This window comes from Fictibacillus sp. 5RED26 (assembly GCF_015903895.1).
GTDB classification, from domain to species: domain Bacteria; phylum Bacillota; class Bacilli; order Bacillales; family Fictibacillaceae; genus Fictibacillus; species Fictibacillus phosphorivorans.
Window position 1 is genome coordinate 687,722 of the sequence record NZ_JACZDU010000001.1, and the last position, 57,671, is coordinate 745,392.

The 57,671-nt window shown below is 39.2% G+C and carries 56 protein-coding genes, 1 riboswitch and 1 other annotated feature; of the genes, 39 read left to right on the forward strand and 17 right to left on the reverse strand.

All coding sequences use genetic code 11. From position 1 onward, the window contains the following. The first annotated feature begins 11 nt into the window (after window positions 1–11). Window positions 12–117: riboswitch (TPP riboswitch) on the forward strand. Window positions 118–212: 95 nt separating this feature from the next. The 9 genes from thiD (at window position 213) to IHV10_RS03715 (ending at window position 6,476) form a co-directional block, all read left to right on the forward strand. Further along, window positions 213–1,025 carry a bifunctional hydroxymethylpyrimidine kinase/phosphomethylpyrimidine kinase gene (gene thiD / locus IHV10_RS03675; protein WP_197128189.1) on the forward strand — a complete coding sequence of 271 codons (813 nt, stop codon included), beginning with the start codon at window positions 213–215 and terminating at the stop codon, window positions 1,023–1,025. Continuing rightward, window positions 1,012–1,914, forward strand: coding sequence for a hydroxyethylthiazole kinase (gene thiM / locus IHV10_RS03680; RefSeq protein ID WP_231619409.1), 903 nt, complete (start codon window positions 1,012–1,014; stop codon window positions 1,912–1,914). The genes thiD and thiM overlap by 14 nt, the downstream gene beginning before the upstream one ends. Beyond that, window positions 1,911–2,588, forward strand: coding sequence for a thiamine phosphate synthase (gene thiE / locus IHV10_RS03685; RefSeq protein ID WP_197127371.1), 678 nt, complete (start codon window positions 1,911–1,913; stop codon window positions 2,586–2,588). The genes thiM and thiE overlap by 4 nt, the downstream gene beginning before the upstream one ends. A 2-nt stretch (window positions 2,589–2,590) precedes the next feature. Continuing rightward, a complete protein-coding gene (gene thiW / locus IHV10_RS03690; RefSeq protein ID WP_370568798.1) occupies window positions 2,591–3,103 on the forward strand; it encodes an energy coupling factor transporter S component ThiW in 513 nt (170 codons plus the stop codon). A gap of 67 nt (window positions 3,104–3,170) precedes the next feature. Next, a complete protein-coding gene (locus IHV10_RS03695) occupies window positions 3,171–3,413 on the forward strand; it encodes a hypothetical protein (protein WP_197127372.1) in 243 nt (80 codons plus the stop codon). Window positions 3,414–3,587: 174 nt separating this feature from the next. After that, complete coding sequence (locus IHV10_RS03700) at window positions 3,588–4,190, forward strand: winged helix-turn-helix domain-containing protein (protein ID WP_197127373.1); 603 nt, start codon at window positions 3,588–3,590, stop codon at window positions 4,188–4,190. Next, window positions 4,187–4,396, forward strand: coding sequence for a hypothetical protein (locus IHV10_RS03705; RefSeq protein ID WP_197127374.1), 210 nt, complete (start codon window positions 4,187–4,189; stop codon window positions 4,394–4,396). The genes IHV10_RS03700 and IHV10_RS03705 overlap by 4 nt, the downstream gene beginning before the upstream one ends. Window positions 4,397–4,411: 15 nt before the next feature. Further along, window positions 4,412–4,993, forward strand: coding sequence for an ATP-dependent Clp endopeptidase proteolytic subunit ClpP (gene clpP / locus IHV10_RS03710; protein WP_066392681.1), 582 nt, complete (start codon window positions 4,412–4,414; stop codon window positions 4,991–4,993). Between the two features lie 244 nt (window positions 4,994–5,237). Continuing rightward, entirely contained in the window at window positions 5,238–6,476 is a 1,239-nt protein-coding gene (locus IHV10_RS03715; protein WP_197127375.1) for an MFS transporter, read from the forward strand. A gap of 82 nt (window positions 6,477–6,558) precedes the next feature. Here IHV10_RS03715 and IHV10_RS03720 read toward each other — a convergent pair whose 3' ends face one another. Together IHV10_RS03720 and IHV10_RS03725 are read right to left on the reverse strand one after the other, a co-directional pair. Beyond that, on the reverse strand, window positions 6,559–7,410 hold the full coding sequence (locus tag IHV10_RS03720; RefSeq protein ID WP_197127376.1) for a DUF1206 domain-containing protein: 852 nt from the start codon (window positions 7,408–7,410) through the stop codon (window positions 6,559–6,561). A gap of 19 nt (window positions 7,411–7,429) precedes the next feature. Then, window positions 7,430–8,518: an AI-2E family transporter gene (locus IHV10_RS03725; RefSeq protein ID WP_197127377.1), complete on the reverse strand. Its 1,089-nt coding sequence runs from the start codon at window positions 8,516–8,518 to the stop codon at window positions 7,430–7,432. 154 nt (window positions 8,519–8,672) lie between these two features. Between IHV10_RS03725 and IHV10_RS03730 the strand changes: the two genes are divergently transcribed. The 10 genes from IHV10_RS03730 to IHV10_RS03775 all read left to right on the forward strand — a co-directional run bounded on the left by IHV10_RS03730 (window position 8,673) and on the right by IHV10_RS03775 (window position 19,341). Continuing rightward, window positions 8,673–9,689 carry a LacI family DNA-binding transcriptional regulator gene (locus tag IHV10_RS03730; protein WP_197127378.1) on the forward strand — a complete coding sequence of 339 codons (1,017 nt, stop codon included), beginning with the start codon at window positions 8,673–8,675 and terminating at the stop codon, window positions 9,687–9,689. 88 nt (window positions 9,690–9,777) lie between these two features. Next, window positions 9,778–10,509: a ThuA domain-containing protein gene (locus tag IHV10_RS03735; RefSeq protein ID WP_197127379.1), complete on the forward strand. Its 732-nt coding sequence runs from the start codon at window positions 9,778–9,780 to the stop codon at window positions 10,507–10,509. Window positions 10,510–10,536: 27 nt separating this feature from the next. Continuing rightward, window positions 10,537–11,571 carry a Gfo/Idh/MocA family protein gene (locus IHV10_RS03740; protein WP_197127380.1) on the forward strand — a complete coding sequence of 345 codons (1,035 nt, stop codon included), beginning with the start codon at window positions 10,537–10,539 and terminating at the stop codon, window positions 11,569–11,571. After that, on the forward strand, window positions 11,568–12,623 hold the full coding sequence (locus IHV10_RS03745; protein ID WP_197127381.1) for a Gfo/Idh/MocA family protein: 1,056 nt from the start codon (window positions 11,568–11,570) through the stop codon (window positions 12,621–12,623). Before IHV10_RS03740 ends, IHV10_RS03745 begins: the two co-directional genes overlap by 4 nt. A 1-nt stretch (window position 12,624) precedes the next feature. Beyond that, complete coding sequence (locus IHV10_RS03750) at window positions 12,625–13,593, forward strand: sugar phosphate isomerase/epimerase family protein (RefSeq protein WP_197127382.1); 969 nt, start codon at window positions 12,625–12,627, stop codon at window positions 13,591–13,593. Window positions 13,594–13,811: 218 nt separating this feature from the next. Beyond that, window positions 13,812–14,027 (forward strand) — a binding site (T-box leader). A gap of 50 nt (window positions 14,028–14,077) precedes the next feature. Beyond that, window positions 14,078–15,508 carry a proline--tRNA ligase gene (gene proS, locus IHV10_RS03755; RefSeq protein ID WP_197127383.1) on the forward strand — a complete coding sequence of 477 codons (1,431 nt, stop codon included), beginning with the start codon at window positions 14,078–14,080 and terminating at the stop codon, window positions 15,506–15,508. Window positions 15,509–15,629: 121 nt separating this feature from the next. Then, complete coding sequence (locus tag IHV10_RS03760) at window positions 15,630–15,950, forward strand: PadR family transcriptional regulator (RefSeq protein ID WP_191752745.1); 321 nt, start codon at window positions 15,630–15,632, stop codon at window positions 15,948–15,950. Between the two features lie 13 nt (window positions 15,951–15,963). Further along, window positions 15,964–17,001 (forward strand): HAAS signaling domain-containing protein, encoded by a 1,038-nt coding sequence (locus tag IHV10_RS03765; RefSeq protein WP_197127384.1) that lies wholly within the window; start codon window positions 15,964–15,966, stop codon window positions 16,999–17,001. 90 nt (window positions 17,002–17,091) lie between these two features. Continuing rightward, on the forward strand, window positions 17,092–18,000 hold the full coding sequence (locus IHV10_RS23070; RefSeq protein WP_197127385.1) for a GNAT family N-acetyltransferase: 909 nt from the start codon (window positions 17,092–17,094) through the stop codon (window positions 17,998–18,000). Between the two features lie 87 nt (window positions 18,001–18,087). Next, a complete protein-coding gene (locus IHV10_RS03775) occupies window positions 18,088–19,341 on the forward strand; it encodes a dicarboxylate/amino acid:cation symporter (RefSeq protein ID WP_197127386.1) in 1,254 nt (417 codons plus the stop codon). A gap of 156 nt (window positions 19,342–19,497) precedes the next feature. Here IHV10_RS03775 and IHV10_RS03780 read toward each other — a convergent pair whose 3' ends face one another. From IHV10_RS03780 to IHV10_RS03790, 3 genes are all read right to left on the reverse strand, one after another. Then, window positions 19,498–20,496 (reverse strand): inorganic phosphate transporter, encoded by a 999-nt coding sequence (locus IHV10_RS03780; protein WP_197127387.1) that lies wholly within the window; start codon window positions 20,494–20,496, stop codon window positions 19,498–19,500. A 12-nt stretch (window positions 20,497–20,508) separates the two neighbouring features. Next, entirely contained in the window at window positions 20,509–21,126 is a 618-nt protein-coding gene (locus IHV10_RS03785; RefSeq protein WP_153238795.1) for a DUF47 domain-containing protein, read from the reverse strand. A 260-nt stretch (window positions 21,127–21,386) separates the two neighbouring features. Further along, a complete protein-coding gene (locus tag IHV10_RS03790) occupies window positions 21,387–21,980 on the reverse strand; it encodes a TetR/AcrR family transcriptional regulator (RefSeq protein ID WP_197127388.1) in 594 nt (197 codons plus the stop codon). 145 nt (window positions 21,981–22,125) lie between these two features. On the opposite strand from IHV10_RS03790, the gene IHV10_RS03795 reads away from it, so the two are divergent. From IHV10_RS03795 to IHV10_RS03805, 3 genes are all read left to right on the forward strand, one after another. Continuing rightward, the gene (locus tag IHV10_RS03795) at window positions 22,126–23,013 is read left to right on the forward strand and encodes an ABC transporter ATP-binding protein (RefSeq protein ID WP_197127389.1); all 888 of its coding nucleotides are present in this window, start codon (window positions 22,126–22,128) and stop codon (window positions 23,011–23,013) included. Next, a complete protein-coding gene (locus tag IHV10_RS03800) occupies window positions 23,010–23,816 on the forward strand; it encodes an ABC transporter permease (protein ID WP_197127390.1) in 807 nt (268 codons plus the stop codon). Before IHV10_RS03795 ends, IHV10_RS03800 begins: the two co-directional genes overlap by 4 nt. A 199-nt stretch (window positions 23,817–24,015) precedes the next feature. Then, a complete protein-coding gene (locus IHV10_RS03805; protein ID WP_197127391.1) occupies window positions 24,016–25,884 on the forward strand; it encodes a heavy metal translocating P-type ATPase in 1,869 nt (622 codons plus the stop codon). Window positions 25,885–25,928: 44 nt separating this feature from the next. On the opposite strand, the gene IHV10_RS03810 is transcribed toward IHV10_RS03805, so the two are convergent. The 4 genes from IHV10_RS03810 to IHV10_RS03825 form a co-directional block, all read right to left on the reverse strand. Beyond that, on the reverse strand, window positions 25,929–26,510 hold the full coding sequence (locus IHV10_RS03810) for a YtxH domain-containing protein (RefSeq protein ID WP_197127392.1): 582 nt from the start codon (window positions 26,508–26,510) through the stop codon (window positions 25,929–25,931). A 244-nt stretch (window positions 26,511–26,754) separates the two neighbouring features. Further along, entirely contained in the window at window positions 26,755–26,943 is a 189-nt protein-coding gene (locus tag IHV10_RS03815) for a cold-shock protein (protein WP_197127393.1), read from the reverse strand. Window positions 26,944–27,011: 68 nt separating this feature from the next. Next, window positions 27,012–27,965, reverse strand: coding sequence for a helix-turn-helix transcriptional regulator (locus IHV10_RS03820; RefSeq protein WP_197127394.1), 954 nt, complete (start codon window positions 27,963–27,965; stop codon window positions 27,012–27,014). 212 nt (window positions 27,966–28,177) lie between these two features. Then, window positions 28,178–28,621 carry a MarR family winged helix-turn-helix transcriptional regulator gene (locus IHV10_RS03825; protein ID WP_197127395.1) on the reverse strand — a complete coding sequence of 148 codons (444 nt, stop codon included), beginning with the start codon at window positions 28,619–28,621 and terminating at the stop codon, window positions 28,178–28,180. Window positions 28,622–28,847: 226 nt separating this feature from the next. Here IHV10_RS03825 and IHV10_RS03830 point away from each other — a divergent pair, with 226 nt between their 5' ends. Beyond that, window positions 28,848–29,690, forward strand: coding sequence for a DegV family protein (locus IHV10_RS03830; protein ID WP_197127396.1), 843 nt, complete (start codon window positions 28,848–28,850; stop codon window positions 29,688–29,690). 93 nt (window positions 29,691–29,783) lie between these two features. On the opposite strand, the gene IHV10_RS03835 is transcribed toward IHV10_RS03830, so the two are convergent. After that, complete coding sequence (locus tag IHV10_RS03835) at window positions 29,784–30,650, reverse strand: TSUP family transporter (protein ID WP_197127397.1); 867 nt, start codon at window positions 30,648–30,650, stop codon at window positions 29,784–29,786. 242 nt (window positions 30,651–30,892) lie between these two features. On the opposite strand from IHV10_RS03835, the gene gnd reads away from it, so the two are divergent. The 5 genes from gnd (at window position 30,893) to IHV10_RS03860 (ending at window position 36,706) form a co-directional block, all read left to right on the forward strand. Then, complete coding sequence (gene gnd / locus IHV10_RS03840) at window positions 30,893–31,789, forward strand: phosphogluconate dehydrogenase (NAD(+)-dependent, decarboxylating) (protein WP_066392738.1); 897 nt, start codon at window positions 30,893–30,895, stop codon at window positions 31,787–31,789. 114 nt (window positions 31,790–31,903) lie between these two features. Continuing rightward, entirely contained in the window at window positions 31,904–32,422 is a 519-nt protein-coding gene (locus IHV10_RS03845; protein WP_137789990.1) for an acyl-CoA thioesterase, read from the forward strand. A gap of 263 nt (window positions 32,423–32,685) precedes the next feature. Continuing rightward, the gene (locus IHV10_RS03850; protein WP_197127398.1) at window positions 32,686–34,359 is read left to right on the forward strand and encodes a spore germination protein; all 1,674 of its coding nucleotides are present in this window, start codon (window positions 32,686–32,688) and stop codon (window positions 34,357–34,359) included. Further along, window positions 34,356–35,576, forward strand: coding sequence for a Ger(x)C family spore germination protein (locus IHV10_RS03855; protein ID WP_197127399.1), 1,221 nt, complete (start codon window positions 34,356–34,358; stop codon window positions 35,574–35,576). Before IHV10_RS03850 ends, IHV10_RS03855 begins: the two co-directional genes overlap by 4 nt. Next, complete coding sequence (locus IHV10_RS03860) at window positions 35,573–36,706, forward strand: GerAB/ArcD/ProY family transporter (RefSeq protein WP_197127400.1); 1,134 nt, start codon at window positions 35,573–35,575, stop codon at window positions 36,704–36,706. The genes IHV10_RS03855 and IHV10_RS03860 overlap by 4 nt, the downstream gene beginning before the upstream one ends. Here the strand turns inward: IHV10_RS03860 and IHV10_RS03865 are convergent. Beyond that, window positions 36,666–36,896, reverse strand: coding sequence for a hypothetical protein (locus IHV10_RS03865; RefSeq protein WP_197127401.1), 231 nt, complete (start codon window positions 36,894–36,896; stop codon window positions 36,666–36,668). The genes IHV10_RS03860 and IHV10_RS03865 overlap by 41 nt on opposite strands. Before the next feature lie 73 nt (window positions 36,897–36,969). On the opposite strand from IHV10_RS03865, the gene IHV10_RS03870 reads away from it, so the two are divergent. After that, window positions 36,970–37,617: an SOS response-associated peptidase gene (locus IHV10_RS03870; RefSeq protein WP_255550901.1), complete on the forward strand. Its 648-nt coding sequence runs from the start codon at window positions 36,970–36,972 to the stop codon at window positions 37,615–37,617. Between the two features lie 207 nt (window positions 37,618–37,824). Then, entirely contained in the window at window positions 37,825–40,257 is a 2,433-nt protein-coding gene (locus IHV10_RS03875) for a DUF6359 domain-containing protein (protein WP_231619410.1), read from the forward strand. Between the two features lie 53 nt (window positions 40,258–40,310). On the opposite strand, the gene IHV10_RS03880 is transcribed toward IHV10_RS03875, so the two are convergent. After that, window positions 40,311–40,517, reverse strand: a complete 207-nt coding sequence (locus IHV10_RS03880; protein WP_066288466.1) for an alpha/beta-type small acid-soluble spore protein — start codon at window positions 40,515–40,517, stop codon at window positions 40,311–40,313. Window positions 40,518–40,940: 423 nt separating this feature from the next. Here IHV10_RS03880 and IHV10_RS03885 point away from each other — a divergent pair, with 423 nt between their 5' ends. From IHV10_RS03885 to IHV10_RS03900, 4 genes are all read left to right on the forward strand, one after another. After that, window positions 40,941–41,873: a DMT family transporter gene (locus IHV10_RS03885; protein ID WP_197127404.1), complete on the forward strand. Its 933-nt coding sequence runs from the start codon at window positions 40,941–40,943 to the stop codon at window positions 41,871–41,873. 80 nt (window positions 41,874–41,953) lie between these two features. After that, window positions 41,954–42,730 (forward strand): Cof-type HAD-IIB family hydrolase, encoded by a 777-nt coding sequence (locus IHV10_RS03890; RefSeq protein WP_197127405.1) that lies wholly within the window; start codon window positions 41,954–41,956, stop codon window positions 42,728–42,730. 139 nt (window positions 42,731–42,869) lie between these two features. Continuing rightward, window positions 42,870–44,459 (forward strand): SH3 domain-containing protein, encoded by a 1,590-nt coding sequence (locus tag IHV10_RS03895; protein ID WP_197127406.1) that lies wholly within the window; start codon window positions 42,870–42,872, stop codon window positions 44,457–44,459. 166 nt (window positions 44,460–44,625) lie between these two features. Then, on the forward strand, window positions 44,626–45,483 hold the full coding sequence (locus IHV10_RS03900; RefSeq protein WP_197127407.1) for a patatin-like phospholipase family protein: 858 nt from the start codon (window positions 44,626–44,628) through the stop codon (window positions 45,481–45,483). A gap of 95 nt (window positions 45,484–45,578) precedes the next feature. Here IHV10_RS03900 and IHV10_RS03905 read toward each other — a convergent pair whose 3' ends face one another. The 3 genes from IHV10_RS03905 to IHV10_RS03915 are packed head-to-tail and all read right to left on the reverse strand — an operon-like array spanning window position 45,579 to window position 48,128. Further along, entirely contained in the window at window positions 45,579–46,547 is a 969-nt protein-coding gene (locus IHV10_RS03905; RefSeq protein WP_197127408.1) for an ABC transporter ATP-binding protein, read from the reverse strand. Between the two features lie 12 nt (window positions 46,548–46,559). Further along, a complete protein-coding gene (locus IHV10_RS03910) occupies window positions 46,560–47,345 on the reverse strand; it encodes an ABC transporter permease (protein ID WP_231619411.1) in 786 nt (261 codons plus the stop codon). Between the two features lie 3 nt (window positions 47,346–47,348). Beyond that, window positions 47,349–48,128 carry an ABC transporter permease gene (locus tag IHV10_RS03915; RefSeq protein WP_197127409.1) on the reverse strand — a complete coding sequence of 260 codons (780 nt, stop codon included), beginning with the start codon at window positions 48,126–48,128 and terminating at the stop codon, window positions 47,349–47,351. A gap of 95 nt (window positions 48,129–48,223) precedes the next feature. Here IHV10_RS03915 and IHV10_RS03920 point away from each other — a divergent pair, with 95 nt between their 5' ends. Next, window positions 48,224–49,279 (forward strand): EAL domain-containing protein, encoded by a 1,056-nt coding sequence (locus IHV10_RS03920; protein ID WP_197127410.1) that lies wholly within the window; start codon window positions 48,224–48,226, stop codon window positions 49,277–49,279. Between the two features lie 144 nt (window positions 49,280–49,423). Continuing rightward, window positions 49,424–51,508: a peptidoglycan D,D-transpeptidase FtsI family protein gene (locus IHV10_RS03925; RefSeq protein WP_197127411.1), complete on the forward strand. Its 2,085-nt coding sequence runs from the start codon at window positions 49,424–49,426 to the stop codon at window positions 51,506–51,508. A gap of 422 nt (window positions 51,509–51,930) precedes the next feature. On the opposite strand, the gene IHV10_RS03930 is transcribed toward IHV10_RS03925, so the two are convergent. Further along, on the reverse strand, window positions 51,931–52,017 hold the full coding sequence (locus IHV10_RS03930; RefSeq protein WP_082820548.1) for a YjcZ family sporulation protein: 87 nt from the start codon (window positions 52,015–52,017) through the stop codon (window positions 51,931–51,933). Window positions 52,018–52,238: 221 nt separating this feature from the next. Here IHV10_RS03930 and IHV10_RS03935 point away from each other — a divergent pair, with 221 nt between their 5' ends. The 3 genes from IHV10_RS03935 to IHV10_RS03945 all read left to right on the forward strand — a co-directional run bounded on the left by IHV10_RS03935 (window position 52,239) and on the right by IHV10_RS03945 (window position 56,555). Then, window positions 52,239–52,790: a copper resistance CopC family protein gene (locus IHV10_RS03935; protein WP_197127412.1), complete on the forward strand. Its 552-nt coding sequence runs from the start codon at window positions 52,239–52,241 to the stop codon at window positions 52,788–52,790. Window positions 52,791–52,962: 172 nt separating this feature from the next. Further along, a complete protein-coding gene (locus tag IHV10_RS03940) occupies window positions 52,963–54,726 on the forward strand; it encodes an ABC transporter ATP-binding protein (protein ID WP_197127413.1) in 1,764 nt (587 codons plus the stop codon). 5 nt (window positions 54,727–54,731) lie between these two features. Next, window positions 54,732–56,555 carry an ABC transporter ATP-binding protein gene (locus tag IHV10_RS03945; protein ID WP_197127414.1) on the forward strand — a complete coding sequence of 608 codons (1,824 nt, stop codon included), beginning with the start codon at window positions 54,732–54,734 and terminating at the stop codon, window positions 56,553–56,555. A 38-nt stretch (window positions 56,556–56,593) separates the two neighbouring features. Here the strand turns inward: IHV10_RS03945 and IHV10_RS03950 are convergent, their stop codons facing one another. Further along, window positions 56,594–57,553 (reverse strand): metal ABC transporter solute-binding protein, Zn/Mn family, encoded by a 960-nt coding sequence (locus IHV10_RS03950; RefSeq protein ID WP_197127415.1) that lies wholly within the window; start codon window positions 57,551–57,553, stop codon window positions 56,594–56,596. Window positions 57,554–57,671: the final 118 nt, after the last annotated feature.

Consider the following 57,671-nt stretch of genomic DNA (forward strand, 5'->3'; position numbering starts at 1 on the left):
CTCAATAATGTCATTTTCGCTAGGGGTGCTTATTTTAAGCTGAGAGAAGGTTGTGACCTTCGACCCTTTGAACCTGATCCAGTTCATACTGGCGTAGGGAAGCGGTGTGGATAACAGTTTCCTTTATGAAATGAAATTTTAAGCCACCCGCCAATCAGCGGGTGGCTTTTTTTGCATTAGGAATTAGGAGGTAGATGAATATGGGACAACTGATAAAGGTAAGTAAAGCACTTACGATTGCAGGATCAGATAGTGGCGGTGGTGCAGGTATTCAGGCTGATCTAAAGACGTTTCAAGAATTAGGCGTGTATGGTATGTCCGTCCTTACGGCAGTCACTGCACAGAATACGACAGGCGTTCAAGGCGTATATCCAGTTTCTATAGAAGGTTTAGAAGCTCAGTTAGTGTCTATAGGCAGTGACTTGACGCCGGATGCGATAAAGACTGGAATGCTCTTTTCAGGTGAATATATTGAGAGAACAGCTTATATGATAACTAAATTCGGATGGGAAAACGTAGTGGTCGATCCAGTTATGATCGCAAAAGGTGGGGCTACATTGTTAGGAGAAGAAGCATTACATGCTATGAAAACATGTATGCTACCGCTAGCGAAGATCGTCACACCAAACATTCCTGAAGCTGAAGCATTAACAGGTATAACGATAAACAGCAGCGAGGCTAGAGAAGAAGCGGCAAGAGTTTTGTTTGATTCGGGTGCTGATCATGTTGTAGTAAAAGGCGGACACTTTGGAAACGGTGAATTTGTTTCGGATCTGGTATTTAATGGCATAGAGATGATTGAACTTGTAGAGAAGCGGATTCAAACGAAAAATACTCACGGAACGGGTTGTACGTTTTCAGCAGCATTGGCTGCAGAGCTTGCATACGGGAAAAAGGTCGATAGTGCGATCGTGCATGCTAAGAAATATATACAGACCGCAATTGAACATGGAATCGATGTTGGTTCAGGTCATGGACCGGTCAATCATTTTGCCTATAGGAGGATTGCACATGAACAATACTAGGATACAAGAATGGAAAACGTTTGTTTCACAGATTAGAGCAGAAAAGCCACTCATTCATCATATAACGAATAATGTCACCATGAACTTTCTGGCCAATGGAGTCCTCTCAGCAGGAGGGAGTCCAATGATGGTGCATGACGCATGTGAAGTTGAAGAAGCTGTAGGGGTTGCCGATGCGTTAGTCCTGAACATTGGAACAATAGATGAAGCTTCAGCAAAATCTATGATACTCGCACTTCGTAAAGCATTGTACGCTGAGGTTCCAGTTGTCCTTGATCCAGTAGGAGTAGGTCTATCATCATTCAGGCAAGAGCTCGTAAAGAAGTTGTTGTTTGAATATTCAGAATTGAAGGGGGTCAGACCCCGAAGAATTCTGACAATTTGCGGAAATGCTGCTGAAATGCAGTTTCTGGCTGAAGGGGCTTGGGAAGGAAAAGGTGTGGATGGTGATTTGGCGACGTCTGAAGATGATCTGATCAAGCTTGCGGGGGCTGCGGCAAAGCAAACAGGCTGTCTTATCGCCATGACTGGAAGTAAGGATGTTATTTCAGATGGTGAAAAAGCTATCGTGCTTTCTCATGGGGATCCGATGCTTTCTTATGTCACAGGGACAGGATGCTTTGCTACCTCAATGGTAGCTCTATATCAAGCCAATCTGAAAAAAGAAGTCACAAAGGAGACAGTAAACATGCCAGTCTTAGAACGAACCGCATTAGCTATATTAATGCTTACTAAAGCGGCAGAAGAAGCTGTTAAAACTGCTCAAGGACCAGGAAGCTTTCAACAAAATCTTCTTGACCAGCTTTTTCAGTTAGAGACTACCCATGAAATATTTCATGAAACAATCCACTGGCAAGATCACATGTTGAAGGAAGGGGCAAATAGATGAGAACCAAAGCTAAAACACGTTTAGAACAAGATCTATCACTTTATTTTGTAGCTGGAACGATGAACTGCAGTTCACCAGAAGATTTTTATCGTATTCTCTTGCAAGCGATCGAAGGCGGGATTACTGCCTTTCAGTTCCGGGAAAAAGGTGTGAACTGTTTAAGTGGTCAAAATCAGTTAGAAATGGCAAAACGTGCAAAGGAAGTTTGTCAAGAACATGATGTTCTTTTTATCGTGAATGACGATCTAGACTTGATGAAGGCGGTTGATGCAGATGGCCTTCATGTTGGTCAGACAGATGGAAAGCTGGATATCATACGCCGTGAAACAGAAGGTAAACTATTAGGTGTTTCGGCACATACTCTAACTGAGGCAGCCGACGCTATCAAACATGGTGCGGATTATATCGGCGCAGGTCCGATCTATCAAACGTCCACAAAAGCTGATGCGAAGATTCCGGTAGGAGTTGATTTAATCAGAGAACTTCGCAGCAACCAGATAAACGTCCCACTTGTTGGGATCGGTGGAATCACACTTGAAAACGCGAGTAAGGTCATTGAAGCAGGTGCTGATGGTGTTGCAGTTATCTCAGCAATCAGTGGTGCAATAAATCCTACATCCGCTTCCGTTAATCTGCTTCATTCTATCCATCGTGCAAAAGAGAATCGTAAGTGAAGATTTCTGTCCAAAAGATTACTGTAATGGCGATGTTGGTCGCAATTGGGACAATCTGTTCTCATTTGTTTTGGATTCCTGCTGGGGTGGCAAAAGCGTTTCCCGTTCAGCACGCGATCAACGTGATGGCAGGTGTGACACTTGGACCCATTCCGGCAGTTATTATAGCTTTTAGTATCGGCTTGTTGCGTAACTTATTTGGAATCGGTTCATTGCTTGCTTTCCCAGGAGGAATGATCGGGGCATTTGTAGCAGGGTACCTTTATAAAAAGGGAAGAAAGTATGTCTTTGCCGTTATAGGCGAATGGATAGGGACAGGGATCATCGGAGCTATTATAGCAGTGCCAGTAGCTACAGTTTTTCTAGGAACAAAAACTGGCGCATTCTTTTTTGTCACTCCTTTTTTAGTCAGTTCAATTGTGGGTGGAGTAATCGGTTTGTTAGTCATCCGTGTACTTCATAAAAATGTTGCAGCAAAAAACTGGCTAAGATCGAACCAAGAAAAATCTGTATGAAGAAATGCACCAGATAGGCCTCTACATCGTACACTATGTACTATCAACCGGTGAATAGGGGGCCGATATGATGAAAAAACGTCCAAAACGCTGGGTGTATACAGAAATGGTTCTCATGTTCTTAGGGCTACTTTTGGCTATTTATAACGGTAAGACTTGGGAAAGTCCAACTGTATTATTTTCAATCTTGATGGTGATTTTTATTTTTCGGGCAGTAGAGCGAAAAATTTTTAATCAAAAAACGGAATTTTGGTTGAACGCAGGAATGGCCACGGTCTTTTTCATCCTTGGAATCGGACCGTTCGTATAAGGAGTATAAAAAGAAGCAGGCTGAAGAGAAGTCAGTCTGTTTTTTTTGTTTCTTTCTATAGGCAAACGTATATTTTTTTCAAATCTTTGACAAAATGACGTGTAACGTAATAAAATAATTTTACGTAAAGTTATATTTTTACGTCAGGCCAAATAATGAAGTGAGGTGATGAGAGTGAATAGGAATCAAAGTATGCCAGAGACGTTTATTGTCACAGAACCAGAACAAGCAGCTGCGCTATTGCATCCTGTAAGATCTGAGCTCATAAGTTTGTTAAAGGAGCCGCGTTCTGCGACAGAGCTATCAAAAAGAATGAACGATTCCGCTCAAAAAATGAATTATCATCTTAAAGCACTTGAAAAAGTAGGCCTTGTAGTACGTGCAGGCACAAGGAATGTAAGAAACCTTGTAGAAGTTCTATACGTAAGTGTCGGCCGTTCGTTTTTATTGTCAGATTCACTAGGTCTCTCTGCTGACACGATGAAAAAGCTCCAAGATCAAACGGCTCTTGCTCATGTGTTATCACTCACTGAGAAGATCAAACGAGATGCCATTTCCTTAATGGAGCAGTCGGAAGATGAAGAGATACCAAGCGCAGTGATGGAAATGGAACTAGCACTTTCCAACGTTGAACACCGCAATCTTTTTTTGCAGGAATATGCAGATATGCTCACCACTCTCATTCAAAAACACCACAAACCGAACGAAGAGAATGCAAAGATGTACTACGTTTCAATGGCGATGTATCCAAAACCTGAAGGAGGCGGCACAACGTGAATAAGGAGAATAAAAGTACGGTTATCCCAATCAATCGCGAAGCAGCAAGTGATGATACTAACATCATTCCTATGAAAACAGAAGTACAGGTTACAGAAACAGAAACGGTACAGGAACCAGCTAAAATTATTTTTATCACATCAGGATTTGGAAAAATACATGTTACACCAAAAACAAATACAAACCCGATGGCAATCGCAGCCTAACTAGGAGGAAAACAGATGAATCTAATTCCAATGGTAGTAGAATCTACAAATCGCGGAGAGCGGTCTTACGATATTTACTCACGCTTGTTAAAAGATCGAATCATTATGCTGGGGAGCGCGATCGATGATAACGTAGCAAATTCCATCGTTGCTCAATTACTCTTTCTAGCAGCTGAAGATCCTGACAAAGACATCTCCATCTACATCAACTCACCAGGAGGTTCTGTTACTGCGGGGCTAGCGATCTATGACACGATGCAATTCATTAAACCCGATGTTTCGACTATCTGCATCGGCATGGCGGCTTCAATGGGAGCTGTTCTCATGGTAGCTGGTGCAAAAGGCAAGCGTTATGCGCTTCCGAACGCAGAAGTGATGATACACCAGCCGTTAGGTGGAACACAAGGGCAGGCATCAGATATGGCGATTCACGCGAAACGCATCTTACAAACACGCGAGTTGTTGAATAAGATCATTTCTGATCGATCCGGCCAGCCGATTGAAAAGGTGGAAAAAGACACAGACCGTGATTATTTCATGTCTGCAGAGGAAGCATTAAAATACGGGATCATTGATAAAGTGATCGAGAAGATCTAGAAATAGAATAAGAGCAAGGTAAGAAGCCAGCCATGAAACATGGGCTGGCTTCTTGTATGGGGTCAGTCCCCAAACAATTTATTTCCCGTGTTGTTTTGAGATTTTCTTCGCGGGTGTTTGCTTCATTTTGAATGTAAAATACGTGCGATTTCGTTTTGATCCATCTGAATATGGTAATCTAATGTAAGTTACATAATTTAAAAGTGTATGAGCTTTTAAAGATAAACGAAAGAAGGAATGAAGGATGTCAGCTCCAACAGGCAAGTCGATAGATTCATCTTCTAACCAACAAAAAACGATCTATTCCATTCTTTTTGCCATAAGTTTTGTGCATTTATTAAACGATTCCATGCAGGCTGTTATACCAGCTATCTTTCCAATTTTAGAGAAATCAATGAATCTGACTTTTACTCAGCTTGGATGGATTGCTTTTACTTTAAACATCACATCTTCCATCATGCAGCCGGTGATTGGTTGGTATACGGATAGAACAACTTCACCTTATATACTCCCAGTTGGAATGATGGCGAGTTTAGTAGGTATGCTGGGGATCGCGTTTGCGGATTCCTTTTATATGATTATCATTTCAGTTATTGGTATTGGTTTAGGCTCTGCTGTCTTTCATCCTGAAGGGTCTAGAGTCGCTTATATGGCAGCTGGAAACCGTCGAGGACTAGCACAATCCATCTATCAAGTCGGAGGGAATACAGGGAGCTCACTGGCCCCTGTGATGACTGCGCTCGTTTTCGTACCGCTCGGACAGTTCGGAGCTGTATGGTTTACTTCGCTAGCGGCTATCGCTATCTTCGTATTGTTTTATGTTTCCGGCTGGTATGCCAAACAGCTTGTTCATTTCCCGCGTGTTCAAAAGCAAACCGGTGAGAAAAAGAAAATTGATAAGAAACGAAAAAACCAAGTTATCGGAGCGATGGCACTGCTCGTCTTTTTAGTTTTTGCACGTTCTTGGTACTTCTCTGGAATCGGCAACTATTATCAATTTTATTTGATCGATGATTATGGACTTACTATTAGACAAGCACAAATCTACTTGTTTGTTTTCATGGCTTCAGGTGTACTTGGAACTTTCTTTGGAGGACCAATCGCAGACCGGTTAGGAAAACGAAACATGATCTTTTGGTCGATGGTCGGGTCAGCACCACTCGCTTTACTTCTACCCCACGTAGGGTTATGGGCTGTTATTCCTTTGTTTTTCTTGATCGGCTTTATCTTGAACACAAGTTTTTCGGTGACTGTCGTATATGCCCAAGAGCTTGTACCTGGTAGAATCGGTATGGTATCAGGTTTGATCGTTGGTCTGGCGTTTGGTATGGGAGCCCTCGGGTCGGTAGTGCTTGGTAAGGTCGCTGACGTGACGAGCATCTCAAACACGATGTTCTTGATCAGCTTCTTACCGTTAGTCGGATTGTTAACGGTCATGCTGCCTACAGATAAGACTCTTGAGAAATGGTCTTCTGGGGTCTGACCCCAAACAAAGACATTTCTCTTCAATATGTCTTTCTCACAAAAACAAAGCCCCCTGTCTCTTTAGAGACAGGGGGCTTTGTTTAGTTATTCAATCGTCTATATCTGGCACTTGCGAACATGAATATGCCATATGAGATAAAGCCGAGTGATACGATTGCAAGAAGCACTGGACCAAACGGTTGTGACGCAAGCTCCAAGAGTGCGCCATCCAAACCCCGAGTCTCTTTTGGATCAGCAAGTATAGCCGTACGAACTAGAAAGAACGCAATAATCATAAAAACGATACCGCGGGCAGCCATTCCAAATGTTCCAATATAACCGCTCCATCGCCATTCTTTTTTATTCATTTCATTCTTCTTTAAGTCGCGTTTAAATCGGTGTGTAAAGGCTCGGTACATAAATACGATTCCTGTTATGGCAAAAACAATACCTCCAATAGCGACTAACAGTTGACCAAAAGGCTGTGAGAGCATTTGTGCAGAAAGCGTTTGGTAAGTTTCATCAGAAGATTTTGCTCTTGCACGAAACAATATGCGTAAAGAACTGATACACATGGCGATATAAACGCCTGCAATAATTAAAAAACCTAACCTATTAAACCATCTTTTCCAGTCATGCTTCACACATTCAGGATCGAAAAGAGCTTTAACAATCTGCCAAAAAGCAAACGCACTCAAGCCTAAGGAAAGCAAAATCAATAATATTGGACCAAAAGGCTGTTGAGCGATCGTATAGAGTGCTCCGTTTGAACTTGCTTCACTCGGATGCTTTCCAATAGACATGATTAAAGCAAGAATGCCGATAATGATGTAAACGATACCTTTTGAAAGATAACCGATACGTGCAGTACGGTGGACCCAAGGGCGATAGGACTCAAAACGACTTTTAATTTTATCTTTAACTGTTGGTTTCTTTACAAAAGGCTGTTTCACGATGAGTACTTTTCTCCTTTCAAAGCAAATTACTTCTAGACTCAGGTGGGTTATAGAGCAAGTAAATACGGTATACGTTACTGATGATCGTCTTTAAGACAGCATAAGTAGGGATGGCTAAAAGCAGACCGATAAACCCAAATGCTGCACCTGCCATGAGTACGACTAGGATGATGGTGAGCGGATGGATACGAAGCTGTTTTCCCATGATTTGAGGAGACAAAATATTTCCCTCTACTTGTTGTACAACGAGCGTTACGATTGCGACTTTTACAGCCATAAACGGGTCTTGGATCAAACCTACTAAAAGAGCAGGAAACACCCCGATAAACGGTCCTAAAAAAGGAATCACATTTGTTAGAACTGCAAAAAGAGCAAGTACTAAGGCAAACTTTAATCCGATCAATAGATACCCCGCAAACATAAAAATACCTACAAACCAAGCAACGAGAACTTGACCTTTTATGTAGGAAGACAGGGTAGAGTCTATGTCTCTAACAATCGCTGCGACTTCATGCTCCATGTGATGAGGAGTAAACCTTAAAAAATAGTTAAAAAATTTCTTATCGTCAAGCAACAAGTAAAAAAGAATAAAAGGGACCACTAACAATACTAAAGCAATGTTTGTCAATGTGGCTACAAGAGCAATAACATCTTTTGAAACTGTACTTGTAAACTTTTCAAGCCGTTGTGTGGCTAACTTTGTTATATGTGTGCTGTCGACGAATGATTTTTTGCTTCCAGTAATCATCGTGCCTGTCTTTTCAGTAGCTTCACCAATCTTTTTTGGGAAATCGTCAGTGATACTAGAAAGCTGATCGGCTACAACGGGGACGGTTAGCGTGGCAACACTAGATATCGCTAAGATCAAACCGACCATCACTACCATGATGGCTACAAACTTAGGGACTTTTTTCTCCATTAAAAAACGTATGACCGGTCTAAGCAGATAATAAAGCAACCCAGCGATAAACAAAGGAAAGAAAACGCTAGATATAACAAGATAAAGGAAGTCAAGCAGGTAATCAATTTTCCCTAGTAAATAAAGGATCATTAATAGTAAAACTGAGCCTGCGGCGTACTTGAAAAATGAGTGCTGATACCACATTAAATCTGACCTCCATTTCATAATAGTAGTCTTTTCCCTTTTTAGTAATTCGTAATCTTATTTTGATAATAAAATAATTGACTTTTTCTAAGAGCGCTGATAGATTGTAAGTGTAAATGTAAACGTTTACGTAACAAGAAAGCAGGGAGATGTTTTGAATCCGACAATAAAAGATGTTGCCAAGCATGCAAACGTTTCAATCGCTACAGTATCTCGGATTGTAAACGGGTTGCCTGGCTATTCGGAGGAAACAAAGAAAAAAGTTCAGCAATCTATCGAAGCACTCGGTTATCAGCCTAACGCCATCGCACGCGGGCTCATCAACAAGCGGACACAGACGATAGGGGTTCTTTTTCCGGATGTATCCGGAATGCTTTCATCAGAAGTATTAGAAGGTGTAGAGAATGCAGCTCACGACGAAGGGTTCAGCGTAATCGTCTGCAACACGACTTCGAGTGGGAAGAGAACCGTGAAATATTTGAGGCTGCTGCAAGAAAAACGAGTAGATGGAATCATCTTTGCTTCAGAAGATGTTAAAGAAGAGTACTATAAAATCTTTCAAGAGATGAAAGTACCTGTTGTCCTTGTTTCTACGGCTTCATCCAAATACGATTTGCCATTTGTTCGGGTAAATGATTTTGATGGAGCATTTCAAGCTACAGAGTATTTAATTGGAAAAGGTCATAAAGTGATTGGCATGATCGGTGGAAGCGATGAGGATCCGATTGCTGGAGTACCAAGAATGCAAGGATTTCAAAAAGCTCTCGAAAGTAATGGCCTTTCTATTACTAACAATCACATAACGAAAAATGAGGGTTATCGTTTTCAAAACGGAAAAGAATCCTTGCCACTTCTGCTAAAAAAACTGCCAGATATGACCGCATTATTCGCAGCAAGTGATGAGATGGCCATTGGAGCAATGTCTGCTGCACATCAGTTAGGAATAAGGGTGCCAGAGGAACTATCAATCATCGGTTATGATAATCTGAAGATTGCTGAGATGTGTTATCCGCCACTAACGACTGTATCTCAGCCGTTAAAGGATATGGGACAGACCTCAGGTGAAATGCTAGTCAGTTTGATTAAAGGTGAACAACAAGAAGCAAAAAGCCGTTATATGCCTTTTAACATTGTGGAAAGGCAATCAGTCAGTGAATTTTGTGACAAGTAAAAAGCGGGTTAACTCAAAGCTTCATTTTTATTTGGGATTTACGTAAACGTTTACGTAAAACGCTTACACACATAGGAGGAAGTTATAAATGATTAAAGTAACAGTTTGGAATGAAAACCGCCATGAGCAGAAAAATCCAGTAGTAAAAGAAATATATCCAAAAGGAATTCATGGTGCTATTCAAGAATTCCTAGAAAAAGCAGGGCATGATGTGAACACAGCAACACTTGATGAAGCTCAGCATGGTCTAACAGAAGAAGTATTAAACAACACCGATGTGTTAGTTTGGTGGGGACACTTAGCTCATGATGAAGTAGAAGATGAAATCGTAAATAAAGTTTATCAACGCGTTCTTGATGGAATGGGTCTACTCGTTCTTCACTCTGGTCACTTCTCAAAAATATTTAAAAAGCTGATGGGAACATCGTGTGACCTTAAGTGGCGTGAAGCTGATGAAAAAGAACGCATCTGGATTGTTAATCCAAGCCATCCGATAGCAAACGGACTTGGTGAATACATCGAGCTTGAAAAAGAAGAGATGTATGGGGAGCATTTTGATATTCCTGCTCCAGATGATCTTGTATTTGTCAGCTGGTTTGAAGGTGGAGAAGTGTTCCGATCAGGAGCAGCGTACAATCGTGGCAAAGGAAAAGTATTCTATTTCCGTCCGGGACATGAAACGTATCCAACGTATTACAACGAAGATGTGCAAAAAGTGATCACGAATGCAGTATCATTCTTAGCTCCTTCAGGCAGTGAAGCTCCAAAATACGGAAATGCAAAACCGCTTGAAGCGATCTCAAGCCAAGTGAAAATATAAAGCACCCACTATAAGGAGGAAATACTCATGACAATTAAAGTTGGAATTATCGGTTGCGGTAGTATCGCACAACATCGTCACCTTCCAGAATATGCGGCTAATGGAGACGTAGAGATCGTTGCTGTTTGTGACATCATAAAAGAGCGTGCTGAATCAACACAGTCGGTATACGGAGGAAAGATCTTTACGGATTATAATGATCTTCTTGCACTTGAAGAAGTTGATGCAGTAAGTGTTTGTACGCCTAACTTTCTTCACGCACCGATTTCAATTGCAGCTTTACATGCTGGAAAGCACGTTTTATGTGAAAAACCGATGGCAACATCGCTTCAAGAAGCAGAGGAAATGATCGCAGCAGCAGAAAAGAGCGGAAAAACGCTAATGATTGGTCATAATCAGCGCTTTGTTCCGGCACACCAGAAAGCGCGTGAGCTGATTGCGTCTGGTGATATCGGAAAAATTTACAGCTTCCGAACGGCTTTTGGGCACCCAGGACCCGAAGGCTGGAGCGTAGATGGTGTGAACAGCTGGTTCTTTAAAAAGGATGAAGCGTTTATCGGTGCAATGGGTGATCTTGGAGTTCATAAAACAGACTTGATCCGATACATTCTTGGAGAAGAGATTGCTGAAGTTGGTGCTTTTGTTGAGACGAGCGCAAAAGAGTTTGCTTCCGTTGATGATACAGCTGTTTGCGTGTTGAAAACAGAGAGCGGGGTCATCGGGACATTGGCCGCTAGTTGGTCTTACACGGCAAAAGAAGATAATTCTACAATTATTTATGGTGAAAAAGGAATCCTTCGATTAGAAGACGATCCGAAGTATTCTTTAGTCGCACAATATACGAACGGAAATGTTGTACGCTACGAGATGGGTGCGATTCAAACGAATGATAACCAATCTAACTCACATGTGGTAGATCACTTTATTGAAGCGCTCGACTCTGGTAAAGCTCCACTAATCACGGGCGAAGAAGGTAAGCGTTCATTAGCTGTTATCCTAGCTGCTTTAGAATCAAACGAGAAGAAAACGATCGAAAAAGTTAAAACAGGAGTTCACGCATGAAACTAAGAGTTGGGATCATCGGGGCAGGCGGCATCGCACAAGGCCGTCATATCCCCGCTTTTCAAAAGTTAGGAGAAAAAGCAGAAGTTACTGCGATTAGTGATGTAAACGTGGATGTTGCCAAAAGTGTTGCTGAAAAATTTCACGTACCGAACTATTTTACGAGTTATGTAGAGATGTGGCCTTATGTAGATGCTGTTGTTATCTGTACACCTAACAAGTTTCATAGAGAGATTACAGTTGCAGCATTAGATGCAGGCAAACATGTTTTATGTGAGAAACCGATGGCGATGACCGTTGAAGAATGCGCAGAAATGGTAGAAGCAGAAAAACGATCAGGAAAAGTATTATCGATCGCCTATCACTATCGATACATGAAAGAGTCGCAGGCTGCAAAACGCATCATGGAAGCAGGAGAGGTTGGTAATCCTCTTGTTGTTCGTGTACAAGCGCTTAGAAGAAGGAAAGTTCCGGGTTGGGGCGTATTTACAAATAAAGAACTTCAAGGTGGCGGAAGCTTGATCGACTATGGCTGCCATCTGTTGGATCTGACACTTTGGCTCCTAGATAACCCGATTGTGAGTGAAGTATCTGGACAAACGTATAACACAGTGAGTCGTGAAGCAGAACAAGTGAACCAATGGGGTTTGTTTGATGCAGAAACGTTTGAAGTTGATGACCACGTAACGGCATATATTCGTCTTGCAAATGGGGGAACAATTCTGTTTGAAACATCATGGGCGGCAAATATTCCGGACGATGCAGAACTGCTTCGTATTTCTGGTGATAAAGGCGGGCTAGATGTCTTTCCACTTGCGGTAAATAAAGCGGTAAATGGTATGATGACGACTACTAAAGCAGATTGGATTCTTGGAGAAGATGATCCCGGTCTTCCTCAAGCAGAGAATTTTGTGGACAGCTGTTTAGGTAAAGCAGAACCACTTGTGAAAGCTGAAGAAGCGATGAATACTTCACGCGTAATCGAAGCGATCTATGCTAGCAGTCTTATGGGAAAAGGTATTCAACTAGGACATGAAAAAGGAGTGAAGTAGCATGAAATTAGGTGTGTTTACGGTTTTGTTTTCACAAAAATCATTTACAGACATGCTTGACTATGTGAAAGAAGCGGGAGTGCAAGCTGTAGAGATTGGAACTGGAAACTATCCAGGAAACGCTCACTGTCCGCTTGATGAACTACTTCAGAGTGAAGAGAAGCGTTCACAATATCTACATGAAGTAGAAAAGCGAGGTTTGACGATTTCGGCGTTCAGTTGTCATGGAAACCCGTTATCTCCAGACGAGGCTTTTGCAAAAGAATCACATGATACTTTTGTAAAAACTGTTGAACTGGCTGAATTGATGAATGTACCAGTGGTAAACTGTTTCTCTGGTGTACCGGGTGACTCTGAGAATGCAAAGTATCCAAACTGGCCCGTTTCCCCTTGGCCGAACGAATACAGCGATGTGTTGAAGTGGCAATGGGAAGAGAAGTTGATTCCGTATTGGCGCACGTGGGGTCAATTTGCAAAAGAACATGGAGTGAAGATCGGCTTAGAGCTTCACGGTGGTTTCTTAGTGCATACTCCATATACGTTACTGAAGCTGCGTGAAGAAACATGTGACGCGATCGGTGCGAACCTTGATCCATCCCATCTTTGGTGGCAAGGCATCGATCCTGTGGCAGCAATCAAGATTCTTGGAAAAGCTGGAGCAATCCACCACTTCCATGCAAAAGACACATACTTAGATCAAGACAACATCAACATGTACGGATTAACGGACATGCAGCCATATGGCGCTGTTCAAAACCGCGCTTGGAGCTTCCGTTCAGTAGGCTGTGGTCACTCTGTTCAAGACTGGTCAGACATGATGAGTGCCCTTCGTACGTATGGTTATGACTATGTAGTAAGCATCGAGCATGAAGATCCGATCATGTCGATCGACGAAGGATTCAACCGCGCGGTGAAGAACCTGCAGTCAATCCTCATCGCCGAGCAGCCAGCCGAGATGTGGTGGGTCTAGGGGTCTGACCCCACACAAATACAAATCTACTAAATTTGTATTTGTGGAGTGAACACTCTCTAACGGTTAACATTCAAGTCTCAAGCTCTGAGAAAACCTGTATCCCAGTTAATGGGATACAGGTTTTTGTTTATGAAATTAAATGTTGAATCTCATTAATTAAAAAATAATTTGACAGTTCATACCAATATCACATATAATTTCAAAAACATATGAAGTAGAAAACGAAGAAGAGGATTAGTAAATCGATTCTGTCTTTCAAGAGAGGAAGCTGTTTGGCTGCAAAGCTTCTACTGACAAACGATTGAACCTGCCTCTGAGTTCTGTATCTTATTCCATTAATAAGATATCCAGCGGTTAAATACCGTTATCATGAAAGAGTGTAAAGCTAAGCTTTGAATTAGGGTGGTACCGCCATGAAATTGGTCCCTAATGAAAAAGTTTAGCTTTTTTTATTTTCTAATAATAGTGAGGAGTGCAACCTATGGCAAAAGAATTTGTAAAAGATGTAACGAGTATGCAAGATGATTTTGCTCAATGGTATACAGATGTTGTTACAAAAGCTGAACTTATCGATTATTCAAGTGTTCGAGGATCTATGATTTTAAGACCTTACGGATACGCAATCTGGGAGAACATTCAAAAGGAACTTGATAAGCAGATCAAAGCGACAGGTCATGAGAATGTGTATATGCCGCTTTTCATACCAGAAAGTCTGCTTCAAAAAGAAAAAGACCATATTGAAGGATTCGCTCCTGAAGTAGCATGGGTAACACATGGTGGAGAAGAAAAGCTGACAGAACGTCTTTGTGTTCGCCCCACATCTGAAGTTCTTTTTGCCGAGCATTTTAAAAACATTATCCATTCTCATCGTGATCTTCCAAAGCTCTATAACCAGTGGTCGAACGTTGTGAGATGGGAAAAAACCACAAGACCTTTTCTTCGTACACTTGAATTCCTCTGGCAGGAAGGACATACGTGCCATGAAACAGATGAAGAGGCACACGAGGAAACAGTTCGTATGCTTAACGTATACGCTGATATCTGTGAGGACTATCTTGCAATACCGGTCGTGAAGGGTCAGAAAACAGAAAAAGAGAAATTTGCTGGAGCGAAATACACTTATACGATTGAAAGCCTTATGCATGATGGGAAGGCGTTACAGTCTGGAACTTCTCATCATTTAGGAGATGGTTTTGCCAAAGCGTTCGGTATCGAATTTACGAACAGAGAAGGTAAACTGCAGACCGTTCAGCAGACATCATGGGGCTTCACAACTCGTATTATTGGAGCGATGATCATGGTTCATGGTGATGACCACGGGCTAGTCGTTCCTCCAAAGATAGCACCAACTCAACTCATGATCGTACCGATTGCTCAACACAAAGAAGGTGTTCTCGATTTTGCATACGATTTAAAAGAAAAGCTTTCACAAACCATTCGAACTGGAATTGATGCAAGTGATAAAAAACCAGGGTGGAAATTTAATGAATATGAGATGAAAGGAATACCTCTTCGTCTTGAGGTTGGGCCGCGTGACATTGAGCAAAACCAAGTCATATTAGTTCGTCGGGATACAGGAGAAAAAGAAACAATATCTCTGCAAGATTTAGAATTACACATACAAAATACATTAGTTGATATTCAGAGTAACTTATTTAAAAAGGCAAAGGCTCATCAAGAACATCAAACAACGACAGTCACTACATTTGATGCATTTAAAAATGAACTAACTGATAAAGGCGGGTTCATTAAAGCGATGTGGTGTGGAGATGAAGCTTGTGAGAACTTTATTAAAGATGAAACAGGTGCAACATCAAGGTGTATACCATTTGAACAAGAAAAGCTCTCAGAAAAGTGCGTTTGCTGTGATGAAGAAGCAAAGCATCTTGTGTACTGGGCAAAAGCATATTAAAGGAAAGGGGTCAGACCCGGGGTCTGACCCCTTTCCTTATTTTTAAATATAATAAATTCCATAATATTAGGAACTTTACATTACTGTATGACATACACTATACTGTAATCGAGGTGATTGCATGAGCGAATTAATTTTCTCTCTAAAGACAGAACTGCGAAGAGGAACTTTAACTTTAGCAGTTTTAAGCCAGCTCCAAACACCGCAATACGGGTACTCACTCGCACAACGGTTAGAAGAGAACAACGTATCTATTGATCAAAGCACATTGTATCCACTTCTTCGAAGGCTTGAAAAGCAAGAGCTGCTGACGAGTGAGTGGGATACAACCGAGAACAGACCTAGAAAATATTATCTTCTGAGCGAGTTTGGTCAAGAAGTGTTCAGACAGCTGAAAGAAGAATGGCAAAAAACGTCCATGCAATTAAATTCGATGTTATAAGGAGGAATTCCAAATGAATTTGATTGAAACGTATATCAATGAAGTGACACAAAGACTTCCCGAAAAAATAAGGGATGACATCGCGATGGAATTAAGGTCTACTATCGAAGATATGCTTTCAGATCAATACACAGACAAGGATGTTGAAGTGGTTCTAATGAAACTAGGAGATCCTGTAAAACTCGCAGGCGAATACAATAATAAGCCTCGTTATCTCATAGGTCCTATGTTTTATGAAAGTTATATCAATGTCTTGATTGTAGCAGCGATCATTTCTGTTGTAATCAGCAGCCTTACGCTTTTTGTAAACGGTATGATCACGTTTGAGGGTGATAAATCTCTATTCACTGTAATGGCTTTTATCGGTCAACTTTGCTTGAAGATGCTCTTATCCAGCTTGAATGTTTTGTTTCAAGTTTTCTTCTGGGTAACGATTGTTTTTATCATGTTAGAACGATCAGGAGTTTCGAATGGTGATCTTTACACGAGAAAAAAGAAAACATGGTCTCCATCCGATCTATATCAACTTAAGAAAGTAGTTGCGAAAAGACAGATTCCAAAAGCGGAAGTTTTCTTTAGTTTATTCTGGACAGCAATTTGGGCAATAATCCTATTTAAGTCGGCTGAAATGATCGGTTGGTATGAACAAAGTGGAAAAGGATTAGAAGGACTTACGCTCAAAGCTCCACTATTTAATGAAGAAGTTTTGTTCACGTATGCTCCTTTTATAGTTTTGCTTATTCTTATTGAAGTGGGTCTTGCTATCTATAAATTTTTCATTGGAAGATGGACGAATCTGCTTGCTTCTTTGAACTTAATCTATCATTTTATTTCGGTAGGATTACTTTGCTTTATGCTAACGGATGAAACTCTTTATAATAAGTCATTTACTCAAAAACTATATGACACCGTCCCGGATGTTCCAGCATTTTGGTTTGTATCCACAATAGCAGCACTCATGGTTGTATTTTCCATCATTGATATTATTACGGGCTTCAATAAAGCAAATAAATCAAACGCTGCCATCGACCAATGGATGAAGAATGGATAAGAAAAAGGCTTCTAAAAAGAAGTCTTTTTATTTTTGAAATGGAACAATATGTTAAAGTTTAATAGTAGAAAAATACGAAGGAGGAATAACGTGTTTACGATAGTAAAAGCAGATTCTTCAAAAGCGAAAGAAATAGCAATCTTCATTGCAAACGAAAACAGAATCACCTCTAACTATTGCGGTTATTGTGGTGAAGAAGAGCATGAAATTCTCCATTCACTAATTGAAGACGTTTCAGATGTTCCTTACAATGAATCCTTCGCATTGGCTTATGAGGATGATCTCCTTGTAGGAGTGATCGGATTTGATGCAGATCTCGAGAACGGAAACGCAGAAATATGGGGACCTTTTATCCGGCATAGTGAGCACCAGCAAATTACTAAACAGCTTTGGGAGTTTTTACTTCAGCTCATTCCCCAAAGAATTAACACGGTTCATTTCTTTATCTCTACAGAAAATACAAATCAGAGAGAGTTCCTACTACATAATGACTTTATGGATCAAGAAAGTAAACATACAATACTTACGGTCAATAAGGAATCCTTAACAACCACAAATTTAGTAAAGAACATAAAAAAACTGACAGAAAATGATAAAGATGTTTTCAAAAATCTCCATGATACCCATTTTCCTTCTACTTACTACAATTCAAAACAGATCATTGAACGAATTAACGAGTTTCATAAAGTGTTTGTTTATGAGACTGAGAATGAGGTGGTCGGTTACATTTATGTGGAAATACAACCTGAGTTTGCAGAGGGTTCTATTGAATTTTTCGCTGTAGATGAAAAGCATCGAGGAAAAGGAATCGGCGTACAGCTATTAACGTATGCCGTCAAATGGATGCTTAGTAATCCGCACATGAGACGTATTGATCTATGCGTAAACCATGATAATAAACAAGCGATCAACCTATACCAGAGAATCGGGTTTGTTATTCAAAAAGAACTATTTCATATTAAGAAGCAACTTTCAGCAGAAACATATTCTAGAAAATAGTACTATTTTTACTTCACCTCTATGAAAAATATTTTTTCCGTATAAAATAGATAGAGTGATTATGAATCTATTTAAGGGGAGAATGTTATGAAAAACACTTGGAAAGCCTATCGTTCACCGATTATATTGCTCCTCGCAATTATTGCCGGAAGCATCATCGGTTCGACGATGGGGAAGGACGCTGCAGTCCTTAAACCGTTCGGCGATCTGTTTCTAAACGTTATGTTCATGATTGTCGTTCCACTCGTTTTCTTTTCGATCTCATCGAGTGTAGCGAGTATGGCTGGAACTAAACGTTTTGGTAAGATTATCAGCTCTATGCTGATCGTCTTTTTATTCACAGGAACGGTTGCTGCTATCATCAGTATGGCTGGAATTAAAATCTTTCCGCCTTCTGAGGGTGTGAAGATCGACTTAGTGAAGCCTGATACAACGGGTGAGGAAGTATCGATTGGTGATCAGTTAGTTAGTACAGTCACTGTGCCAGATTTCGTAGATCTATTAAGTCGTGCCAATATGTTAGCACTAATCCTTTTTTCAGTGTTGTTAGGTCTGGCAACTTCGAAAGTAGGAGAAAAAGCAAAGCCGCTCGCGAACTTCCTTTCAGCGGGAAGTGAAGTTACCCTTCAGATGGTGAAATATGTGATGTATTATGCACCGGTTGGTTTGGGAGCATACTTTGCTGCACTTGTTGGTGAATTCGGCCCAACGTTGCTCGGTTCATACTTTAAAGCAGTCTTATTCTACTATCCGTTCTCTATTCTTTATTTCTTTGGTTTCTTTACCTTATACGCGTTCATGGCTCATGGAAAGCTTGGTATCCGTGTGTTTTGGAAAAACATGCTTTCGCCATCTGTAACGAGTTTAGCAACGTGTAGTTCTGCTGCGAGTATTCCTGTTAACTTAGAAGCTACTAAGAAAATGGGAGTACCTGACGATATTAGTGAAACGACGATTCCGCTCGGTGCAACGCTGCATAAAGACGGATCTGTTATCGGTGGGGTATTAAAGATCACGTTCCTTTTTGGAATATTTGGAATGGACTTCTCAGGATTCAATACTTATCTTCTTGTTGGTGGAGTTGCTCTACTAGTCGGTATGGTAATGGGAGCGATCCCTCAAGGTGGACTGATAGCGGAGATGCTTATTCTATCTCTGTTTGGTTTTCCTCCTGAAGCTCTTCCAATAATTGCAGCGATCTCTGCCATTATTGATCCTCCAGCTACTTTATTGAACGCTACAGGTGATAATGTCGCAAGTATGATGACAGCGCGTTTAGTTGAAGGTAAGAACTGGCTGATTAAAAAGACAGGTTCGTTAACAGAACAAAAAGGCGCATAATCTATGTACATCTCTAACTCATCTTATGTTGAGTTAGAGATTTTTTTATGGAAAAAATGTGTATCTACTTTGTTATTACATCCCAATCATTGGCTGAAAGTAAAAGCACAATAAAAAAAGCCTTCCGCTAACTAATAACGGAAGGCTTAAGTGTAACTAAAAGATTAAGTTTAATACGAGATAAGATAGAGCTGCTAATGTCGCAGAGATCGGAAGTGTGATGAACCAAGTGATGATCATTGTCTTAGCAGTTCCCCACTTAACCCCTTTTAAACGGTGAGACGCACCAACTCCTAGGATAGAAGAAGTGATAACGTGCGTTGTACTTACTGGTATACCTAAGAAAGATGCTCCAAAGATAACTGAAGCTCCCGTTAAATCAGCAGATACCCCGTTAACTGGACGAATCTTCATGATCTTTCCGCCAACCGTCTTAATAATTTTCCAGCCACCTACAGAAGTACCAAGACCCATTGCAAGTGCACAGGAAATCTGTACCCAAAGCTGAATATCAGTGCTTTCCGTGTAGCCGTTCGCAATTAGTGCCATCGTGATAATACCCATCGCTTTTTGCGCATCATTCGTACCGTGTGAATAAGCTTGAAGCGCAGCAGTAGCTACCTGCACTTTACGAAAACCGTTATTTGTTTTCGTTAGGTTCGTATTTTTAAATATCATCTTAATAACGTTATAAAATATAAAACCAACAATAAATGCCAAAATTGGAGAAAGAAGTAAACCATAAATAATTTTTAGAAAACCAGAATAATGAAGTGCTTCAAAACCAGCAGCTGCAATCGCAGCACCAGCGATAGACCCGATAATCGCATGTGAAGATGAACTTGGAATTCCGTAGTACCAAGTAATCAAGTTCCAAGCGATTGCCGCAACAAGAGCAGCAAGGATAACGACTGACCCATTAGGAAGTGTAAATGGGTCAACAATATCTTTTGTGATCGTTTTTGCAACACCAGTGAATGTCATGGCTCCGACAAAGTTCATGACAGCAGCTAAAATAATAGCTCTTCTTGGTGTCAACGCTTTTGTTGAAACAGATGTTGCAATCGCGTTCGCCGTATCATGAAATCCATTGATAAAATCAAATGCAAGCGCACCGATTACAACAAGAATGGTAATGAGTAATACTGTATCCATACCAGCCACCCGTTAAGCGTTTTTCATGATGATAGATTCTAAAGTATTTGCAACGTTCTGGCAGCTGTCGGCAATGCCTTCAAGCACTTCGTACATTTCTTTATACTTAATAACTTTGATCGGATCTGTTTGTGTTGAGAACAACTCACGCTGTGCTTCACGGTAAAGATCGTCACATTTTGATTCGTAATCTTTAATTTTGATAGCATGTTCACGCATATCAAGAAGTTTTTTCTCTGATAACAAATTAACAGTAAGCAGGATTTCTTCCGCACTTAATTTAATGTATTCTACAAATTTAACCATGTATTGATCTGGATTTGTAATTGCGTAAATATCAAACAATGCAGAAGATTGCTCGATACCATCTAAAATATCATCCATGCTCATGGCAAGTGATAAGATGTCTTCTCTTTCAATGGGTGTAATAAATACTTTGTTCAGTTCCATGATAACGGTATGAACATAAGAATCACCTTTAGATTCTAGTTCTTTTAAGTGGTCCGCAAACTCGCGAAGATCATTTTCGTTGTTAATTTTGAAATCGTGGAAATAACCAGCAGAGTCCTTCAAGTTGCTAGCAATATCCGTTAGCATGACCATGAACTTGTCCTTTTTCTTTGTAAACATAGTACCCTCCAAAAGAAATGTCTTTTATCCTTTTTCTTTTACGTTTTTTATAGTGGTTATTTTTTTCTATTTTTTAACCACCCAACACATTATACAAAAAAATAAGAGTTTTTGTCGAAAAAGAATGAATTGTAATCAATTATTTACAAAAGATTAACAAGGTTAACCTATCTTTTTATAATTTACACACACAGAATTTACAATGTAAATGATTTGAAATGTTTTCTTTATATTCTTCTAACTCATCATTCCTTAACGTATTATTTAGAATCTAGTGGCACAGAAAGTCCATAGAAGAACATTTGTAAAATATCTGTTGCTAGCTTTTTTCCATTCTCTCCTGTGATCATCGAGATAAGCATATCGTTATTGAAAAGTTGGATGTATACCATTATCGATTCTAAAGAAAGATCAGGATTGATCTCACCATTATTTTGAGCACTTCTAATCAGGTCAACTATTAAAGGAATTGCATACTTAGATTGAAATTCAGTTAAGTAAATTTTTAACTCCTCATCGTTTAGCATCATCTCTTGAATAACTTCTGGATGAATGTTCAGTACGTTATTCGTCTTTTGATGGATGCTTGCGGTCATTTTTTCTTTAAAAGAAAGATCCTTCTGAAATAGCTTCTTATGAAATTTGTATTCTTCTTCTACAAATTCTTTAATCACTTCACGAAACAAAGCTTCCTTGCTGCCAAAATGATTATAGATGGTTACTTGAGATACCCCAGCATGTTTTGCGAGATCTTCTATTTTTATTTCTTTAATGCCTTGTTTTTGAAAAAGCGAGAAAGCAGCTTGTTTAATATCTTTTTTCTTCTGTTCCTTACGACGTTCGTATCCGTTCAAATTTCTTCACCTCTTTACTAGGATAAAACATATTTTGAAAAATAACAAATCACATATTTCAAAAAGTATTGCTAAGCGCGACGAAAAGGGTTATGATTATTTTGAAATATAATTAGTTTAATATTTCAAAAAGGTGGGTGTGACGATGATTATCGTAAAGGGACTGTCAAAGCGATTTACTGCAGAAAAAGGTTTGTTCGACCTGAACTTTGAAGTGCAAAAAGGTGAGGTGTTTGGATATATTGGTCCGAATGGAGCGGGCAAATCAACAACCATTCGTCACTTGATGGGTTTTATGAAACCAGATAGTGGGCATTCTTCAATCGATGGAATGGACTGTTGGAACAACGCTGCACGCATTCAAGAACAAACAGGATACCTGCCCGGAGAGATTGTTTTTTTAGAAGGGATGACAGGGCTTGGCTTTTTGTCACTCGTTCAAAAGATGCGAAAGCAAACCTCTACAAAACGGAGAGACGAATTAATTGAAAGATTTCAGTTAGATGTAAAAGCACCAATAAGGAAGATGTCTAAAGGGATGAAACAAAAAGTGGGAATCATAGCAGCGTTTATGCATGAACCTCAAGTTCTTATATTAGATGAACCTACATCGGGGCTAGATCCACTCATGCAGCGTGTTTTTATCGATCTTATCTTGGAAGAAAAACAAAATAACAAAACGATACTTATGTCATCACATAGTTTTCAAGAGATTGAGCGGACTTGTGATTCGGCAGGGATCATAAAAGACGGAAAATTAGTAGCGCTAGAAGATATGCATAGGTTACGTACGGTTCAACGACGTGTATTTGAAGTGAAAGTTAAGTCTGAAAATGATATGAATACCATTCTTCATTCCAATTTGGATACAGAAGTAAAAGGGGAAAGAACGGTTCATGTTACGGTTCAAGGGAACGATCAGGAATTTCTTCAATTGTTAAGCGGCTGTGAGGTTCAACATATCGATACACGGCCACAGGATTTAGAAGATATTTTTATGCATTATTACGACAGAAGGGAAGTGGCGAAATGAGCTTGCCTTTATTCCTTGCGATGATGAAAAGTCACGGAAAGCTGATTGCCGGGTTCATATACGGTGCTGCAGCTTATATTGTCCTGATCATTTGGATATATCCTTCTATTGCTGATATGAAAGGATTTAACGATATGATCGCAGCTCTGCCAGAAGGCATGCGAAAGCTGATCGGTATGGAGAATGGCATAAATTCCCTATCAGACTATGTAGCGGGTGAATTTTACGGTATGTTGTTTTTGATCATATTGATGGTATATGTGATCTTGACTTCAACTCGGGTGATGGCACGCCTGATCGATCAAGGTTCAATGGCCTATATGCTCGCTACACCAAATTCAAGAGTTAAGGTTGCTATCACACAGGCAGCAGTATTGCTTACCGGACTTGCATTGATCGTAGGGTTTACAACGCTTAGTGGTATTGCAGCAAGTGAATGGTTGATTCAAGGGTATCAATTGGATATTCCTTCTTTTATTAGAATGAATGTACTGACCTTTCTTATCTTCTCAACGATCGCAGGTTATTGCTTTTTTATCTCATCGGTAAGTAATGATGAGAAAAAAGCGCTCGGAATTTCTGCTGGGATCACGCTATTGTTTTATATGTTGAACATGGCAGGTAAACTAAGTGAGAAAACAGAATGGATGTTAAACTTTTCGATCTTTAAATGGTACGACCCGGTTAAGTTGATCAACAATGAAATGGACGCGATCTGGATCGGTTGTTCTCTAAGTATCTCAACATTTTTATTGTTCATGGTTAGTGTGATCGTGTTTAAGAATAGAAATCTTCCGTTATAAATATTCTAAATAGTTCGACTAACGTGTATAATATTAATAAACAAAGTCACCAAAATGGAAATTCCACATACAATGTTAGTGCTAGGAACCGAATATTGGATAGTTTTCAGGCTGCTGTCGTAAAAGACGGCAGCATTTCTGCTTTTTAAGGGTACTTGAGGATGATAGTTATTATCAATACAGCAGGAGGGGAAGTCCAATGGAACTCTCTGCACGAACACAACTGTTAATGGCAACGACGTCTGGCATCTTCATATTAACGGCATGGATGATGGAAAAGTATTCAGAGTCTCCTTATTTTGTGCTCTTTTATCTGTTAGCTTTCATCGTAGGAGGCTATGCAAAAGCGGTTGAGGGGATTCAGGAAAGCATTAAAGAGCGACAATTGAATGTTGAACTTCTTATGATGTTTGCCGCAATTGGATCAGCTGCGATCGGCTATTGGGGAGAAGGCGCTGTTTTGATCTTGATCTTTGCTTATTCTGGTGCGCTAGAGATGTACACTTTACAAAAAAGTGATAAAGAAATCAAAGCATTAATTTCTTTGCAGCCTGAAGAAGCTTGGCTTTTAATGGAGGATAAGGAATATAGAGTGGAAGCTTCCTCCTTAGAACCTGGTAACCTTATAAAGGTTAAGCCAGGAGAACGGGTGCCTGCAGATGGAATCATCGTAAAAGGGAACTCTTTTATTAATGAATCCGCTCTAACAGGTGAGCCCCTTGCTCGAGAGGTCTACGCATCATCGGAAGTATTAGCAGGAACGTTGAATCAATCTGGATTATTAGAGATTTCTGTGACGAAACACATGAAAGACTCTGTGTTTCAAAGAATGATAGATTTAGTGAACAACGCTCAAAGTGATGCTCCGCCAGTGCAAAGGAAGATTGAAGAGTTTGAAACAAAATATGTTCTTTTCGTATTACTGGCAGCAGCATTAACGTTTCTAGTGCCTGGATCGATTGGTATTTGGAGTTATTCCGAATCATTATATCGAGCTTGTGTTCTACTAGTTGTTGCTTCTCCTTGTGCACTTGTAGCATCGACAATGCCAGCATTACTTGCTTCGTTATCTAACGCAGCGAAGAATGGGATTCTATTTAAAAGTGGTGTATTTTTGGAGAAGTTGAGTTTAGTGAACGTAATTGCTTTTGACAAAACAGGTACTTTAACAAAAGGCCATCCCACTGTGAAACATGCTGAGTTTCTCCATTCTTCTTGGGCAAAAGAAGAGTTGATCTCAATCATCCATGGAATTGAAAGTAATAGCATACATCCTCTTGCAAAAGCTATTAATGAACATCTTAAAATTCATCAAGAAATAAAACCTATAGAACTGAATGCGTTTGAGGATGTGCCAGGAATGGGTGTGAAAGCTCACATCCAAGATACTATATGGAAAATAGGAAATCGTGAGTGGACTGATATAACAGAAAAGCAAGAGTGTGAGCTGTTGATGAGGATAGAGGACAAAGGAGAAGAAACAGGACACACTGTTGTCTATGTAACGGCTGATGATCAGCTCACAGCCTATTTTCTACTAGGAGATACTGTAAGGGAAGAGACCATTCAAGCGATAAAAGATCTACAAGAAAAACAAATTTTAACGATCATGCTAACTGGTGACTCTAAACGTGGAGCAGAAATGATCGGAAGAATCGCGAAGGTAGACGAAATAGGTTTTTCGTGCATGCCTGAAGATAAAGTTAACACCGTGAAAAAATGGAAGGATAAAGAAGCGGTGGTAGCTATGATCGGTGATGGTGTGAACGATGCACCTGCTCTCGCTATAGCAGATGTTGGTGTAGCGATGGGAATGGGAAGCGACGCCGCCATTGAGACTGCAGATGTAATCCTCGTAAAAAATGATCTAAGCAAGCTGCTTTATGCCATGCAACTATCTGAACGTTTATCAAAAATTATTAAACAAAATATCATTTTTTCAATCAGTGTTATTTTATTTTTATTATGTGCGAACTATTTACAGTTCCTCACGTTGCCATTTGGCGTGATCGGGCATGAAGGAAGCACGATACTAGTGATTTTAAATGGGCTTCGCTTATTAAAATAGCCATAGAAAAAAGCCGGACTTAACGTCGCGGCTTTTTATCTGAATTAAAAAGTATTATTGTTTATATCACTTTGTTTTTTTTCATAGCTAGAATCTGTTCCTGTCTTTTGCTGTGTATCAGTGGAAGAAAGGGTACGAGGCGTTACAACAGCTTTTGTTTGCGTGTTGGTTTGATAGTTGTCTTTTTCAGCCTCTTGTTTTGCTTCTTCTATCGCAGATTGTGTTTCACTTTTTACCTCAGTCGCCGTATTCTTCGCTTCCTGCAGCTTTTGACGAGCAGAAAGAGAAAGGTTTCCGGATTTTTCTTTTATAGATGCAACTGTATCTTTAGCATCCATCGTTCCAAGTTTTGCTTTTAGCATTGTTTCATCTTTCATCTGTTGCGTGCGTTCTTTCAATTTGATAGACGAATCACGAAGATCGTTTCTAAACTCATTTCCGTTTTTAGGAGCATATAATAATGCTGCAGCAGCCCCTACAAGACCTCCCACTACTAAACCTGTAGCAAAACCAGAAGCATTACTTTTCTTGCTAACATTAGTATCAGCAGTATCTCGTGTTTGGAAATCGGAATGTGTAAAGACCGGTTCCGCAGTAGTCGTTGTTGTGTTTGTATGGTTAGGCATAGTATTGAATCCTCCTTTTAGTCTGTATAAAACCCTACCCGGAACCTATTGATGATAAACATGAAGCATGAAGGCGTGATGAATATTAATAGAACCAAATTTATCGGTTAGGATGGCATGATGAAATGCAAATAGTATATTTACTCTACATACGGTTGATAGAGAATGATAACTCCAAAACGTTATAAATTTGAATATAGAAAAAGCCGGGCAGCAATCACCCGGCCGAATTCTATTTATTTCATTAACTCTTTAATTCTGGAAGCATACGAATTTCTTCATTCATTGCTGATTTGCAAATGGGGCATTGCGGTTCTTTTTGCAAAGAATAGTCAGCGCGCATCCAGCATGAGCATCCATCACTCGTACATGCCCAAACCTTCGTTTCTACGTCTGGAATCGGCTCTGCAGGTTGTTTTGAAAAAAAAGCCATAGATATCCCCCTTTTTCTGTTCTACTTATAGTATACGCCTAAAAGAGGAAAAATATGTATCAATTTGATTACATATTTAAAATAAGTTCATATTGAGCAGAGATTTCCCTTGCCCAGCGTGCATGAATCTCTTTAATTTCTCTCGGAGATTTTATGGAAATGTTCGTTTTCAATGGCCATAAATACTCGGCAGCTTTTTCAACATAAGTTGCCAAAATATCTCCTGTCAGACTGTATAAACCATCTTGTTTCATAGTAATAAATTGCTTAAGAAAAGGGTGAGACTCACAATAAGTTAATTCTTCTAGTAATAAATCTGCTTCGAGTCTAACATAGTTTCTTGGTGAGATTTGAGATGCCCAGTTATGAATAGTTACCTCGGTAAAATCTTTTACTTCTATTGGTTCATAATTTATTACAGCATGCTTGATATCTGATAGTGTAAAAACGTGATAATCCATGAGCGAGTAACAATATGCTGGACAGTACCATTCACCATTTTCGCTATAAAGCCCAATCAGTTGAATGTTGCTATACATTTTTTGTTCTTTCATCGTATATAGAATCGTGACAATCTTTTGTTTGATTGAAGCTTCAAGAATAATTGGCGCAACCTGACTTTTTGGAGGTAATGGTAGCTGCACCAAAAGTCGTTTTTGAATTTGAGTCCAATTGTCTTTAGCATCTTCTGGCATGAATTGATGCAGTTTATGTAAAATAGATTTACTTTGGGTTTGAAAAGGAAAACTTGATTCAGTGTATGCTTGCAAACTAAATAGAATAGAGGAAGCCTCCATTTCGGTAAATCCAATCGGAGGAAGAATACGATCGTTCTCGATGCGATATCCGCCGTGTGGTCCGAATTCAGATACGATTGGAAGGCCCATCTCGATAAGATTTAATAGATCACGTTGAATGGTTCTTGTAGATACTCCAAATTCATCAGCTAATTCCTTTAAGGTAAAATGCTTTTTAGAGTTTATGGAAAGCAGTAACCGTTCCAGTCTTTTTATTTTTGACATGTTAGACCCCTAATTGAAATATTCATATATTAAAACTTTTGTACTAGTCTTTGTATGTTATATCGTACAAATATGCTGAAATGTTAGAGTTTATCCAAATAAAGTAAGAATAAATTAAAAAACACGTTAATCCATTGGATAACGTGTTGATTTCGTAGTATGAAAGGTAGGAAAACTAATCTGCGGTCATTGTTATAAGCAGTTTTTTAATATTAGTTCTTTACTATTGAAGAAAGGCGTTCAATACATTGAACCATATCCGCAAGCTGTTTATCAGTGAGCTGTGACATGTACTTGATCAGTACACCGTTTCTTTTTTCTTGAATTGCATGAAATGCCACTAAACCAGTTTCATTTAATTGCACATATACAATTCTTCGATCGAGGTCAGAGCGATAACGATCTACTAATCCTCTTTTAACGAGTCGATCGATGATAACGGTAGTAGCACTTGCACGTACTTTCATAGCGTCAGCAATCTCGGAAACCGTCCATTTTTCACGAGATGATAAAGTCTTTAATATTTGGAATTGAGTAGAAGTAATCTCTTCTTCTTCCCATATCTCAGGCTTTATCACGTCCATGATCTCATTAAACGCTTTCTCTATACGCTCTACTTCCATTAATACATTTCTACTATCTGCCACCACTTTCACAGTACTGCCTCCTTAGCTTACATTACTCCTATTTTAATATAAATTTCCGATAAGTTCCATTAAAGAGTAGTATAAAGTATCTAGTTTTCAATGTGTATCTCTGTGCTAGTATTTAAACTATTGAAATATAGGTTTAATTTAGAAACAAAAATATATTTCCTGATAAAAGAGGAATTCACTTGTTACTATCTAATAAAAAATAGAGAGATAAAGGGGGATGTGCAAGATGGCACGTATTGCTTGGATTACAGATAGTACAAGCTGCATAACACAGGATGAAGCGAAAGAACTTGGCATTCATATTATTCCTGTATCTGTCATAATGGAAGATAAAATTTATAAAGACGGAGTAGATATTACCCCGGATGAATTTTATGCAAAACTTGAAAGTGTTTCGGAACTTCCAAAAACGAGCCAGCCAACAGTTGGAGAGTTCTCAGACTTTTATGAAGTTCTGAAACATAACTATGATTGTGGAATTGCCATACATGTTTCTGAAAAATTTAGCGGCACGATCAATGGTTCTAGACTTGGTGCGGAAATGGCAGATTTTCCAGTACATATTGTAGATTCAAAGATTTTATCTGAATCAATGAAACAACTTTTGTTAAAAGGAAAGAAACTTGAATCTGAAGGATTGGAAGCTCAGGAAATTGCTGCGATGCTGCGTGAAACAGCAGATCATGTAAAAGGCTACGTTTGCATCGGGAGTCTTGAGCAATTAAGAAAAGGTGGTAGATTATCTGGTGCAAGCTTCCTTGTTGGAAATCTTCTTCAGATCAAACCTATACTTACCTTTGACGATGGTTCACTCGTACCATTTGAAAAGATCAGAACGTTAAAAAAAGCAGAATCTCGTGTACTCGCTTTGTTTGATGAAGCGGCAGAAAATAAAGGTGCTTATGGTGTAAGTGTCGTATACAGCGGCTCCTCAGAAAAAGCTGAGGATTGGCTTCACCTGTTAAGAGAGAAGTATCCACACATTACATTCAATCTAGGGCAGCTGAGCCCTGCGATCGGCGTCCACGTTGGCGCAGGCACCCTCGGCCTCCTCTGGTTTGAAGAATAGGGGTCTGACCCCACACAATTACAAACAAGCAAAATGTCCATCCATGATGGACATTTTGCTTGTTTTATTATGATCTATACTGCACTGCTTTTCTTAATCTTTTTTTCGAACTGCAAAGACGATCAAAATACTCCATAGAAGAAGTAGGGGTACCAAAGCTGAAATTTCTGTAAACAAATCTATAGAAAAAAACTCGTTCAAAATCGTTCTTAAGTTCGTTACGATTATTAAGCCACCAGCTAATACGCCTAATAGCGCTGGCTTAAACTTTTGCACAAGCCACGCTGCAAAAGGAGCTGCAATGATCCCACCTAGCATCATCGCAACAACGACCTGCCAAAGCAAAGTTTCCCAACCGATAAACAAAAAGAAACCGATAGAAGCAGATAATGATACTGCAAATTCACTAAAATTTACTGAGCCGATCGCTTTATTAGGAGTAAGGTTTTTCTGTGTAAGCAGAATAGGAGTTGTTATCGGTCCCCATCCACCGCCACCTGTTGCATCCATAAACCCAGCGATTAGCCCTAATGGACGATACATCATTTGCTTAGCACTGCTCTCTGTAGAATCTGTCTCTGTATCCACCTTTACTTTTATCAGTAAAAAGCGGAACAGAACATAAAAGCCAAGACCTAATAAAAATAACGAGATGTACGGTTTGATAAATGCAGAAGGAATGTAACTTAAAAAAGCAGCACCTAAGAATGCACCTATAGCGCCTGGGATGACGAGCTTTTTGACCGTTTTCATATCTACATTTCCGAATTTGAGGTGTGAGTAGCCTGAGACAGCAGATGTCACAACTTCTGATAAGTGAACAGAAGCAGAGGCTAAAGCGGGCGAGAACCCGACTACTAAGAGAAGAGTTGTAGAAGTAACTCCATAAGCCATGCCTAGAGAGCCATCTATGAGTTGAGCCATGAGACCAATCAAAGCCAGCATTACAATTTTTTTCATAAAAGCTCCTCCAACAATAATGATGCTATAGATTATGTGGACAAAATGAGAAAGGTTCAGGTCAAATGTTTATGATTTTATAATTTTTCGCTGTTATTTCATATAAAAAGAACTGAAATAATTGTTTTTTTGTTCATTTTTAGATACTCTAATAGACAGTGTTGCAAGTAGAGGTTAATCGCCTTTATTTTGTGGAATAATACAAAACAGTTATAAATACATAAATTGGAGTGATATGTACAATGGAAATCGGTTTAATCGGCCTTGGGAAAATGGGCTTCAATATGGCACTGAATATGAATGATAAAGGGAATACGGTTTTCGCTACAGATGTTAACAAAGATACAGTGAAAGAGATCTCAGCGGAAGGTGTTAAAGGTGTTGACTCGATCGAAGAGCTTGCTAATTCTTTTACAGGAAGAAAAGCGGTTATTCTTTTAGTTCCAGCTGGAGAGATCGTTGACCAAGTAATCGAACAACTGAAGCCACATTTAACAGAGGGCGATATTATCGTTGACGCTGGTAACTCCATGTACAAGCACACTCTTCGCCGCTATGAGGAACTAAAAGCATCAGGCATCCATCTTGTAGATGTTGGTACGAGTGGAGGAACTGATGGAGCGCGTTACGGTCTTTGTGCCATGATGGGTGGAGATGACGATGCTGTTAACTACCTTGCTCCTTTATACGAAAAAATTTGTGTAGAAAAAGGATTTATGATTACAGGGCGTGCAGGTTCTGGTCATTTCTTGAAGATGGTTCATAACGGAATCGAGTACGGTATGATGCAAGCAATCGGAGAAGGTTTTGAGATCTTAGATAAAAGTGATTTCGATTACGACTATGAAGCAGTTTCTAGAGTATGGAATAACGGATCAGTTATCCGTAGCTGGCTGATCGAACTGATGGAGAACGCATTCAGCAAACAGCCAAAACTTGAAGACATCCGCGGTGTGATGAATTCTTCAGGTGAAGGGATCTGGACAGTTGAAGCTGCTCTTGATTATCAAGCGTCAGCTCCAGTTATCGCACTATCTCAATTCATGCGTTTCCGTTCATTAGAAGACGACACGTTCCACGGTAAAGTCGTTGCGGCACTTCGTAACGAATTTGGTGGCCATGCAGTCGTGAAAAAATAATAAAATGCCTTAATAAAGACCTCATTGCTTATACGTTTAAGCAGAGGTCTTTCATTAATTTTTGGACATTCAACATATACTAGTGATGAAGAGATAAGAATAGGAGTTTTGATCATGGAAGAAAAATTTGTTCGTGAATCTCGAACAGTAAAATCCTCAGTAGTACTTCCACCGGATACAAATAATCATGGTACGTTATTCGGAGGGAAATTGATGGCTTATATCGATGATGTTGCAGCTATATCAGCGATCCGACATGCACGAAAAAATGTGGTTACAGCTTCAACGGATTCGGTTGACTTTTTACAGCCGATAAAAGAAGGACATTCTGTTTGCTTAGAATCATTTGTGACGTGGACGAAAACAACTTCAATGGAAGTTTTCGTAAAAGTGATCTCAGAAAATCTATTGTCTGGAGAACGAAAAGTTTGTGCGGTTTCCTTTCTAACATTTGTAGCGTTAGATGAAGAGGGTAAACCAACCCCAGTGCCAAAAGTTATACCTGAAACAGAAGAAGAAAAATGGCTCCATGAACATGCGCCAGAACGAGCAATTGCAAGAAAAAAGCGCAGAGAAGAAAGCAAGAAATTGGCCAAAGAGTTCGGAGTAAAAAAACCTTGGGATCCAATGTGAGTATAAAGATATATTTTTAGTGTTTTGCAGTTCATAAGATTCGCATTTTTAAAAGAAGATGCTATAATAAAGTTACCTTTTTCCAGCCAGGGATACAGAACCCTGGCATTTATACTGTTAATTTGTTAAAGCCCCTGATCGTTTTCATCAATGAAATCGATCAGGGGCTTTTTTGTGTTTAAAGTGTGTAAACGAATCGTTAGTACATAACCAAGTCGTGTTGTGCAAATGCTAAGAAAAGTTTGGTAAAAAGGCGGATGGTTATGCGGAATAGAAGAAAGCGTCCAATCATTAGAACTCATAAAAAGTTAACAGATATGTTAGCAGATAAAAAGCATGATGATCATTCTTCTCTTCAATCTAATACCATTTCTATGGATACATCAATACAACAGAAAAAAGAAACAGAAAAGCGTGTTGGAGAACTTAGTCCGGTTCTGCATGTGGTGGTTGATAGAGTAAAGACACTCTTAGGTAACCCGATGGATTTAATCGTCCGTGAGTTTGAATTTGAGCTAGAACACAAGGTTACAGCTACATTATTATTTTTAGAAGAAATGAATGATTCTCAAGTGTTAAATGAGTTCATTCTTTCACCATTGATGTCACTGTCATCAGACAAGCAATCTTCTCCAGTGCCAGTAGACCATGCATTACATTACATCAAACAGAATGCTTTAGCCCTTGGAAGAGTATTGGATGTCGAAACGGAAGATGAATTAGTTGAAGCCCTTCTTGCTGGTTTAAGTGTTCTTTTAGTTGAAGGTAATACAAAAGGTCTTAAACTAGGAACGAACGGCGGAAAAGTTCGAGGAATCGAAGAGCCTACATCAGAAGTTGTTATTCGTGGTCCTAAGGATTCATTCACAGAGTCAATCAAGACGAATATCTCGTTAATAAGACGAAGAGTAAGATCAAAAGATATTAGAATTGAAAAGTTCAAAATAGGAGAAGTCACACATACAGATGTGGCGGTTGTTTATCTAGAGAATATCGCTGATCCATTATTGATTCAAGAGATTAAAGAGAGAATTGAAGAAGTGAAGACAGATGGCTTGCTAGAATCCGGTCAACTTGAAGAGTTTATTCAAGACGAGACAGTCACTGTTTTTCCGCAGTTTCTAAATACTGAACGACCAGATGTTGTTATTGGAAACCTGCTCGAAGGTCGTGTGGGTATCATTATTAATGGAACACCGTTTGTTCTAATCGCCCCAGCACAATTTATACAGTTCTTTCAGTCATCAGAAGACTATTATATGAGGTATGACATCAGTACATTTCTTCGTTTGTTGAGATTTTCGGTCTTTATTATATCCTTGATCGCTCCATCGATTTATATTGCCCTTACCACTTTTCACCAAGCCATGATTCCAACGACTCTTTTGTTTGGAATCGCTGCTCAGCGTGAAGGAGTACCGTTTCCGGCAATAGCAGAAGCGTTAGTGATGGAGATTACATTTGAAATCTTACGTGAAGCAGGAATTAGGATGCCACGGGCGGTAGGCGTCGCCGTTTCAATCGTTGGGGCACTTGTATTAGGGCAAGCAGCAGTTCAAGCAGGACTTGTTTCACCTGCGATGGTTATCGTTGTGGGAATCACTGCAGTAGCTAGCTTTGCGATCCCATCGTTTGCTGTCGCCACATCAGCACGATTATTACGATTTCCGTTAATGCTGATCTCATCAGTTTTCGGCTTCTATGGTCTTACACTAGCTTTGATTGTAATCATCGCACATTTATCAAGCTTAAGATCTTTCGGTTATCCATATTTAAGTCCTTTTGCTCCGTTACAAACACAGGATTTAAAAGATAGTCTGTTTCGATTTCCGATTACCAAATTGTTCAAAAGACCAGAAAAGCTATCGGAAAAAAACCAAACACGTACAAAACCTTATTCGGTTAAGAAGAAACGAGAGGAGGAGACAACACGTTGAAACTTTTAAAAAGTTGCCTTCCTCTCTCACTCTGCCTTCTATTTCTAACAGGCTGCTGGGATCAAAATGAGCTGGATGAGCTTTCAATCGTAATGGGAATTGGAATTAACATTGATAAAAGAGGAAATTTAATTGTGACCTATCAAGTGGTGAACCCAACAGAAGTTGCTCCAGGGATTACCGGAGCTGGAGGAGGAAAACAGCCCGTCTTCACCGTCTATGAGACAACAGGAAGAAACTTGATGGAAGCAACGAGAAAAGCAAGTAAACAAACATCAAGACGCTTGTTTTTTGCGCATGCGAGGATGCTTGTTTTTAGTGAGAAAATTGCAAAAGAGAGTATCTATCAAGCGGTTGACATGATTTCTCGTGACCCTGAAGTTCGTTCGACCATTCAAGTTGTTGTAGCTAGAGATACGACGCCATCAAAATTATTAAGAACGTTTACAGCCATCGATAAGGTTACTTCCGATGAAGTGGCTACAATTTTGAAGATTTCAGAGAAAAATTGGGGAGAAAATATGCAGCAAGATATTAATGAAGTCCTTCAATCTATTATCGATGAAGGCGGAGAACCGATAATCAATGGCATTAAAATTACGGGTGACCATAAATTGGCAGTGACAGCACAAAACTATGAAGTGGGCGATCCCGCGAGAGTTCAGTTATCAGGCATGGGGGTATTTAGAGATGGCAAGCTGCAGGGGTGGTTGGATGGACCTGAAGCGAGAGGCGTTCTGTGGATAAAGGGAAAGCTTGTTAGTTCAGCGATTACAGTACCTTGTATGGGTAACGATAACGGATATTCTATCGAGATTGTTCGTTCGAATACTGAACTGTCGGCAGATACAAAACAGGATATACCGACGATAACACTCGATGTGTTTCCTGAAGCAAATATTGCAGAAGCAAACTGTGCAGTGAACTTAGAAAAAACTTCTGAAATCCTTAAAATTGAAAGTAAATTAAACCTTGTAATTGAAAAAGAAATTCAAAAAACGATTAACGCATCACAAGATTTTAATAGCGATGTACTTGGATTTGGTGAATTGTTGTATAGAGAAAATCCGAGTAAATGGCGCAATGTTTACAAAAAGAACTACAAAGAGATATTTCCGAAGTTGGAAGTGAAAGTGAATGTCGATTCTCGTATTAGAAGATCAGGTGTTCGAACTTCACCGTTTTTATTAGAGGAAAAGAAAGAGGCTCCAAAATGAAGACCATCAAGATCGATATTCAACAATACTTTATTATCATCGTCTTATTTGAACTCGGAAGTGCGATCCTTGTTGGTTTAGGAATGGATGCTGGCAGGGATGCTTGGATCGCTATCCTGCTCGGTATGACATGCGGTATGTTTCTATTTGTAGGTTATTATTATCTCTATAAACAATTTCCAGAGCAATCGTTAACACAATATTTGCAGATCTTGTTCGGTAAGTATATAGGAAAATTATTTGGTTTCTTGTACCTAATGTACTTCATGTATTTAGCTGCTCGTGTTTTGCGTGACTTTGGAAGCCTTCTGCTGTCAGCAGTTTTTGTACAAACACCGATTATTGTTGTAAATGCGCTAATGATTGCTACAATTGTTTATGTTTTAAAATTAGGTTTCGAAGTTCTAGTAAGAACAGGGGAGATCATTTTTTTTCTAGTCGTTCTCTTAGGAATCGTTCTTGCTGTACTTGTTTTATCAGCAGACTTAATGAAATACAATTATCTTCTTCCTGTTCTAGGCAAGGGGTTCTTGCCGGTCTTAAAGGCGGCGTTCCCAGTAACACCGACTTTTCCTTTTGGAGAAATGGTGGTTTTTACAATGTTGTTGCCATATTTGAAAACAACAAAGAAAAGTAAAGCACTAACAGTTGGGTTATTTGCCATTATGGTGAGTGGGATTATCTTAAGTGTAACGGTCGCGATGGACATTGCGATATTAGGAGGGCATGTTGCTACTCATGTCTACTTCCCATTGCTTGCTGCAGTTGCGAAGATTAACTTAGGAGAATTTATTCAAAGGTTGGATGCGTTAGTGGTATTTACGCTCATTATAGGAGGGTTCTTTAAGATCTCTGTATTGTTTTATGTTGCAGTTAAAGCAACCCAAGACATCTTCGGAGTAAAAGAAGAAAAAAAGCTCATAGGCCCAATCGGTATTGTATTGATTCTTTCATCTATCGTCATAGCAGCAAATTATGTGGAACATATTACAGAAGGTTTAAATATCGTTCCTCATTTTATCCATTTACCATTTCAAGTTGTTTTACCGAGTCTATTCATTATTGTATTCTTAATAAGAAGAAAGAAGCTTAAGCCTTTTGCTTCTTCTCCATCCACTTCGACAGAATAAACGTTAGGATGGGTAAGATCATCAAAGTGATCACTAGAACATATTCAACCTTGTCCACATAGTGAAAGAAAGACATAAACGATTTTTTTATAACCGTTGCTGGAGCGATTCCTAGAAACCAATCAATGACAACGAGTAAAGAGAACATACTGAATAGTAAAATGATATAAATAACAACAGGATTCTTCATGACGTCCACCTCCTGTTTTTAGTTTTTGCACGATTGACATCCTTATCCATAAGTTGAACCGAGGTGATATGTTTTGTGTGGCAGATATATGCTTTACTACGAAAAAGATGTGATTATTGATGCTTTTAACTTAGAAAACGAATTTGATTATGATAAACGCTTTAACATTGCTCCGAGTCAGCAAGTTCTCTCGATTATTAAAGCGAGCTCAGGAAATAGAGCAGGATATATGAAGTGGGGGCTTGTCCCAAGTTGGGCGAACGATCCGAAAATAGGAAACAAATTAATGAACGCGAGAAGTGAGACAGTTTATGAAAAACCAAGCTTTAAAAACTCTTTTGTTCAAAAAAGATGCTTGATTCCTGCAAGTGGATTCTACGAATGGGTTATTGAAGAAGGTGTTAGCAAGAAGCAGCCCTATAAGTTTACATTAAGAGATAAAAAGCCGTTCGCATTTGCCGGGATCTGGTCTAGATGGACAGGTGAAGTCGAAGGACAGCAAGAAGAAAGAATTACCTGTTCCATCTTAACAAAAGCATCTAATGACTCTATGAAAAGATATCATCACCGTATGCCGGTAATGTTAGAGCCAAACGTTGGAGAGAACTGGTTGGATCGCTCAGCAAGTAAGGATAAACTTTTTTCTATTCTCCAAGACAACAACCCAGAACTATTTGCAGAACAAGTCACTATGGATTTGAACGTTCATAGAACTAGCTGACAGTTTCTTTTGATCTGTATTTGATCAGGTGAAAGTGTCATTTTTTTTACGAAAAATAATCCAAGAGTACTATATTGTAAATTCTTTGTAAGTCTTTCTGACTGTTTTAATATAAAACTAACAATTGAATCGACAGAATTGTGTTATATTTTTCATGGATTTACATGTTTTACATCCTATTAGTGAGGCAGGTGGAACGATATGTTCATGAAAATGACGAAAAGGCTTACAAATATAAGTATCATGCTAGTAATGGTGCTTAGCATGGCTATACCACTGCAGCAGACTGCATCTGCAGCTGACGTTCTAACGGTTAGCGAAGCATTGGTTAAGCAGGATAAATCAACACAGATGGTTGAAGGGTATATCGTAGGAACTGTTCATGGAGGTAGTGGGTCTTCTATCTCATTCAAACATGAAGGACCATTTACTGCGAATACCAACTTGGCCATCGCAGATTCAGTGAACGAAACAGACAAAACGAAAATACTAACTGTTCAATTACCTAATAATGCTGCAAGATCTGCATTGAACCTCGTTGATCACCCTGAGAATTTAGGGAAAAAAGTTCAACTTGAAGGAACACTAGAGGCCTATTTTAGTGTGCCAGGACTTAAAAATGTAAACAAATATCAAATTATTGATGGTGCTCCTTCTGAACCACAAGTAGAAGAAGTAAAGTCTTCGGTTGAGGGACAGGTTGTTTCTAAAGGGACTTCAGTCGTACTCTCTACTGAAACAACAGATGCTGAAATTTTTTACACTTTAGATGGACAAGATCCGACTACAGCTAGCACACGTTATACATCTCCTATTTCAGTAGATGAAGATGTAACCATTAGAGCTGTCGCTGTTAAAGAAGGATTTAAGAATAGCAACATATCAGAGTTCAAATACCAAGTTGCTCTATCCGGACTTCGTATCCATGATATTCAAGGTGCAAGTCATCAATCTCCTGTTTCGAATAAAGCAGTAGAGGGTGTCGAAGGAATTGTAACAAAAGTTGTAGATAACAATAATTTTTATATGCAGGACGTTAAACCAGACAAAGACTATAGAACGTCTGAAGGTATTTTAGTCTACCAAAAAGATCACGGTCAGACTAAAGGAAATCTTGTTTCAGTTGATGGGCTAGTAAAAGAATGGGTACTTGAAGGATATTCTGATAAATTAAAAACAGATCTAGCTGTTACAGAGATTAATGGAAGTCGCATCACAAAACTACAAGAAGGACAAAAACTTCCAAAGTCAACAATCATCGGTTTGTTTGGTCTTCAACAACCAACTAGAGTGATTGATAATGATAACTTTGGGTTGTTTGATCCAAAAGAAGATGGCATTGATTTTTATGAGAGTTTAGAAGGTATGCTTGTAGAAGTAAAAAATCCTGGTGTTCTTGCACCTCAAAAATATGGAGAACTTGTTGTTGTTCCAGATTTTTGGAAGCAAAAAGAATTTAACTCATCAGGTGGTCTAAACATCAAGGAATTTGATTACAACCCAGAACGCATTTTTGTCGATATGAACGACGAATCGTTTGTGGCAAAAACAGGAGATTTCTTCTTGGGCTCAATTACTGGAGTTGTCAGCTACGGATTTGGTAACTATAAAGTGTTAGCTGACCGAGAAGAACTTCCAACGTTTGTTGAAGGAAGAACAAAACCGGAAGTTACAAAGATTCACGAAAAACATAAAGAGTTAACGATCGCGAGCTTTAACGTAGAGAACTTTTCTGCACTTGAAGAAGGGCGTGACAGTACGAGCGATGAAAAAGTATCGCGTATCGCAAAATCGATCGTTCGTAACCTGAACGCACCAGATATCGTAGGGCTTGTTGAGATGCAAGATGGAAACGGTCCAACGAATGATGGTACGACAGATGCAAAAGAAAGTGCTGATCGATTAATCGCTGAGATTACGGCGCAAGGTGGTCCACAATATGTGTATACAGATATCGCACCAGTTGATGGACAAGACGGCGGAATTCCTGGTGGTAACATTCGTGTAGGATTCATCTACAATCCTGAACGTGTTTCACTTGCAAAAGGAACTAAAGGAACAGCAACAGAAGCGGTAGGCTATAAGGACGGGAAGCTTACTGTAAATCCTGGGCGTATCGATCCGACAAACCCAGCATTTGAAAACAGCCGTAAGCCAGTCGCAGCACAGTTCATGTTTAAAGGTGAGAGCGTAATTGTGGTTGCGAATCATTTTAACTCAAAAGGCGGAGATCAGCCGCTGTTTGGGAAAAATCAGCCTCCTTTCCTTGGAAGTGAAGCGCAACGTTTAGAAATCGCGGGAATTGTAAATCAGTTTGTTAAAAATGTTAAGAGTGAAGATAAGGATGCAAAGGTCGTGCTGCTTGGAGATTTCAATGATTTCGAGTTTACGAAGACGCTGCAGAAAGTTAAAGGCAAAGAGTTGACGAACATGATCGAGAAAGTTCCTTACAAAGAGCGCTACACATATTCTTACCAAGGGAACGCTCAAGTTCTTGATCATATTTTAGTAACAAACAATATGGCGAGAAAGACAAAAGTTGATATCGTTCATATCAATTCGCAGTTTATGGAAGAACACGGTCGAGCAAGTGACCATGATCCTGTGTTAATTCAAGTAAAACTAGATAAAGTCAGATAAATAAATAAAAGTCATCCGCATATTGTGGATGACTTTTTCATGTTAACTGCAGTTTAGCGTCGGTATCCGCCACCTAGCTGTTGTTCAGCCATTTGAACAAGACGTTTAGTGATTTCACCACCAACAGATCCATTCGCACGGGATGTTGTGTCTGGTCCTAGTTGAACACCAAACTCAGAAGCGATTTCATACTTCATTTGATCCAAAGCTGCTTGTGCTCCAGCTACTACTAATTCGTTAGAGTTATTGTTACGTGCCATATGTATCACCTCCTTGTATTACTAGTTTGTATATATTTAACAATTTTATGCGCATGATGGAAAAGTTTTTTTCGGAAGAAGAGATCGATAGGTATTCGCATATTTTTGCTTTAACCGACACCAAAACCCGTAAGTTTCGTATGATACATCATCCCCCTATTTTTATTTTCAAGATAAGCGCTGAGCTGGTTTGTTAAGCTCAGTGCTTTCTGTTTATGACGCCTGTTGATACTATGGTAGGTAATTGATTACTAGCTGATTGATACATAAAAAGATAAAATTGTAGAAATTAGAATAATAAAATATATTTGATTTTAACGCATTCGTTTTATAATGAATGAAGGATATAGATTCAATAGTAATATGAATAGATGAAGGATCAGAAACGTTAGAACTTCATGCAATTGGGAGAGCGGGTGTAGGATGGGGAATAAAAAAGAGTATTCCCGGTGGAAAGGTATAGGACTAGCCTTAGCAGGAGCTTCTCTTTGGGGGTTTTCAGGAAACGCAGCAGAATGGATCTTTTCACATTCAGCAATGACCGCAACATGGTTAGTTTCAGTCCGTATGGTAATGGCTGGAGCGCTGCTATTATTTCTAGTCTCTTTTCATCACAATATATTTGAAGTTTGGAGAACTAAAAAAGACCGAATGGATTTAATAGTATTTTCTTTAACGGGTATGCTTGGGGCACAGCTTACGTTCTTTTTGAGTATAGAAGCGGGTAATGCACCAACGGCTACACTGCTTCAATTTTTAGGCCCGGTGTTTATTACGATCTATTTTGCGTTAAAGTTCTTAAAATGGCCAAAACGAAAAGAATGGATTGCAGTACTAATGGCTCTTTCAGGAACGTTCCTGCTCTTAACAAATGGAAGTTTGCAAGAGATAACGGTTTCCGAAAAAGCTATATTCTGGGGAGTTCTCTCAGGTATTTCAGTAGCTATATATACCGTCTATCCAGTGAGACTGTTAAAACAGTATGCATCTGCTACGATCGTAGGTTGGGCCATGTTGCTTGGTGGATCTGCTGTTTCTATTTTTACTCAGCCGTGGCAGGCGAATGCAATCGATTGGTCATTCTCATTATTTGGGATGCTATCATTTGTAGTAGTATTCGGAACACTATTGCCTTTTTATCTCTACTTAGACAGCTTAAAGTATATAAGCTCGACAGAAACGAGCTTACTTGGAAGTGCAGAACCTTTAGTAGCAACCCTTGTATCTGTCATATGGCTTGGTACTGCGTTTGGGAGTTTCCAAACAGCAGGAGGCATGCTCATTATTTTGACAGTATTCTTGCTATCTATGCCAGAAAAGGGACTAATACAAGTGAGTCAATCAATAAAAAAGTAAAGCAAAACGCATGATTTGACATTTATACGGAATCGTACCACTATGGTAGGGAAGAACATTCAACAGGAGACGATGCGGATATGAATGACAAAATAGTATTTTTTGATATAGATGGAACGCTAGTAAATGATGAGAAAATTATTCCTGACAGCACGAAAGAGAGTATACTTCAGTTGAAAAAGAACGGCGTACATGTAGCAATCGCCACTGGACGTGGCCCGTTCATGTTTGAACCAATTCGTGAGGAATTAGAGGTGGATTCGTTTGTGAGTTTTAACGGATCTTATGTTGTTTTTAAAGATGAAGTGATTCACAAGACGCCGTTATCTAGAGAAGCGATTCTTAAAATTGAAGAAGAAGCAGAAAAGGCAGGTCACCCTCTTGTCTATCTTGATCATGAAAGAGCGACAAGTAATGCTGATAATCATGAGATCATTAAGAACTGTACGTTTAATCTCATGCCGAGTTATCCCGTTTTCCACCCAGGATTCTATAAGGAAAATGAAGTTTATCAAGTTTTATTATTCTGCCAGGAACAGCATGAACATGTCTATCGCGATGGATACAAAGGCACGTTCGATTTTATACGCTGGCATGAAAATGCGTTAGACATTTTGCCAACTGGTGGTTCTAAAGCAAAAGGAATTGAAGCTTTTATGAACCAGATAAACATGAAACCTGAGAATGTGTACGCATTTGGTGATGCGTTAAATGATATCGAAATGCTTAAAGCAGCGGGAACAGGAATTGCGATGGGCAATGGTTTAAAAGAAGCAAAAGACGCGGCAGACTTTGTTACAAAATCAGTTGATGAAGATGGTATCTATCATGGACTTAAGCATTTTGGATTAATTTAATCATGGAGCACCCTAGTTGAATTCAACTAGGGTTTTTTTTGTTCTGAAAATTGCAGTGAAAAAGGTAAAGGAGCAACCTTTTAATGACGATATAACACGTACAGCAAGTAAAGAACTTTTCAAATAGGAGTTGAAACGTGTGAGATTGAATGTAAAGGTGATGTGTTACTTTTTAATCGCTGTCTTTTTAATCGTAAGCTTTCCATTAAGACCTGTCTCGGCAGCAGGAAAAACGGCAACAGTGAATGCAACAAGCTTGAATGTTCGCACAGAACCTTCCTCATCCTCAAAACAGATCGGATCATTAAAAAAAGGCGCGAAAGTTACGGTGTTCCAGATAGAAAAAGGATGGGCAAACATATCTTTTCAGGATAGAAAAGCTTGGGTTAGTTCAGCGTACATAAAGGTAAATAACTCAACCAGTTCCAAAACACCATCTCAAAAGGAAGCAAAAAATATTAAAACAGCAAAAGTTACAGCAACTTCTCTAAATGTGCGGAGTGGTGCAGGAACTCAATATAAGACGGTAAGCTCGCTAAAGAATGGAGCGGTAGTTTCTGTAATTAAAGAAGAAGGCAATTGGGCTAATATAACATACGGTTCAATTAAAGGATGGGTAAGTAGTGCGTATCTATTGAATCAAACAGGTACAACTCCTCCTAAGCCTCCTACAAACAAACCTGTAAACAATGGAAAGTGGGGAACAGTAACAGCGACGTATTTGAATTTTCGATCATCGGGAAATTTATCTTCACCGATCATCGGCTCACTCAAATATGGTACTTCTGTTCAGATTTTGTCAGAGTCAGGAAGCTGGCTTTCCATTCAAACGTCCGATGGAAAGAAAGGTTGGGTATCTAGCCAGTACATATCACTAAAAACGGGAGGGTCTCCAATCGTTACAAACCCTAAGCCTGCAACGAAACCTCCAGTTGCTCCACCTTCATCTGTATCAAAAAAAGTTGTCGTCTTGTCAGATGGAGTGAATATTAGGCAAGGTCCTTCTACAGCATACTTAATAGTGGGTCATGCAAATCAAGGGGACGAATTCGCATTTCTTCAATCTAAGAACGACTGGGTACAAATTAAGCTGCCAAATGGTAAAAGTGCTTGGGTGGCAGGATGGCTTGTAGCTGTTCAACAATCATCCTCTAACAATCCTTCAACTCCTAAACCATCCTTGAAGGGATTAAAAGGAAAAAGGATTGTGATAGATCCTGGTCATGGTGGAAATGATCCAGGAGCTTCAGGAAAATCATCGGGTACACAAGAAGCCGCTATGACGTTGATGAGTGCGAGATTATTAGCCACACAGCTTAGTAATGCAGGTGCAAAAGTCATCTTAACTCGAAGTGATAATACGTATATATCTCTTAATAAACGTGTGGAGATTAGTCATTATCATTTTGCAGATGCATTTGTTAGCCTACATTACAACTCAGCTTCAGATAGATCCGCTACAGGACTGTTAACCTTCTATTACGGCCAGAAGGACCTGAAATTGGCGAACTCGGTAAACAACGGATTAATTGGAGCAAATACGGGATTAAAAGGTGGAAATGTTAGATATGGAAACTTTCACGTTCTACGTGAAAACAAACAACCTGCCGTATTAGTAGAGCTTGGTTTTTTGTCAAATCCATTTGATGAAAGTATAATCAAGAGTAATTCTTTTCAAACAAAAGCAGCAACGGGTATTACGACAGGATTGGCTCAATATTTTCAATAAGGTGAAGAGGCAGTGATTAAAAATGTGAACTTTTAATCACTGCCTCTTTTGTTTCAGTAAGTATCTTTTCCTATTCTTAATTCGCTTGACTGGATTTTATGTTCACTTTATTCATATAATTAAAATCATAAATAATAAATGTAGTTAACAATAGGTGGTGCCAAATTTGGAGAACTCTGGACTTATTCTTGAAGGTGGAGGAATGCGCGGTGTTTATACGGCAGGGGTACTCGATGTTTTTATGGAGAACGACCTTTACTTTCCGTATGTGATCGGGGCATCTGCTGGTGCTTGTAACGCTGTATCATACTTATCACGCCAGCACGGAAGAAATCGCACGGTGAATCTAGAATATAGCTCACATCCTGAATATATTTTTTATATGAATTGGTTGTTTAAGAAGAAGGGGTTGTTCGGTATGGACTTCATATTTGATGAACTTCCAAACCGCCTAGTTCCCTTCGATTATGCTGCATTTAAACAATCGAAAGAAAGATTTGTAGTCGTTGTAACAGACGTAAGAACAGGCCAACCCGTTTATTTGAATAAAGAAGATTACGAAGAGATGGAGATCTCAAATGTTCTACGTGCATCATCATCCATTCCATTTATCGCACCAGTAGTCGAGCTTGCAGGAGGTCAGATGATGGACGGAGGGATTGCGGATCCTATACCTGTTCATAAAGCTTTGAAAGATGGCGTGCAAAAAGGAGTCGTAATCCTCACTCAGAATGAGGGTTATCGCAAGAAAAAGCCTAAAATGACGTGGGTAACGAAAAAATTCTATCCTGAATACACAGGTCTCGACGAAAGTTTACGTGGACGCTACATCAAATATAATGAGACGCTTGATTTTATAGAAAAAGAAGAGAAAAGTGGAAACTTATTTGTCCTTCGTCCCATGGAGAAAATGATAGTAAAAAGAATTGAACGCGATCCTAAACGACTTGGAGTTCTGTACGAACAAGGAAGAATAGATGCACTTAACCAATTGGATAACTTAAGAAGTTGGTTATCCAATTAAAATCAATCCACTCTCCCGTATCATTTCATGCCATAAAAATAGAAAAGCTTGCAATAGAAGTCACGAAACAGACCTCTATAGCAAGCTTTTTTCATTTAGTATATCTTTTGAATAACTTGTTCAATATCTGGTTCTTTCATCTGAATATCGACCGGTTCTCCCCATTGTGTGACTTTTTGAAGTAATAGAGGTGAAGATAGAAGAGAGCGATCATAATCGATAATTAACTTTTCGTCTTCCCATGTCATTCTTTCAATTCCTTCTAATTGTATGTCAGCCGTGTTTGGTTTTACACGATACTGAATCTCCATGACGCTTGGTAATCCAATATTCTTTCGTAAATCTTCCAGCGTTCCATCTAAAACCATTTGTCCGTGATTGATCACGATCACGCGGCTGCATAACCGTTCAATATCATCCATATCATGTGTGGTTAACAGGATGGTCTTCTTCTCGTTTTCGTTCAGTTCTTTTAAAAAGGCTCGTATACTTGTTTTTGCATTAACATCTAATCCGATCGTAGGTTCATCTAAGAAAAGGATGTCAGGATCATGAATCATGGCTGCAGCAAGGTCCCCGCGCATCCGTTGCCCTAGAGATAGTTTTCGAACAGGTGTGTCCATAAACTTTCCAATCTGAAGCATATCATCATACAACCTCAAAAACTGGCGATATTTTTCATCAGGTACTTTATACATTTCTTTTAAAATATCAAAAGAATCACGTAACGGGAGATCCCACCATAGTTGTGTACGTTGTCCGAATACAATGCCGATCTTTTTGGCTACTTCTTTTCTTTTTTTCTGCGGGCTCAATCCTCCCACTGTGATTTCACCGCTAGTCGGATGAAGAATACCTGATAACATTTTAATCGTAGTGGATTTTCCAGCACCGTTCGGCCCGATATAGCCTACGAATTCACCCTCTTCAATAGAAAAAGAAATATCATCTACAGCTCTTACCACATGATGCTTTGTAGAAAGAAGAGAACTAAACGACCCGATAAATCCTTTCTTTGTTTCATAGATTTTAAAGTGTTTATTTAATTGCTGAGCTTGAATCATGTATAGCCCTCCTCAACTTCCTGTACTATGGTAATGGCGGATTCCAAACATCCAGAATCGTAACGCTATGAAAAGAAAAACGATTGAAACGAGTGGTGGTAATGCTAGGTTCCAAAGGTTACCACCTTTATTTAATAGAAACAGAACAGGTGTATAATTCATGAATCCTACTGGGATGACTGTGAAAAAAATGATTTTGAGCCAGCCGGGATAGATGTTCATCGGATAGTTGGCTGCATTAAATGGAGCATATAGAGTAAAGGTTTGGAAATCTTTGATCCTCTGTGTCCAAAAGGCAATGGTAGCTGTGATCAACCCTAGAGAAAAACAAATAAGTACTCCAGAAATGATAGTTACAGGTAAATAAATTAACAAAAGAAATAATTCAACGTTATTAAGTTTTAAACCGATAATAGAAATAACAAGGATCAGGATACCTTGTATCGTTCCTCCTATTCGGGATAGGTCTATGTTTTTAGTCAAAAGCAATGATAACGGAGAGACAGGTCGAATTAGAAGACTATCGAATTCACCTTCGACCATATAACGTTCAAAATTATGTACCTCTACACAAAATACTCTGTACAGAGTAATGGCAACAGATGAGATTCCATAGAGAAGCCCCACTTCATAAAGATTCCAACCCTTTACATCGTCAAAACGCTGCAGAATGGCTGCGAGCAGCACAAAGTCCACCGCCATGATCAAACCGTATGATAAGGAGGATACGAGAAAGTTCATCTTATACTGCATACGTGAACGCAAACTTCCTGATAATAGTTTCAGATAAAGGTTCATGACTTATCCTCCTTGAATTTCTAACTTATGGCGTGCCTTCTCAGTTAGCCATAGGTTGAAGCATGTTAAAACCACGACCCAAACCAACTGGATAAGAATAACTTCACTTGAAATCTTCTCAAGGAAAATCATGACAGGGTAATAGATGGCTCCTGCAAAAGGTAAATAGGGTGTGATAGAAGATAGGGGAGCTGGAAGTAAATCGATAGGTACAAGTTGTCCTCCAAGTCCAACCAATAAAGTAAAGTTTACAAAATGCGCCCAATCGATCTCAGTCGTCCAGCATGCACTTATCCCTACTAGGTAGTGCAGGTTAATAGAAATGATCATGGCAAAAAGAATAGAAATACATAAGAAAAAATAAGTCAGTATGTGTTGAGGAATATAAAAGCCTACTGTTAAGGAAAAAACAAGCCCAATAGGAAGAGATCGAAAGAACAAGTTATACACTAATCTTCCAGCTTCTTGAGAGGTAACATAGAGAAAAAAGTTTGTTGGTCTTGCGAGTTCTAAAGATATTGCACCATTTCTTATTCCGTTATGAATATTGAGTCCTGCCGTTAAGAAACCGGATAACCAGAGGATGCATTGTACAGCCGCAATGTAAAAGGTCATATCTAGGGCAGTGTAGGGACTGTCATTCTCTTTTCCTTGCAGTACACCGACCCATATGGCAATGAAAACAAATCCGAAGATCGCACTCGCTGCATTATTAATCAGATGCGCCACCTTGTATTGCATGTTACGCATAAAGCTCTTTTGTAAAAGAATCCAATAAACCATAAGTCCCCCTTTATGAAGTTTTTATTTTTTAGCGCAGAAGTATAAAATAGCAAATTTTACAAAAGTTTGCAATTCTTTTTTTGGAGGTTATTTCTATGTCATGTTCACAGTGTCGTCCAACAGGAGATTTTCCGGAGAGTGGCTTTTTTCATATCCGTACCGATCATCCCGTTCTTTTGGAAAGTTTGATGAATTTATTTAAAGAGCACGGTTTGGAAGGCATTCATTCTGGAAATGTTGCATCAGCAAAATATAGCAATCTTATAGAACTGCAAGATTTTATGGAAAAGTCACTTAAAACATTTAACGAAATTGCTGTTGGGTCATTTTATTGTTCAGTTACTTCTGCATTGGAAGAAATGAGCGTCTTCACACCTTGGATTTCATTTCAGCAATTTTTTGAAAGAATGAAGCATATCGATCTGTATGACATTATTCAACAGCAGCTCTTCACTACACACTCGCAGCCTATTGTTTTTTTACAGAGTGGAGAGATTTATGGATATGAGTTCTTACTTCGTCCATCAACTGAAGAATTTGAATTCAAACCTTATGAACTTTTTCAGTTTGCTGAACGAGCAGGTCTTCAGGCGCTGTTGGACGGAAATGCTAGGATGACTTCTATTCGAAATAGCGCTGGAGCTGTTTCACCAGGCTTGAAACGATTCATTAATTTCCTTCCGTCATCGATTTACGACCCAAAGCATTGTCTGGCTACAACATTTAAAGCAGCAGCTGACGCAGGAGTAGACCCAAACGATCTCGTCTTTGAAGTGGTGGAGACAGAAGAAATCGCAGACATCGATCATTTAAAAAGTATCCTTCAAGCTTACCAAGAGCAAGGAATGAAAGTAGCACTAGATGACTTAGGTGCAGGACATTCAACACTTTCTGTATTAAAAGAGCTGAAACCAGACTATGTGAAGATTGACCGTAAAATCGTTTCTTTCTGTGATGAAGACGCATCTAAGGAAGATATGATACAAAAAATCGTTGAGGTTGCAAGAGAAATAGGTGCTGTCGTACTTGCAGAGGGAATCGAGAGAAAAGAAGAAGCAGATATCGCACTTAAATGCGGAGTTGAGCTTGCACAAGGCTACTATTTTGGCCGTCCAGTTCCAACAAAATCTTTAGCTGCAGCTGTTCAATAAATTTACGAAAACCTTATCAAAAAAAGATAAGGTTTTTTTTACCGAATGACTTGGAATAGTGACCAACTTCTAGTAATCTATAGGTAGATGCTTTTGTAATATAATTGTAAAATTAACGGGAATATTTCCAAAAGGAGCGGAATGATGGTAACGAAAGCGGATCCGGAAAAAAAGAGGAAAAAGTCGCAAGTGCCCTTTCGTTTAAATGTCTTGTTTTTGGTCGTCTTTTTTCTTTTCTCAGTCCTTATTTTAAGGCTTGGTGTTCTCCAAATCGTAAATGGAGAGGAAAAACGGCTAGAGTCTGAAGCAGTTGAAGAAGTTATCGCAAGGAAAGAAGCGCCACGAGGAAAGCTGTTAGACAGCAACTTCCGTGAGGTCGTAGGGAATGAACCTTTCTTTTCTTTAACATATACGAAAACAGTAGATACAAAAGCAAAAGACACGATGCGAATTGCAGAATGGCTAGCTGATCGCCTTGGGGTTACAGAAGATCAGATTAAAAAGATCACAGAACGCGATAAAAAAGACTATTTTATCGCGAAACAAGATGTGACGAAGATGATGGAAGAGCGCCTTAGCAAGAAGGAAAAGAAATTAAGTGACAAAGATCAATATATCGCACTCGTCAATAAGATTACAGAGGAAGAAATCAATAGTCTAACTGACAAAGATATTAAAATTCTGGCTTACAAACGTGCAATGGATACGGGTTATGCGTATTCAGCACAACGAATTAAAACGAACTTGAACAACGAGGAAGTTTCCGTAATCTCAGAGAATCTTGGTGACCTTCCTGGGGTAGATATTATGGCGGATTCGAAAAGAATCTATCCGTACGGTGATTCTACCATTTTTGGACAAGTTAAACAGATTCCAAAATCTAAAACAGATTACTTTATGAGCATGGGATATGATCGAAGCGATCAAGTGGGAATCAGTGGTCTTGAAGACCAATACGAAAATGTATTAAGAGGCACAAAAGAAAAATCTGTTTACCTGACAAATCCAAAAACAGGTGCAACGATCGGTGAACCTAAAACGATTCCAGGTCAACGTGGAAAAGATATCGTATTAACTTTGGATATGGAGCTGCAATTCCATTTAGAAAAAATTCTCGAGGAAGAAATCTTACGAGCTAAGCCATTAGGAGGAAATGACCTTCTAGACTCAGCATACATCGTTATGATGAACCCGAAAACTGGTGAAATAAAAGGGATCGCAGGGAAAAAGTACAAAGATGGAAAATTTACGAATGATTCTTATGGGGCACTGTTTGATGCCTATGAAATGGGGTCAACCGTTAAAGGAGCAACCGTTTTAACAGGTCTGCAACAGGGACTAGTTCATATGGGAGAAGTTATTGAAGATAAACCTTTCACAAAAGATGGAATGAATAAATCTTCTTGGAAAACAATGGGCCCAATAACAGACTTACAGGCTTTAATGATGTCTTCCAACGTTTATATGTTTAACATCATGGATCGTATGATTGGTCCTGAACATTGGACACAAACGTATGCTGAAGCTCGTTATTCTTTTAATCAATATGGTTTAGGTGTAAAGACAGGAATTGACTTTCCAAACGAAGCTGTTGGATATGAAGGAAAACCGCCTGAGGGAGAATCAGCTACTCTATATGACTTGGGTATCGGTCAGTTTGATACATACACAACAATGCAACTTGTTCAATATGTATCAACCATTGCGAACGATGGGTATCGTGTTAAGCCACATCTTGTTCGTGAAATTAGAGAACCAGCAACAGATGAAGAAAGTCATGGTAAACTCTTAAAGCGCTTTGAGCCAGAGATTTTAAACAAGATTGATGTTGAACAAAAATACATTGAACGCGTTCAAGATGGATTTTGGCAAGTTATGCATGGATCTAGAGGTACTGCTAAAGGCTATTTCGATGACCCTGCAAAATACCACAACCCAGCAGGAAAAACAGGGACTGCTCAACGTATCATAAGACATCCTCGTACGGGGAACATTGTGGAAAAGCATAATCTTACGCTTGTAGGTTACGCACCATTTGAGAATCCTGAGATTGCATTTGCCGTAGTGGTTCCAGAAGGTACACCACAGAACGGAAACCAAAAGATCAACAAGTACATCGGCCAACGTGCACTCGAAGCATATTGGAATTTGAAAGAAGAATACGGTGAGAATGCAGCAACAGTTACCGGTAATTTAGAAAAAGACAGCGAAGAGGACTCAGCAGAATGATGCTGAGTTTTTCTTTTCCTAAAAGATTATTGCTTTTTACTCTTTTTATTTACTTCAATGACAGTTGATTGGAGCGTATGGTGTGAGACTCCAGAGGGACAGGCTGGCAGATTGAAAAGTGGAAGTGGCTCGTTCAGCCCCTACAAGCAAAAGTTGAATGGGCTATGAAGGCGCACTTTGCCTTCTGACCGTTAAACTTTTGACCTCGAGGGGCTAGCCACTGCAACTAGACAGGTGAAACACTTAAAAGTGAAACGCTAGAATGTGGCTCACCGCATGCCCCGCGGAAAGCGAAGCAACTGGAGCGGAAAATCAACTACTTTCGGGACGCAACAATGATACGAAAACAGACTTTTTTAAAACGTATGTACAATAGAAAAAACCGGCACATGGCCGGTTTTCTCCCTTCACACTATTCATTATTAGCAGAAGCAAGCTGCCCCAACAATAATCAATAGAATAAATAACACTACTACCAATGCAAAAGAATTGCCATAAGAATAACCCATCGATTTTTCCTCCTTTAATTCTTGCAATTGTTAATTCCATATATCCTATGCCTGTTTTCATAATTGAAGTGGGCAGGAGCCCAGATTCCATCAAAATAGGCGTTAAATGTATGTTTGACCATAAAAGTGTCAACGATTTGTAAAGACTGGATACTTGTGAAGAACATATATTCTTTGTTTTAATGAAAAGAGAAAGAAAATACGTAACAGGGAGTCAGCTTATGAAAAAATTACTTTTACCTTTAGTATTATTATTTACGATTGTTTTCCAACTGCCTTTATCGACGTCTGCTCATTCTAAACTAGAAACTTCTACTCCTGCAGAAGGTGAGAAGGTTACAACAGATCTTGAAGCGGTTGTTTTAACGTTTTCAACGAAGATTGAGTCGTTAAGTACGATGACGTTAAAAAACGGTGAGAAAGAGATTCCTTTACAGATTAGTGTAGAGGACGATCAAATGACAGGAGCGATCACAAATCCGCTTGAAAATGGAAACTATACAGTAGCGTATAAAATCATTGGCGCTGACAGTCATGTGATCGAGGGGAACTACTCATTTGCGGTAGATCGCCCTGAACAAGAAGAAACACCAGAAGAGGGTACAACAGATAAAGGGACTCAAGAGAAACAAGAAGACAATAGTGAAAAAGCATTGGATGATCAAGAAAAAAACGAAAAGCCGAATAATCCATCATATTTTGCACCATTAACCATTGGTTTAATTATCATTATTGCTATCGTGTCATTCTTTGCATTTAGAAGAAAGCGTTAAAGGAAAAGCCTCGAATATATCGGGGCTTTTTTTCGTACTATAGGAAAGATAACAAAGTGAATTATTTATTTTGTTTTTAGTAAAGAATATGAGCAAATAGATAGTTTTTTCTAACTATTCTGTTATATGATGTATATTGTCTTTTAATTTTCAGAAGGGGTTAGGTGATAGGGTGGATACATTTAAGAGATTAAAAGATTTTTATTGGCCGTATAAAAAGTACTTTTATTGGTCGATCTTGACTTTGATTCTAGTGTCAGGAATTACAGTTGTTTATCCGATGGTCTTACAATTTACCATCGATGAAATCATTATCAAAGGGGAATATTCAACCGTACCATATGTTGCATTAGGCTTTGTACTTCTGATGGTAATAAAAGGGGCAGCTACATATACTCATCAGTTTTATGGAGATCTGTTCGGTATTCGTTCTGTTTATGAACTTCGTGAATCTTTATACGAAAAGCTGCAGTTTCTGCCATTCGATTATTATGATAATGCAAAGACTGGAGATTTAATGTCGAGGTTAACTGCTGATGTTGAAGGTTTTCGTTTTTTTCTTTCTTTTGGCTTCTCACAGCTAATAAATTTTGTTTTAATCATAGGTTTTAGTCTCTCCGTAATGTTCTTCTATTCAGTTCCATTAGCACTCATTACACTGTGCATGATGCCTTTCCTCGCACTCGTTGTTTACAAGTTTGATAAAGAAGTTCATCCGGCTTTCCGTGGAATTCGGAAATCTATGGCGAATCTCAATACGAAGGTTCAGGAGAATATTAGCGGAATCAACACTGTTAAATCGTTATCACGTGAAGATTTTGAGATTAATAAGTTTGATACGTCTAATGAAGATTATAAGTCTCAGTACTTAAACACGTCTCATATTTGGGCTAAGTACTTTCCGGTAATGGAATTGATCGGAAATCTGTCGGTCGTTTTACTGCTTGCTTATGGTGGCTATCTTGTTATTCAAGGGAACCTGACAGCTGGAGAGCTCGTGGCGTTCTTTAGTCTTGTTTGGTATATCATGGGACCCATTATGAATCTGGGGTTTATCATGAACACTTTCTCTCAATCAAAAGCATCAGGAGAGCGTTTGTTGGAAGTGTTAGACGAACCTCTTGAGATGGAAGGGAAAGATCGCGAACTTGAAATGGTTCGCTTTCACGGAGAAGTGACGTTTGAAAATGTTACACATCGTTATAAAAACGAGAAAAAAGAAGCACTCAAAGATATTTCTTTTACAGCAAAACCTGGTCAGACGATTGGATTGATCGGTGCCACGGGTTCTGGAAAAACATCCATTACCCAACTACTATCGAGGTTTTACAATCCTGAATCAGGAACCATCTTAATAGATGGTAATCCACTCGATGATTATTCGTTAAGAACGATCAGGAAAAATATTGGTACCGTTCTTCAGGAGTCTTTTTTGTTTTCGTCAACGATAAAAGATAACATCTCTTACGGTAACCCATATGCAGATATGGATGATATTATCGATGCAGCAAAACGAGCTCAAGCGCACGACTTTATAATGGAGCTTCCTGATGGTTACGATACGATATTAGGAGAAAGAGGACTAGGACTATCTGGTGGCCAAAAACAAAGGATTTCAATAGCTAGAGCGATCCTTATCAATCCAACAATCTTAATACTTGATGATGCGACAAGTGCTGTAGATATGGAGACAGAATTCAGGATACAAAAGGCTTTAAAAGAAGTGATGAGCGACCGTACAACATTCATTATTGCTCACCGTATCTCTTCTTTAAAACATGCTGATGAGATACTTGTCCTATCAAAAGGGAAGGTAATCGAACGAGGTACACACGACGAGTTGATACAGCAAGAATCAGGAGCGTATCGAAGAATTTATGATATTCAGTATCAAGATAAAGAAAAAGTCTTTCAAATGAACGGGCAGGGGGTGTAAGGAGGATGCAGCATTCAAAGGAATTAAAAACGAAGAAATCACCTCGTTTTAAATATTCTTCTGAACAAGTGATCGATAAACCGTTCAACTGGGGGCAGATTATTCGGTTGTTTCAATACATGAAGCCTTACAGCAAGAACTTGTTGCCAAAGGCGATCATCGCGATGATGGTTTCGACTGCAGTAAGACTTGTAGTTCCTATTTTTATAGGTGTTCTAACGTTTGATCATGCAATCAAGAACAAAGATACGAACCTTCTTGTGAAATTAATCATTGCGATCGGGGGCCTCTACCTATTATCCTGGGGTGCGAATACGTTGCGGATAAAATGGATGAACTATCTTGGGCAATATGTGATCTACGACATACGTCAGCATCTGTTCAAGCATATTCAGCGCCTGTCACATCGCTTTTTTGATCAGCGCTCTGCAGGATCTATTCTTGTTCGCATCATTAATGACGTGAACTCTTTACAAGATCTGTTCACGAACGGTGTTATCAACGTATTGATGGATATCATCCTTCTGTTTGGTATCATCGTCATCATGTTCATCTACAGCCCAGAGCTAACGCTAGCGATCATGGTGATCTTGCCTCTTATGTTCTTCATCTCGACAAGTTTACGAAAGAAGATCAGACGCTCTTGGCAAGTTGTACGTATTAAACAAGCTAAGCTCAATTCACACCTGAATGAAAGCATACAGGGGATACGAGTGACTAAATCGTACACACAAGAAAAGGAGAATATGAGCTTCTTTAATGGAGTTAACAACGAAACGTATGATAGCTGGAAAACGGCGACACAACAGAATGCATTGTTCAGACCGTTTGTTGAAATGTCTAATGCGATTGGAACAGCGATTCTATTGTGGTTTGGTTCCTACTTGATACAAGGTGAGGCACTTGAAATTGGGGTATTTGTTACGTTTGCTTTTTATCTCGGTATGTTTTGGGAGCCGATCTCTCGACTTGGGCAAGTTTACAATCAGCTTTTAGTAGGAATGGCTTCATCTGAAAGAATCTTTGAATTTTTAGATGAAAAACCGAATGTTCACGAAAAAGAAAATGCTTTTTCGTTTTCAAAAATTAAAGGGGAAATTCAGTTTAAGGACGTTGAGTTCTCCTATAATGCGGATCGAAAAGCATTAAAAGGCATCGATCTAACGATACAAGGGGGTCAGACCGTCGCACTGGTCGGCCATACAGGGTCAGGTAAGACGACGATCGCGAACTTAGTGAGCCGATTTTATGATCCAACATCGGGTACGGTACAGATTGATGGAAAAGATTTGAAAGACGTCAATCTAGCGAGTCTTCGTGAAAAAGTAAGTGTCGTTCTTCAAGATACTTTTATCTTTTCAGGAACGATTAAAGAGAATATTCGCTTTGGGAGACCTGGTGCTTCCGATGAAGATGTTAAGAATGCTGCAAAAGCAGTTGGAGCACATGCATTTATCGAGAGACTGTCGAATGGCTATGAAACAGAAGTAGAGGAAAGAGGAAATGTTTTATCAGTTGGTGAAAGACAGCTACTTTCATTTGCAAGAGCACTTCTTGCAGATCCTGATATTCTGATTCTGGATGAAGCAACGGCAAGTATCGATACCGAATCTGAACAAAAGATACAACAAGCCTTAAAGACGCTTTTAAAGGGAAGAACAGCGATCATCATTGCACATCGACTTTCTACGATCAGAGAGGCAGATAATATCGTCGTTCTCGATCACGGTGAGATCATGGAGCAAGGTAGTCATGCGGAGCTTATGCATGCAGAAGGCATTTATTATCACCTTGTCGTATCTCAGTTTAAGATGCTTGATGCGATATAAAAAAACGCCTGGGAAATTTTTTTCCTAGGCGTTTTTGTTTATTGTAATGCTTTTGAAAGTGTATCAATGTTTTGGTTCATGATAGATAGGTAATCTCGCTCTTTTTTAATGTCGTCTTTCGTTAATGTCTCTAAGTTATGAAGAGTCAGGGTTTCTGCACCGACTTCTTTTTTGATCATTGCAGCTACTTTATTATTTACGTTCTCTTCATATAAAATATAGCTGGTCTTTTCTTTTTTTGCGTTTTCAATAATTTCTTCGATCTGATGCTGACTAGGTTCATGCGAAGGTGAGAGACCGCTGATTGCTATTTGTTCAAGGCCGTAGCGTTCTGCCCAATATCCGTATGCAGCATGAGATACGATGAACGAATTCTTTGGTGCTTCTTCCACTTTTGTTTTAAATGTTGAATCCAATTTCTCTAAATCAGCAACTAGTGCTTTATGATTCTTTTTAAATTCAGCTTTTGCATCAGGATTTAATTTTACGAGTCCGTTATAAATATTATCTGCAATCTGCTGTGCGAGAACAGGATCAAGCCAAATATGAGGATCTAAAGAACCATGATCATGATGTCCTTCTTCCTCATGAGCATGTTCTTCTTCATGAGCATGCTCTTCGCCTTCATGTTCTGCAGATTCATGATAGGATATTCCTTTTGCACCATCAATGATAGGCATATCTTCTTCTTTCAATGTATCTGCAACAGAAGATGAGAATTCATCAGACTGGAGTTTGTTATAAACGAAAGCATCACCTTCAGTCATTTCGACCATCTTTTTTGTAGAAGGTTCATACGTGTGTGCATCAGCACCAGGAGGTATAATAGAAGATACTTCTACATGTCTCCCTCCAATTCTTTCAGTGAAATATTCTAACGGATACATGGTTGTATAGATCTTCAATGTACCCTCTTTTTGATCAGATGTGCTATTATTACCGCATGCCGCTGATAGAATTAACATTATCGTTACGCTTAATAAGCTTATCGTTCGCATTTTAGCTTTCTCTCCTTTCAAACAATCCTTACTCATTATAAACGTAATCATTACGATTTGTAAAATATTATTTCTTGCATGCGAAGATTTATTACTAGATGTGAAATATATAGTCTAA

Bases quoted from the DNA above. Each gene is read 5' to 3' on its own strand.
- IHV10_RS03780 (WP_197127387.1), bottom strand. From the start codon at position 20,496: ATGGATACAGTATTACTCATTACCATTCTTGTTGTAATCGGTGCGCTT.
- IHV10_RS03950 (WP_197127415.1), bottom strand. From the start codon at position 57,553: ATGCGAACGATAAGCTTATTAAGCGTAACGATAATGTTAATTCTATCA.
- IHV10_RS03715 (WP_197127375.1), top strand. From the start codon at position 5,238: ATGTCAGCTCCAACAGGCAAGTCGATAGATTCATCTTCTAACCAACAA.
- IHV10_RS03815 (WP_197127393.1), bottom strand. From the start codon at position 26,943: ATGGCTTTTTTTTCAAAACAACCTGCAGAGCCGATTCCAGACGTAGAA.
- thiE (WP_197127371.1), top strand. From the start codon at position 1,911: ATGAGAACCAAAGCTAAAACACGTTTAGAACAAGATCTATCACTTTAT.
- IHV10_RS03885 (WP_197127404.1), top strand. From the start codon at position 40,941: ATGGGGAATAAAAAAGAGTATTCCCGGTGGAAAGGTATAGGACTAGCC.
- IHV10_RS03920 (WP_197127410.1), top strand. From the start codon at position 48,224: ATGTCATGTTCACAGTGTCGTCCAACAGGAGATTTTCCGGAGAGTGGC.
- IHV10_RS03830 (WP_197127396.1), top strand. From the start codon at position 28,848: ATGGCACGTATTGCTTGGATTACAGATAGTACAAGCTGCATAACACAG.
- thiM (WP_231619409.1), top strand. From the start codon at position 1,012: ATGAACAATACTAGGATACAAGAATGGAAAACGTTTGTTTCACAGATT.
- IHV10_RS03765 (WP_197127384.1), top strand. From the start codon at position 15,964: ATGAATTTGATTGAAACGTATATCAATGAAGTGACACAAAGACTTCCC.
- IHV10_RS03810 (WP_197127392.1), bottom strand. From the start codon at position 26,510: ATGCCTAACCATACAAACACAACAACGACTACTGCGGAACCGGTCTTT.
- IHV10_RS03760 (WP_191752745.1), top strand. From the start codon at position 15,630: ATGAGCGAATTAATTTTCTCTCTAAAGACAGAACTGCGAAGAGGAACT.
- IHV10_RS03795 (WP_197127389.1), top strand. From the start codon at position 22,126: ATGATTATCGTAAAGGGACTGTCAAAGCGATTTACTGCAGAAAAAGGT.
- IHV10_RS03850 (WP_197127398.1), top strand. From the start codon at position 32,686: ATGCGGAATAGAAGAAAGCGTCCAATCATTAGAACTCATAAAAAGTTA.
- IHV10_RS03915 (WP_197127409.1), bottom strand. From the start codon at position 48,128: ATGGTTTATTGGATTCTTTTACAAAAGAGCTTTATGCGTAACATGCAA.
- IHV10_RS03905 (WP_197127408.1), bottom strand. From the start codon at position 46,547: ATGATTCAAGCTCAGCAATTAAATAAACACTTTAAAATCTATGAAACA.
- IHV10_RS03725 (WP_197127377.1), bottom strand. From the start codon at position 8,518: ATGTGGTATCAGCACTCATTTTTCAAGTACGCCGCAGGCTCAGTTTTA.
- IHV10_RS03935 (WP_197127412.1), top strand. From the start codon at position 52,239: ATGAAAAAATTACTTTTACCTTTAGTATTATTATTTACGATTGTTTTC.
- IHV10_RS03820 (WP_197127394.1), bottom strand. From the start codon at position 27,965: ATGTCAAAAATAAAAAGACTGGAACGGTTACTGCTTTCCATAAACTCT.
- IHV10_RS03875 (WP_231619410.1), top strand. From the start codon at position 37,825: ATGAAAATGACGAAAAGGCTTACAAATATAAGTATCATGCTAGTAATG.
- IHV10_RS03860 (WP_197127400.1), top strand. From the start codon at position 35,573: ATGAAGACCATCAAGATCGATATTCAACAATACTTTATTATCATCGTC.
- IHV10_RS03750 (WP_197127382.1), top strand. From the start codon at position 12,625: ATGAAATTAGGTGTGTTTACGGTTTTGTTTTCACAAAAATCATTTACA.
- IHV10_RS03880 (WP_066288466.1), bottom strand. From the start codon at position 40,517: ATGGCACGTAACAATAACTCTAACGAATTAGTAGTAGCTGGAGCACAA.
- IHV10_RS03745 (WP_197127381.1), top strand. From the start codon at position 11,568: ATGAAACTAAGAGTTGGGATCATCGGGGCAGGCGGCATCGCACAAGGC.
- IHV10_RS03890 (WP_197127405.1), top strand. From the start codon at position 41,954: ATGAATGACAAAATAGTATTTTTTGATATAGATGGAACGCTAGTAAAT.
- IHV10_RS03695 (WP_197127372.1), top strand. From the start codon at position 3,171: ATGATGAAAAAACGTCCAAAACGCTGGGTGTATACAGAAATGGTTCTC.
- clpP (WP_066392681.1), top strand. From the start codon at position 4,412: ATGAATCTAATTCCAATGGTAGTAGAATCTACAAATCGCGGAGAGCGG.
- IHV10_RS03930 (WP_082820548.1), bottom strand. From the start codon at position 52,017: ATGGGTTATTCTTATGGCAATTCTTTTGCATTGGTAGTAGTGTTATTT.
- IHV10_RS03865 (WP_197127401.1), bottom strand. From the start codon at position 36,896: ATGAAGAATCCTGTTGTTATTTATATCATTTTACTATTCAGTATGTTC.
- IHV10_RS03835 (WP_197127397.1), bottom strand. From the start codon at position 30,650: ATGAAAAAAATTGTAATGCTGGCTTTGATTGGTCTCATGGCTCAACTC.
- IHV10_RS03735 (WP_197127379.1), top strand. From the start codon at position 9,778: ATGATTAAAGTAACAGTTTGGAATGAAAACCGCCATGAGCAGAAAAAT.
- IHV10_RS03910 (WP_231619411.1), bottom strand. From the start codon at position 47,345: ATGAACCTTTATCTGAAACTATTATCAGGAAGTTTGCGTTCACGTATG.
- gnd (WP_066392738.1), top strand. From the start codon at position 30,893: ATGGAAATCGGTTTAATCGGCCTTGGGAAAATGGGCTTCAATATGGCA.
- IHV10_RS03740 (WP_197127380.1), top strand. From the start codon at position 10,537: ATGACAATTAAAGTTGGAATTATCGGTTGCGGTAGTATCGCACAACAT.
- IHV10_RS03800 (WP_197127390.1), top strand. From the start codon at position 23,010: ATGAGCTTGCCTTTATTCCTTGCGATGATGAAAAGTCACGGAAAGCTG.
- proS (WP_197127383.1), top strand. From the start codon at position 14,078: ATGGCAAAAGAATTTGTAAAAGATGTAACGAGTATGCAAGATGATTTT.
- IHV10_RS03945 (WP_197127414.1), top strand. From the start codon at position 54,732: ATGCAGCATTCAAAGGAATTAAAAACGAAGAAATCACCTCGTTTTAAA.
- IHV10_RS03845 (WP_137789990.1), top strand. From the start codon at position 31,904: ATGGAAGAAAAATTTGTTCGTGAATCTCGAACAGTAAAATCCTCAGTA.
- IHV10_RS03925 (WP_197127411.1), top strand. From the start codon at position 49,424: ATGGTAACGAAAGCGGATCCGGAAAAAAAGAGGAAAAAGTCGCAAGTG.
- IHV10_RS03775 (WP_197127386.1), top strand. From the start codon at position 18,088: ATGAAAAACACTTGGAAAGCCTATCGTTCACCGATTATATTGCTCCTC.
- IHV10_RS03805 (WP_197127391.1), top strand. From the start codon at position 24,016: ATGGAACTCTCTGCACGAACACAACTGTTAATGGCAACGACGTCTGGC.
- IHV10_RS03785 (WP_153238795.1), bottom strand. From the start codon at position 21,126: ATGTTTACAAAGAAAAAGGACAAGTTCATGGTCATGCTAACGGATATT.